Here is a 57,671-nt window from a genome sequence, read left to right on the forward strand (position 1 = left end):
ACGTTTTGAAAAAGATTTTCCTTCTGCCAAAATTATTCGTCTAGAACGCAATTATCGCTCAACATCCCATATTCTTAAAACCGCCTCCCATCTCATTGCTCATAATGAAGAAAGACTGGGCAAAGTCCTTTTTTCTGCACAAATAAAGAATGAGGAAGAAAAAGTAAAAGTTCATTCAGCATGGGATTCGCAAGAAGAGGCCCGAGCCATCGGAGAAGAAATTGAACAAGCACAACAAACAGGTCATGCATTAAATCATATGGCTATATTGGTGCGTGCATCATTCCAAATGCGTGAATTTGAAGATCGCTTTGTAACGCTTGGTCTTAACTACCGCGTCATTGGTGGTCCTCGTTTTTATGAACGAATGGAAATACGTGATGCTATGGCTTATTTACGCGTTGTTGTCCAACCTGCTGATGATTTAGCTTTTGAGCGTGTTATTAATACACCGAAACGCGGCATAGGCGATGCAACCCTGCGCATTCTTTATGAGAGTGCGCGAGCACGTGCTGTTCCTCTCTTTTCCGCGGCCGCTGACATCATTGAAACAGATGAGTTAAAGCCTAAGGCACGCAGTGCGTTACGAAGCCTTATTGAAAACTTCCGCCGCTGGCAAAATATGCTTCAAGACACTCCTCATAAAGAACTTGCCGAGATTATCCTTGATGATTCTGGTTATACAACCATGTGGTTAGAAGATCGCTCACCAGAGGCTCCTACACGTCTAGAAAATCTTAAAGAAATGATCCGTTCCATGGAACAATTTGAAAATCTTCAAAGTTTTTTGGAACATGTTGCACTGGTTATGGATGCTGAAAACAATGAAAATACCGATGCGGTCAACATCATGACACTTCATTCAGCCAAAGGGCTTGAATTTGAAACAGTTTTTCTTCCTGGCTGGGAAGAAGGACTTTTTCCCCATCAGCGCTCATTAGATGAAGGTGGACGTTCAGGATTAGAAGAAGAACGGCGTCTTGCTTATGTTGGACTTACAAGAGCAAAAAAACACCTGCATATATGGTTTGTATCTAATCGTAGAATTCATGGACTTTGGCAACCTGCTCTCCCCTCCCGTTTTCTAGATGAATTACCAGCAAAACATATAGAAGTTGTAGAAATGGAAACATCCTATGGTGGTTATGGAAAATCTTCCTTTCAACATCACGATTTCTGTTATACTGACTATGCAACAGCAAGACAAAAGCGTGCACAAAAAAACAAAACGGTTGAAGGGAAAATTATCACTCAATCAATCTCTCATGAATCATCAGATTTTTCTATCAATGATCGGATTTTTCACATAAAATTTGGTTATGGTCATATTACAGCAATAGACGATCATAAATTGACAATAATGTTTGAAAAAGCCGGAGAAAAGCGTGTACTGGATAATTTTGTAAACAAAGCTTGACTAAAAGCAAACTACATCAGTTTTTTCAAGAGACCATTTTGTTTTATTCTGATTATCATTTCCATTTGCGAACAAAGACTTCAATGGGTAAATTTTGCATATCAGGCAATGCGTCGTAAATTTTATCAAGCGACCAATCCCACCAAGCCATCTCTAAAAGGCACTCAATCACATGATCGGGAAAACGCATCCGCAAGCGTTTAGCAGGAACACCAGCGACAACCGCATAAGGCATAACATCTTTCGTTATAACAGCGTTAGCACCAATAATTGCTCCATGTCCAACTTTCACCCCAGGCATAATAACCGCGCCATGTCCAATCCACACATCATGCCCGATAATAACACGTTTTGCACAACGCCTTTCGCGAAAAGAACGATCAAGTGCCATATAACGAAAATATTCATTAGGACGATAGGTTATTTTATGCGTTGAAACGCGTTCCATAGGATGCTCCAACGCATTCATCCGTACATGAGATGCAATAGAACAAAAACGCCCAATATTGCTATAAATAGCCTCACTATTACGTTCTAAATAAGAAAAATCTCCAACGGTTACATCCCGTAAACTCACCCGTTCATTAATTTCCACATAGCGCCCTAATTTACAACCATGCAGCCGTGCTGTCGTATGGATACGAGGCTCACTTTCATGAAATCGAAGATCGTTCTCAATATTCATGCATCCCTCACCAATGTTTCATCAATAGATATGGAAAGACATACCAATCAAGCCAATAAAATCAACCATGAAACAGAGATTGCAAAACAAACCTGCCGATGTTACAATTTCGTGATCTATCTAAGAGAGTCAAACTATGAAAAATGTAATACGCATCTTGGGGCTGACAATCATATTTCTTGCAGGTATTTTTATTTATGATGCGCTGACAAATAAGCCTTTAGGTGATAATTTTACACTCACTGATTCTAATGGAAGAAATATCACTGAGGCTGATATTCGAAGCAAGCCCTCAATAGTTTTTTTCGGCTTCACTATGTGTCCTGAAATCTGCCCTACGACATTGATGAATCTTGATCGATGGCTTACAGCCCTTGGACCCAATGCCGATAAATTAGGCATATGGTTTGTTACTGTTGACCCTGAACGTGATACACCAGAAGTGCTCCATGAATATCTCAGTAATTTTAACAATAAAATCATTGGGATCAGTGGAGATCCTGATAAAGTTCATAAAATGGTCAATTCCTTTAACATCGTTGCTGAAAAAGTCCCTGGAACAGATGGAAACTATACATATAACCATACAGCAGCAATTTTTTTACTCAAAAAAGGTGGAAAATTAGCTGGCGTTATCCGTTATGACACGAAAGAAAGCGATAGCGAATTAAAAGATGAAATCGCCATTGAACGGTTAAAAAAACTCATCTTAAACTAAAAAAACCGATCAAAAGAAAGAACAGTATGTCGCAACAAATTCGCCTCTATTATACTGCTTCTAAAAATGAAGCAGAACGGTTCTATACCCTTATAGACACAGCCTTTGACGAAGAAAGTTATCCTCTTGCTCTTACAGAGATAGATGAACAAAATGCTGTATATGAACTTTCACTCTATGTAGACCAAGAAAACTACGAGCATATTTCGAAACATTTTGCTCAAATCCTTTCTATAGATCCTGATAAAATTAATATGGAAGTTTTACCCAACATTGATTGGGTACAAAAAAGCCTTGAAGGACTAAAACCTGTGCATGCTGGACCTTTTTTTCTTCATGGAAGCCATAATAGAGGCGACATTCCAGCCAATGTTTTGCCTATTGAAATTGAAGCAAATCAAGCTTTTGGCACCGGACATCATGGAACAACAGCTGGTTGTTTAGAAATGATTGCCAAAGTGATGAAACACGAAAATCCCCAAAATGCACTTGATCTTGGTACTGGGAGCGGTGTACTAGCCATTGGCATAGCAATGCTCAAACCAATTACTGTTCTTGCATCCGATATTGATCCTGTCGCTATTCAAGTTGCACAACACAATATCGAATTCAATGGCGTAAAAAAATATATCACAGCTATTACAGCAACAGGTTTTGCCCATGATGCAATTGCATCACGAGCCCCTTTTGATCTCATCGTTGCCAATATCCTTGCTAATCCGCTTATTGAACTTGCGCAAGAAGTGGTAAAAGCACTTCAAAAAGGGGGATCACTTATACTCTCTGGAATTCTTGAGGAACAACATGCCCATGTTTTGGAGACTTATATAAAACAAGGACTGAAGCACATCGAAACATACCACCGGCAAGGATGGGTTACGATACATCTGAAATAAAAGAAAAGGACGTCGTTATGTATCAATCTTTTGAGGCAACAACAAATCCTGCTTATGCTCTAGAGCGCATTGCCTCTCTTCGTAAAGAACTAGACCGCCTTGGACTCGATGGTTTTCTTGTTCCGCGGTGCGATGAACATCAAGGAGAGTATGTCCCTCCTCATGCTCAACGCCTTAGCTGGCTAACCGGCTTTACTGGATCAGCTGGGATTGCAGTGATTTTAAAAAACAAAGCCATCATATTTACAGACGGGCGATATAAGCTCCAAGTTCGCCAACAAACTGATCCTGATATTTTTGATTATGAAGATCTCATAACTTGCCCTCCCTCACAATGGCTTGAAAAAAATGGTCAAAAACTTTCTATTGGTTTTGATCCATGGCTCCACACGATTGCCGCTACAGCAACGTTGAAAAAATCTTTAGAGATAGAAGCCGGTGGAAAACTTGTAGCAGTTCAACATAATCCCATTGACCTGCTCTGGCATGATCAGCCACCATTTCCACAATCTGCCTTATCAATTCACCCTCTCAAATATGCTGGGTGCGATACGGATGAAAAACTCGCTTTGATTTACAAAGATATACAGAAAACTCATGCAAATGCCTTTATTTTTACAGATCCCTCCTCTATTGCATGGATATTCAATATACGGGGCAGTGATGTTTCCAATACACCTTTTATCTTGTGTTTTGCTCTCATTCCACTTAACGAAACACCAGCCTTATTCATTAGCAGCAAAAAACTTGGTGTAGAACAGAAACAATATCTGGAACGTTATGCAAAATTATATGAACCAGAACAGCTTATTCCAAAGATCAAAGAGTATATTCAAAAAGGGACAGTGTTTGCATTAGATCCACAGCTAACATGCGAAAAATTACGAACTGTTATTGAAGAAAACAATAGCTCTTTCATCACACTTACCGATCCTGCCGCTCTACCACGTGCCATTAAAAATGACACAGAACTCAATGGTGCACGCAAAGCGCATCTACGCGATGGTGTTGCCCTAACCCGTTTTTTTTCCTGGTTAGATAAACAAACACCAGGGGCAATAAGTGAAATTTCTGCTGCGCAAAAATTAGAAGAATTTCGCATAAATACAGCAAAAGAAATGGGAGAAGAACTCAAAGATCTTTCTTTTGATACAATTTCAGCAGCAGGAGAAAATGGCGCCATTATTCATTATCGTGTAACGACACAAACAAATAAACAACTCAATGCGGGTGAACTTTATCTTGTTGATTCAGGCGGACAATATCGTGATGGAACGACAGATATCACACGTACAGTAGCAATTGGGAATATTGGAGAAGAAGAAAAGCGCTGTTTCACGCTTGTCCTCAAAGGTATGATTGCTCTTTCAACGGCTTACTTTCCAAAAGGAACCCGCGGACAAGACATTGATATTCTAGCGCGCATTGCATTGTGGAAGGCTGGTTTTGATTATGCTCATGGCACCGGTCATGGTGTTGGGTCTTATCTTTCTGTTCATGAAGGACCACAAAATATTTCCCGCAAAGGATGCCAAGAACTCATCTCCGGTATGATTCTTTCAAACGAACCAGGATATTATCGCGAAGGTGCTTTTGGTATTCGTCTTGAAAATTTGATAATTGTAAATCCAGCACAAAAAATTGATGGCGGGGATATAGAAATGCTTTCGTTTGAGACGCTTACACTTTGCCCTATTGATCGAAAACTCATTCTCCCAGAGCTTTTGACACAAGAAGAACGGCAATGGCTCAATGATTACCATGCGCGCGTTTATCAGATGAATGCACCTTACTTAAATGAAGAAGATAAAAAATGGGCAAAAGAGGCAACACTACCCCTTTAAATGAGGCAACACAAATATCTTCTAACGCTTCTTATAAAAACACCACACCCTTCTCTTTTAAAGAGAGAAGTGCGTATTTACCATCAGCAATCACAAAAAATGCTTCTATAAAATACTTCAAGTTTTTTTGCCGATAGGATAAAAGCTCTTCCCAAACTGAAACAGAGCGGAATACACTTGTAACAGATAATGCTTATCAACTATCCTCCACCATCTTCACATGAGTTATAGCCTTATTCTGCTATATAGAAATTTTCATTATATTTTGTAATCCTCCGCGTCTCATTTCTAAAATGCCTATTATAACCAGCTTATTACGCCGTTTAAATTCAAAAGTTCTGCATATTTAGTTACAATTTTTACCTTGCTTCACAGTGATAACGTATATCTTTTACTAATAATAACCTTGTATATTCTTAATCATAAGAGTTTAAGTTTAATATTTAATTTCAACGTTAATCATTTTTAATAACTTAATAAATATCAAAGTATATGGCGCTCTATTTTTGCAAAAAAACAACCCCTATTATCCCCTTTTTGATTCCAGCCCCCAAAAATGTAAGAGAGCTAACCATACAAACAGCATACGCATCTTCTAGAAAACGCCCTCTAAACATTATGTTCCTCAATCAGCTGTAGCCAAGTCTCTTCATCGATAACCTCAACACCTAATTCTTCAGCTTTAGCCAATTTGGAGCCCGCTCCAGGTCCTGCAACAAGAAGATCTGTTTTTTTAGAAAGTGAACCAGATGTTTTAGCCCCTAATCGCTCTGCCAATGCTTTTGCTTCATCGCGTGACATATGCGCCAAAGTTCCTGTAAAAACAATTGTCTTCTCTGCTATTGGGGAAGAAGCTGTCGTGATAGGCTCCTCATCAAGAGGGGTTACTTCTTCAAGTAAAACAGACAAAACCTCACGATTATGCACTTCTTGATAAAAATCAACAATTGCGCTCCCTACCTGTGGTCCAATTCCTTCGATATTGGTAAGCTCTATCCAAGCCTCATTTCCTTCTTCATTTTTCTTATCACATGGCATAAGTGCTTCCATAGCCGCGGTCTCAAAAGCTGTATAATTTTTATAAGTACGTGCAAGGCGGCGTGCATTCACTTCGCCAACATGACGAATCCCCAATGCAAACAAAAAACGGCTTAAAGGAATTTCTCGGCGCGCATTAATGGCATCATACAATTTGCGAACTGAAACAGTCCCAAAACCTTCTATATTTTCTAAACGTATCAAAGATTTTTCTTGGCGACGTTCTAAAGTAAAAATATCAGCTGGTGTATGAATACAAAGCGCTTCATCTTGAGCATAGAAAAAAAACTCTACCTGTTTTTTACCCAAGCCCTCAATATCAAAAGCATTGCGCGCAACAAAATGACGAATACGCTCAATCGCCTGTGCAGGACAAATAAGCCCCCCTGTACAGCGACGCACAGCTTCTCCCACTTCACGAACAGCATGACTCCCACAAGCTGGACACAAATGAGGAAAAATAAAGACAGCAGCATCTTTCGGGCGTTTTTCAATGATAACATCAATAACTTGAGGGATCACATCACCAGCACGTTGTACAATCACGCTATCGCCTACACGGATATCACGTCCTTCACGAATAGGCTCTCCTTTATGACCAATTCCCTTAATATAATCCTCATTATGCAAACTAGCATTGGTCACCACCACTCCACCAACAGTAATAGGCGTAAGACGTGCAACAGGTGTCAAAGCTCCCGTGCGACCAACTTGAATGTCAATATCTTTCAAAAGCGCTATCGCCTTTTCTGCTGGAAATTTATGCGCGATTGCCCAACGCGGCGAACGAGAAACAAACCCCAAGCGCTTTTGGAGCATCAAATCATTAACCTTATAAACAATACCATCAATATCATAGCTTAAAGAATGACGGCATTCTTCGATATCGTGATAATAAGAAATAATTTCTTCTAACGTCTTAAAGGCTTTTGTTAATGGATTGATAACAAAGCCATATTCTTTTAGCTTTTTCATCATCTCCATTTGACTTTCTGCCAATATTTCACTCACCTCACCACAAGCATAAGCAAAAAACTGAAGCTTTCTGCTAGCGGTTATCCGTGAATCAAGCTGACGGAGTGAACCAGCTGCCGCATTTCGAGGATTGGCAAAGGTTAACTTGCCCTTCTCTTGTTGGCTGATATTTAATGCTTGGAAATCTTCCCGCCCCATATAAACTTCACCACGCACCTCAATTATATTAGGAAAATCACCTTGCAAAACTTGTGGAATATCAGCAATGGTTCGGGCATTTGCCGTCACATTTTCACCGACAGTTCCATCCCCACGCGTTGCCGCCCCCACAAGCCGCCCCTTTTCATAGCGTAAAGACAAAGATAAACCATCAATTTTTGGCTCCGCTGTTATTTCCAACACCTGTGTTTCTGGAAGCCGTAAAAAACGACGAATACGCTCAACAAATTCAGTAACATCTTCAGAGCTAAACGCATTATCCAGTGAAAGCATTGGCTGTGCATGAACAGATTTTTCAAACTTTTCAGAAATTGGTGCCCCAATTTTATGTGAAGGAGAATCAACACGAATAAGCTCTGGAAAAAGAGCTTCAATTTCTGCATTACGGCGGCGCAAAGCATCATATTCTGCATCAGAAATTTCAGGCTGATCATCACGATTATAAAGCACATCATGACGTGCAATCTCTTTTGCCAACCACTCTAATTCACTTTCTGCTTCAACAGCTGTGAGATTTTTATCTGCATCTTTGTTCATAAAATCTATTCCAAATTACGAGCACTGCCACAAGGATGATCTCCGCGCCTCCTCATAAAGTGAATCTCAGTAAATACAAGCTTTCCAGTATTTTTATCGCTGACTAATTACCTTCATGCTAGAAGCTTTTGAGCCGCTGCACGCGCTTCTTCAGTAATCTGTTCTCCTGCCAACATACGAGCAATTTCTTCTGCACGCTCATGCTCTTCCATTTTATGAATAGCAGTAACAAAGCGTCCTTTATCATGACTCTCAATTTTTGAAATAAGAAAATGACCATGCGCTTTCGATGCAACCTGTGGAGCATGCGTAATAGCGAAAACCTGGACATGTTCTGATAAGCGTTGCAACCGTTGCCCAATAGCAGCTGCAACAGCACCCCCAACGCCTGTATCAATTTCATCAAAGATCAGCGTCGGTGCTGATCCTCGATCAGATAAAACAACTTTTAATGCCAACAAAAAACGAGACAATTCACCGCCAGAAGCCACACTAAGCATTGGTCCAGCACGTGTTCCAGGATTTGTTCGCACCCAATATTCAATACGATCACATCCCTCTGCACTCCGCTTTTCGATATCACTTTGCATTTCAACAATAAATTCAGCCCTCTCTAATTTCAATGCCGGTAACTCAGTCATCACGCTTTCAGACAAGCGCTTTGCAACCTCTTGACGTTTTACTGACAACGCTTGTGCTAACATATCATAATTTTTTTGTGCTTGTTTTGCCTCATTTTCAAAACGTGTCAATATAATCTGAGCCTCTTCAAAATCAGCTAATTCAGCATCCATCTTATCGCGTAACTGAACCAATTCATCCGCAGAAACTTGATATTTACGAGCAAAACCCCGAAGAGAAAAAAGACGCTCTTCTATCCGTTCTAATTCATCAGGTTCAAAATCTAATGCTCGTATTGCCGTCTCAATACCTTCTTGTGCTGTTGCAAGTGCATGCAATGCCTCATCAATAGATTTCACCACTGGTGCAATAAGCTCTTGTGCTTCAGGAATTTTCCGCTCCAAACGCCTCACCAAATTAGAAAGCACTGGGATTGGTGATTTTTGACCCGTTAAAAGATCATCCGCTTCTTTAATATCCGTCGCTATTTTTTCTAATTTAAGCATATCAGCACGACGAAGAGAAAGAGCCTCCTCTTCACCAACTTTAAAATCAAGCTTTTCAAGCTCTTCTATACACGCACGAAGATAATCAACCTCACGTACAGCGCTCTCTACTTTAAGACGCTGCCGTTGCAAACGCTCCTCAAATTCACGCCATGTGTAATAACACTGACGCAAATTTTCCACTTCATCCTCAAGACCACCAAAGGCATCTAATAATTGGCGATGTGTAGCAACATCAACAAGCGCACGATCATCATGTTGTCCATGAATTTCAACCAGCAAACGGCCAACACTCCGCATCAATGCAACACTAGACACCTGATCATTAATAAAAACACGGCTGCGTCCATCACTTGATTGCACACGTCGTAAAATAATATCACCCTCATCATCAAGACCATTCTCACGAATAAGTTGACGTGCAGGATGTGAAACAGACACATCAAAAACAGCTGTGACCTGCCCGCGCTCAGCACCATGACGCACAAGCGAAGCATCACCCCGCCCCCCTAGAGCAAGTGATAAAGCATCAAGGAGAATGGACTTCCCCGCACCTGTTTCTCCAGTTAAAACAGTCAACCCCGCCGTAAAATGAATATCGAGCGTTTCGATCAAAACAATATTATGAATCGAAAGCTGTACCAGCATAGAGAATCAACGTACCCTCTTCTTATCACCACCTAAAGCATTTGAGATCCAAGAAGATTTATGCTCGCGTGGCGATATTTTATTCTTCTGCAAGAGATTATAAGAAAATTTATACCACTCACTTTTGGGATAGTTACGTCCTAAAATAGCTGCTGCCGTCTGTGCTTCCGCCGTTAAGCCGAGAGCAAGATTAACCTCAGTCAAGCGGAAAAGCGCTTCTTCAATTTGATTTGTATCGGAATACTCTTCAACCACGGTACGAAACCGTCTACTTGCCGCAAGGTAGCGCCGCCCCTCTTCATAATAACGACCAATCTGCATTTCTTTGCCAGCCAGCTGCTCGCGCCCAAAACGTATTTTATCCTTAGCATCCTTGACATATTCAGAATTAGGATAACGCTCTATAAGGAGCTGCATAGCAGCAATAGCGCGTTTCGTATCACGTTGATCACGCGTAACATCAGGAATCCGACGGAAAGAAGAAAGACCAATAATATAGTACGCATAAGCCGAGTCAGTCGACCCTGGATAAAGAGTAATATAGCGTTGAGCCATACTAATTGAATCATCATACTTTCCGAGTCGATAATTAGTAAAAGCCCCCATGACCAAAGATTTACGCCCCCAGTCTGTATAAGCATACTGCTTTTCAATCTTCAAAAACTTCTTCGATGCATCCCCAAGCTTCCCACTCTCAAGGCTAGCAAGAGCCTGATTATATAAAACATCTGGTGGCTCTATTTTCAAAACATAAGCAGATGGATCAAGAGTATTTTTCTCTTTAAAGAGGCATCCCGCCAACATACAGGTGCTTCCCAAAAGCACCACCCCCAATATCTTGCGTACAATGTTAGATTTTCTATATGTCATATTTCCAATGCACACATGAGATTTTTTCATAGTTTTCCCGGCCTCCACAGAATATCACCTTGTAGCAAAAACAAGTTATAAAAGGTCTTATACCATATCACTTTAAAATCCACATAACCAATTTAGCAGTTTAGGTCAATCATCCCCTTAAAAATCAAATAAACGATAAAAAAATCTTGTCAATTTTTTTACTCTTTCTCTAAAAAGCTTTTTTCGTAATGGGATTCGTCTGCCAAAACAGCCTTCACCAATTGCGCATTAATTCTATGTCCACTACAATAAGAACGAAATAATCCAATAAAAGGCGCCCCAAGCAAAGCAGTATCACCAATCGCATCAAGCATCTTGTGCCGAACACATTCATTCTCCCAATAAGGACCATCGGGATTTAAAATTTTATCATTAAGGTCAATAACAAGAGAATTTTCCAAAGAAGCGCCTCTCGCCTTTCCAGAAAGCCTTAATTTTTCCACGTCTTTGATAAAACCAAAAGTGCGCGCACGTGACAAATCATCTCTAAACCCTCGTGTGGTAAGGTCAAAACTGAAATGTTGCTTACCAATAGCAGAAGAAGGAAAAGAGATCGTTATATCAAAACGACGTCCATCGAATGGCAAAAGCTCTGCAACACCATGAGCTCCTTCAACCCGCAACGGTTTTTTTATAATGAAATAAGAACGTAACGCATTTTGCTGTACAATGCCGACATCTTCAAAAGCTTGGCAATATAGCCACGCTGAACCATCCAAAATAGGAATCTCATTATGTGACACTTCAATAATAAGATTATCCAAATTATAAGCAGTAATTGCTGCCATCAAATGTTCAATTGTTTCAACCCTTATATCTCCATCTCCAAGTACCGTTGATAATTCAGTTTCTCCTGTTTGCGATGCATGGGCTTGAAATATTTTCTCTGTTCCGTCTAATCCACAACGCTTAAAAATAATACCACACCCAACATCCGCTGGACAAACCTTTACCACTGACAAACAACCACTGTGAACGCCAATCCCCTTAAATGTTACTGCTTTTTTAAGAGTCGACTGATATTTTGGCACCAAATTCATCATATTGTTTTATTAAATTACTTTTACATCTTTTAACAAAATTTATAAAACTATAAAAAATATTCATAGTAAATAATAAAAAAAACCGCTTATTATAAGCGGTTTTTTAAAAACAAAGTATTTTATCCAAAAAACAGCAATATATTTTACTGTATAATTTTTGACTGATCATCAAAGAGGTAATAATTTTTCTTACTTTGCCTCATTTTTCATCAATTAATTTGCCTGACGACGTAAAAATGCTGGTATTTCCAACTGATCTTCTTCACTTATAAAAGTACGCTGATCTTGTGGTACCTGAGGGTGCAGCTCACCAGAACGACGTGGAACATAAACAGAAGCATCTTGAGAAAGCGCCTGAGAATTTTTATTGTAAACACGAGACTCTTCCTGCTGAGACGATCTGACAGCAGGCTCCAGCCTCGCTTCTGGCTCGGCTTCTTCACGATTCGTCAAACTCTGTTTCAAACGCTGCCAAAGATTACGAGGACCTTGATCAGTCACAGATGTTCTTTGACTTTGTCCATGAGCAACAGGAGGAAAATCCTTTAACTCAGGCATACGCATTGGAGCGCGTGCTTGCATTTGTTGCATTTGTTTTGGTTGCACTAGCTTTTCTTTTTGCTTCACAACCCCTGTCATCTCATCAAGAACATGCGCTGTTGCCTCCATACTCACGGGAGCTGTCATAGCCGGTTGAGAACCACGACCTACTTGCATACGGGGCACATTTGATCTCTGTTCCTGAACAGCATTTGAACCATACGCAACAGCATTCGTCGCACTTCGTGTCGTCATTGCTTCTGCAGGATGTGCAAAAATTTGACTTTTTGGACGGAACTGTTCTCCGGTTGGTTTACCCTTCTCTATTTCAAGTGATTCGATCACTTCTACCATTGACTCAGAACGCAGAGGCGATGACTGAACATGAAAAGAACTGTGTGACGTTCCAGGATCGCTCTTGCGCATTGAAGAAGCAGGCCTTTGAAGCTGAGGATGAGACGACTGAACCACATCACTAACTTCACGATCAATACCGGTGGCAACCACAGAAACACGAATAACACCTTCCAATGACTCATCATCAATAGCACCAAAAATCACATTCGCATCAGCATCCACTTCTTCACGAATACGATTAGCAGCTTCATCAACCTCAAAAAGAGTCATATCACGACCACCCGTAATAGAAATCAGTAAACCACGCGCCCCACGCATAGAGGTATCATCCAACAATGGGTTTGCAATAGCAGCTTCAGCTGCAGCCAAAGCACGTCCTTCACCAGATGCCTCACCCGTTCCCATCATAGCTCGACCCATTTCGTGCATAACAGAGCGAACATCAGCGAAATCAAGGTTAATCAAACCCTCTTTAATCATCAAATCCGTAATGGAAGCAACACCAGAATAAAGCACTTGGTCAGCCATAGCAAAAGCATCAGCAAACGTTGTCTTATCATTTGCAATACGGAAAAGATTTTGATTGGGAATAACAATCAATGTATCGACAGACTTTTGTAATTCTTCAATACCAGCCTCTGCCGTTTTCATACGACGTGCGCCTTCAAACTGAAACGGCTTTGTCACAACACCAACAGTCAAAATACCTTTTTCACGTGCTGCGCGAGCAACAACAGGAGCAGCCCCTGTTCCAGTTCCTCCCCCCATACCAGCAGTAATGAAAACCATATGAGAGTCTGCAAGATGATCAATAATTTCATCAATACATTCCTCTGCCGCCGCTTGTCCAACTTCCGGTAAAGCACCAGCACCCAAACCCTCTGTCACAGCTGCTCCAAGTTGGATAACACGTTCAGCCTTTGACATAGCCAAAGCCTGTGCATCCGTATTTGCAACAACAAAATCAACTCCCTGAAGACCAGCATTTATCATATTATTCACGGCATTCCCGCCACCACCTCCAACACCAAAAACGGTAATGCGTGGCTTCAATTCCGCGATATCTGGCCGATGCAGATTAATCGTCATTTTCTTTTCCTTCTCATAAGACACCGCAAGCCAAAGCGATGAAATTTATCCAACTAGACTTAACTAAAAACTCTCACGCAACCACTGACCAACACGCTGAAAATACCCACGCGTGCCCATCGATAAATGATTTCCTGCCGCCTGCATTGTTTTTTCTTCAAAACCCACCAATTGCGGATAAATTAACAACCCAACAGCAGATGTAAACGCCGCCCCTTTTGCAAGAGAAGGAAGCCTCGAAATACCTAAAGGCCGCCCGATACGAACATTTCTTCCTAATATAGTACGTGCCATTTCTGGCAATCCTGTTAACTGGCTTGCTCCCCCAGTCAAAATAACACGTTTACCAATGATGTGACCAAAACCAGAACGATTTAAACAATCACGGACCATTTCTAAAATTTCTTCAACACGCGCACGAATAATACGCCCAAGAACCGCGCGAGGATATTGAGTTTCACGCTGTTCATTCCCAATTTCTGCTACATTAATCATTTGCCGCTCATCAGCGCTTGTTAGAAGTGCTGAACCATAAACAACTTTTAAACGTTCCGCCTCTGTTAAAGACATAGAAAATCCGCGCGCAACATCAAGAGTGACATGATGCCCCCCAACAGCAAGAGCATCCGCATGAATAAATTTTCCCTCAAAAAACACTGAAAATGTTGTTGTTCCACCACCAAAATCAATACATGCAGCCCCTAAATGCGCCTCATCATTCATCAAGACAGCAAGACCACTTGCAAAGGGAGTAGCAACCATTGCTTCAACACTCAAATGTGCACGATTAATACAAGTTTCTAAATTACGCAAAGAAGCTGTTTCTGCTGTTACCACATGCACGTCAACACCAAATGTTTCCCCTGCCATTCCAACAGGGTCAGAAATTCCTTTATCTCCATCCAATACATAAGAAACTGGAACTGAGTGCATAACATGACGTTCAGCATCAAAAGCTTTACGCGAAACATCTGAAAAGGCCATACGCATATCACGCTTGGTGACTTCACGACCATTCAAATGGACCTTTCCATTAATCAAAGCACTTTGTAATCGACTTGAGGAAAAATTCACAATCACTGAATCCACCACCAAACCTGCCATTTTTTCTGCCGCATCAACAGCCAATCTTATTGATTGTTCTGCTGCAAACATATCCATGACAACACCAGATTTAATACCACGTGAACGCTGCACTCCAAAGCCTAGAATTTCCGTAGAATGTGTACGACCATGTAAATAGTGCGCATGCTTCAAAGGACGCAAACAAGCAATAAGACAAACAATCTTACTTGAACCGACATCAAGCACCGTTAAAAAACGTGTTTTACGCCCTCCCAGATGATGTGATCTAAGCAACATCATGGGTTTCCTGCCTTTCGTGCCTTTAAAATACGTTCTTCTTCTGCTACAGTAGCGTTATAACGCTCCAACGTTTCATCTGACAAAGAAACAGTAATTCGATCAGCAAGACGTAAATCAACACTGAGAATATCGCGCGATAAAAGATCCTGCATTGTACCGGACGAAATAAGAGAGGAAAGCCTTTCAAGTGCACCATTTTCAGGCAACATAACGCGCATTCCATTATCCAAAACAAGATCCCAACGTCGATTACCTACCCGCACAAAAGCACGAATACGATCATATACTTCTGGATAAACTGACAGCGCTTGAATAAATCCTTTAGCAGCATTTTGCGCACCCTGCCCCACCACAAGAGGCAAATCCCGAGAAATTTCTCCTTTAAAGGGTACAATGACGCGCCCTGTATTATCAACAATATCCACTATGCTATCATGTTGCCAAATGGCATAGGGTTCACGCTCCACGATGGAAATGCGCATTCTATTGGGATAAATTTTCTGAACATTAGCCGATTGCACCCAAGCCTGTTTTTCCAAAAGAGAACGTGCTCTTTCAACATCAAAAGTGAATATAGAAGGCGCAACATCAAGTTTTAAAATTTTAAAAATATCCTGCTTTGTTAAGCGCTTATTACCGCTTATATCGACATGAGTGACCACAAAACTACTATCCAATATGATCGTGTTTACGATCACAGCCATCTGACCACTCGATGAAAGTCCATAAAAAGCCGTAACAAAGAAAAACCATACAACAGCAAAAGAGCCGAAATGGCGTGGAATATGAATATTGACAAAAACAAACTCAAACATAAACCGAAGAAAACGACGATAAAGACGTGGCAAAGCCGGCACTGAAAGCACCTCCATCGGAACATTTGTTTTATTAACATTCAACGCATACATGATGCGTCCTCCACCATCCATTGAACAATATCGCCGTAAGTACGGCCGCTCGCTTTTGCAATATCAGGAAGAAGAGACGTCGATGTCATACCGGGTTGCGTATTAATTTCAAGCCAAACCAATTCTCCCGTTTTCTCATCAAAACGAAAATCAGAACGGCTAACACCTCGACACCCTATCGCCTGATGGGCTGCTAAAGACATTCTTTGCACACTTTGGTAAATATTTAGTGAAAGTTGTGCAGGACAAATATGAAGAGAACCACCCATTTTATATTTCGAGTCATAATCGTAGAATGGAAAGTGTTTATCGGGAAGAATTTCACACACATCCAGCACTTCATTCCCCAAAACAGCACAAGTCAATTCACGACCAGGAATATATTTTTCAATCATCACCTCATCGGCATACCCCCACTCAGCTCCCCCAATATTATGCGGCGGTACAGCTTCATTTTCCTGGACAATAACAACACCAAAACTTGATCCTTCACACACAGGTTTAATTACATAAGGAGGCTCCATGGGGTGTGTTTGTCCCAAAGCAAAGCGGCTCATGATACGAGAAGGAGCAACACAAACCCCAACATTTTCAACGATAATTTTTGCACGTCCCTTATCCATTGCCAAAGCGGATGCCATCACACCAGAATGGGTATAAGGAATTTTTAAATATTCAAGAATCCCCTGAATCCGACCATCTTCACCAAATGGACCATGCAATGCATTGAAGACAATATCGGGCTGCAACTTTTCAAGAACAGAAGCAATATGAGCGTCAACATCCACGCGGCTCACGCGATACCCCTGCAGCTCTAGAACATCAGCACAAGCCGCCCCTGAAGATAAACTTACAGACCGTTCAGAAGAAAAACCTCCCATTAACACAGCTATATGTTTATCTCTCATAATAAATCACCCTCTTTCGCATACTATATGTAGTCTATATAAAATACATCAGCACCACATACAGAAAAAACAAGGTTTATCCTTGCGAATCAATAACCTAGCATTTTGCATAATGAATCAGACTCAAAAGCCTGATGCAAGAGATTCTTTGTTAATTTATTGATTCTTAATAGAAATTTTTTATTATCTCTTTGAAATGACTCAATTTTTTATTTGCACTTTTTTAGTGAACAATAAATCAATGAAATGGATCAAAAGGAGAAACACTTCGACCACGCTCAAATTGACCGATACGCTCTATTTCCCACTGTAAAAGGTGGGCTGAATTTGCAAAAACACGCGCACGCACTGTTTCTCCCAATGCTTCAAGATCATATCCTGTTGCTTGCCCTGTATTAATCATAAAATTACAGTGCATTTCACTCATTTGAGCGCCACCAATCCGTAAACCTCGACACCCTGCTTCATCAATCACGCGCCACGCAGATCCATTCTCAGGATTTTTGAAAGTTGATCCTCCTGTCTTTTCACGAATAGGTTGTACAGTTTCTCTGTGGAGGGAAACTTCATCCATAGCAGCACGAATATCATCTTTATTACCAAGTTTTCCTTCCAATAAAGCAGCTGTAAAAATAAAATCTTTAGGAATATCACAATGGCGATAGGAATAATGCATATCTTTCAAACTCAAGATATGACGTTGTCCTTTACGATCCAGCGCATAGACCTCGACAACACGCGCTGCGGTTTCAACACCATTCGCACCCGCGTTCATTTTGAGAGCTCCTCCAAGAGCACCAGGAATACCATGATAAAAATGAAAACCTGCAACTTCTGCCTTTAAAGCAGCAGCAGCTAAATGTTTATCCGCCGTACCAGCACCAACTAAAAAGCCTTTTGGAGAAACTTGCTGCACTTGCCCAAAATTTTTTGGCGAAAGACGAATCACAACACCAGGAACGCCCCCATCACGCACCAGAAGATTAGAACCAATTCCCACAATTGTTACAGGGATAGATTCAGGAAGATTTTGCAGAAAAACTGCTAAATCTGCCTCATCAACAGGCTGATAAAAAAGCTCTGCCAACCCGCCCGTGCGAAACCACGTTACCTTACGCATTTCAACATTAGGTGTAAGTTTTCCTCTCACGCCACCCAACAGCGGTTGCAATTGCGCCAATAGCGCCTCACCATCAATGTGCTGAAAATTTACCATGACCATCCAATACCGCTAATTGATGAGGCAACGCACAAGCCCATTGTGTGATATTGCCAGCACCAAGAAAAACAACATAATCCTCTGCCTGAGCAAATTTTGAGACAAGAGACACGACATCTTCCAGACTATGTATCAAGCGCACATCACGATGACCCGCCATTTTAATATGCTCTACCAATTCTTGAGAACCAAATCCTACAATAGGCTCTTCACCAGCCGCATAAACAGGCGTAATCAACACTGTATCTGCATCATTAAAACAAGTAGAAAAATCATCAAATAAATGATACAAACGTGAATATCGATGGGGTTGTGCAATGGCAATAACACGTCCTTTTGCACTCTCACGTGCTGCACGCAAAACAGCCTTTATTTCAACAGGATGATGTCCATAATCATCAAATATTTCAATACCCCGCCAACTTCCTGTTCGCGTAAAACGCCGTTTTACTCCGCCAAATTCTGCTAAGCCCCTTTTTATAGCTTCATTTGAAATGCCAAGTTCATGCGCAATAGCAATCGCCGCCGTTGCATTAGCAACATTATGCTGTCCTGCCATGGGCAAAAGCAAATTTTTCAACTCAATCTTTCTTCCTGTTTTGCGTGAGCGAACAAGAACATCAAAATGCGTTTTTTGACCATCCATCGAAAGATTAAGAAAACGAACATCCGCTTGTGGATTTGCACCATAAGTGATCACCCAACGATCATCAATACGGCCCGCCAATGACTGAACCTCTGGATGATCAAGGCACAAAACAGCAAAACCATAAAAAGGAACATTTTCTACGAATTGCCGAAAAGCGTCACGCACAGCATCAAAACTTCCATAATGATCCAAATGCTCAGCGTCAATATTAGTAATAACAGCAATATCAGCAGGCAGCTTTAAAAATGTACCATCACTCTCATCAGCTTCAACAATCATCCAATCGCCATCTCCTGTACGAGAATTCGTACCATAAGCATTAATAATACCACCATTAATTACCACTGGATCAAAATGACCGGCATCAAGAAGGGCTGCGACCATTGATGTGGTTGTTGTTTTACCATGTGTACCACCCACCGCAATTGCACGCCGAAACCGCATCAGCTCCGCCAGCATTTCTGCACGTCTAACAAGCGGCAAATGTCTTTCCTTTGCAGCAATATACTCAGGATTTGTTTTTTTAACGGCAGTAGAAAAAACAACAACCTCTGCATTCCCTAAGTTTTCAGCACAATGACCTATATGAACGTTAATTCCTTTTTTCCGCAAACGTTCAACATTTGTACTTTCAACTTGATCTGACCCTTGAACTTTATAGCCAAGATTATAAAAAACCTCCGCAATTCCACTCATACCGATCCCCCCGATTCCGATAAAATGGATAACGCCTATATCAAGTGGCATTTTCATTTAAAAGCTCCTCTTTTATATCTGACAACAATCGCCCTGCAATTAAGGATTCAGCCATATCAGCAAGGCAACGGGTTGCATGAGGTTGCCCAACTTTTTTTGCAGCAAGCGCTTGTTTTTCCAATAAATGGGGCGCACAACAAGCGTGCATTAAAAGAGAAAAAAGCTTTTGTGCATTTAAATCTTTTTCTGATACAATTTGCGCACCACCTACACGAGCAAGCAGAGCTGCATTGGCAGCCTGATCATGATCTAAAGCATGGGGATAGGGAACAAGCAAAGCAGGTCTACCAATCACCGCTATCTCACAAACAGATGAAGCCCCAGCACGCGACAAAATAAAATGGGCATGTGCCATACGTTCAGCCATATCATCAAAAAAAGGAGCTACCTCTGCTTGTACGCCCATATCACGATAGATTTTGATTAACCCTTCTGCTTCCCCTCGAACTTGCTGCACAATTCGTAAACGTTTACGGTTCTTATCATCGAATAAAGCAATAGCTTCTGGAACAATATGTGAAAAAGCAGAAGCCCCTTGGCTACCTCCAAAAATCAAAAAATGAAATGGCTCTTCACCAGTTGAGGGATGATAAGGAATTTTGGCCGCCTTCAGCACAGCCTCACGGACAGGATTCCCCGTCAAAAGTATTTTACGAGCATAAGCGCCATTTGGCGACAACAAACCACCAGCGATTGCACGCACAAAAATTGCCAACACCCGATTGGCACGCCCCATAATAGCATTTTGTTCATGAATAAATGTTACACGCCTCGTTAGGGCCGCAATAAAAAGAGGAGGAAAGCTAGGATACCCCCCAAATCCTCCAACAAGAGCAGGACGTAATTTATAAAACAACGCCAACGATTGCCCCATACCCCTTAGCAAAGACCAAAATGTCTTTATCAGAGCAAAAGGATGGCGTCGTATAAATGTTGCCGATGAAACGATATGAATATGCTCTTCATCAAAACACTGAACAAAAGGTCGTGCTCTTTCATCTGTTATTAAATGAACATCATATCCACGCTGCCTTAATTCAACAGAAAGGGCTTCAGCAGGAAAAAGATGTCCACCTGTACCACCAGCCACCAAAACAATAACTTTTTTATCATTCATAAGGGGTATCCAAGACAGAAGAGGAAGAAAAAGCTGAAAGGCGTGCTTCTGGCCAACGACGTGTTAAACTAAGCAAAATGCCCATTGAAAACGCAATCGCCACCATCGAAGAACCACCATAAGAAATAAAAGGCAATGTCATGCCTTTTGGAGGAATTAAGTGAAGATTAACGGCCATATTAATCGCTGATTGAAAGCCAATCATCATTGCTATGCCAGTAATACCAAGACGTATAAAGGAATCACGTGTATTCATGGCTATATACAATGAACGCATAACGATAAAGCCAAAAAGCATCATAATTAATAAACAAAGGATAATACCATATTCTTCAGCAGCGACGGAAAACACAAAATCTGTATGGCTATCAGGAATGATACGTTTTACTGTTCCCTCCCCAGGACCTTGCCCAAACCAACCACCATTCAAAATAGCCTCACGTCCTACATCCACTTGAAAAGTATCCCCTTCACCTGTCAAAAAACCATTGATACGCTCGCGCACATGATGCAGAAAAAGATAAGCTAAAATAATTCCTACAACGCCTAAAATGAGAAAGAGAAAAATAATGGTAAGAGGTACACCAGCAATAAAAAACAGCCCCCCCCATGTTGCACTTATTAAAACTGTTTGTCCAATATCAGGCTGCAAAACCAGAAGCACACAACAAATGGCATAAAGTAGAATCGCTAACGTATAACCCAGAATTCCCCTCCTGCGTATCTGTTCTGAAAAAAGCCAAGCAGACATAACCACAAAAGCTGGCTTCATAAACTCTGAAGCCTGTACAGAAAAACCAAATAGCTGAATCCACCTCCGTGCTCCCTTTAATTCTGGACCAAAAAATAAGGTTGCAACCATAAGAGCAAGCGTTACAATGAGCAAAAGAGCACATAAACGACGAATATTAGAAAGCGAAAAAAAAGAAATGGTAACCATCGTAAAAAATGCTGAAATGCTAAAAATGATATGCCACCGAACAAAATAAAAACTATCAGCAATTCCGATTTTTTTTGCAATAATAGGGCTGGCAGCAAAAGATAGCATAATGCCAATACCCATTAAAATTAAACAAGCTGCAAAGATAGAGCGATCAATCGTCCACCACCAATTAGCAATTGGATCTCTATCTGCGCGCGTAACCATGGTATCCACCTTATCCATTTTATAAATTATCTTAAAGTGATATGGTTCCCCAGCCTATTTAACAAACACTTTAAAAACTAAATTACACAAAAAAAGATTCTGGAGTCTTAACGCAAAAATATTTTTTTATAACTGATGCTTTTTTATTGTAACTGCATCACAAAAGAGACAAATGCTTCACCTCGCATTTCATAATTTTTAAATTGGTCATAACTTGCACAAGCAGGTGACAAAAGAACCGTCACCTCTTTTTCCTTACAACCCATTGCGTCAACAGCTGCTTCATGCACCGCATTTTTCAAAGTTAAGCTCATAGAAAAGGGAAAAGCAGATCCAATGGTGCGGGCAAATTCTTCCGCCGCGCTCCCAATCAAATAGGCTTTACGAATTTTAGGAAAAAATTCTCTAAGAGACTCTATTCCTCCCTGTTTTGCCTCTCCCCCAACAATCCAAAAAATATCATTAAAGGTGGAAAGCGCAGGAGCTGTTGCATCTGCATTAGTCGCCTTGCTGTCATTGATAAACAAAACCGCCCCCATTTTACGCACCTGCTGCATACGATGATCCAGCCCTTTATAGCTTGCTAAACAGTTCTCTATATGTGGATCGGTTATTTTTAAAGCCTGCAACGTTGCTAATGCCATAAGGGCATTTTGCGCATTATGACATCCGCGCAAAGCAGTCATAGACGCCAGATCTGCAAGCATATGACGCTGTCCTTGACAAACAGAAAAGAGCTTAGTCCCATCTGCATAAAAACCATTTTCAACAAAATGATCCTTGGAAATTGCCCAAATTTTCTTCCCCTCATGAAGCAACTGTTGATATAAAACCCGACAAGCTGCATCATCAACTGAAATAAAAGCCTGAGAAGCCTGAGCAATCAGATGCCTTTTGGTTTGCACATAACAGGCAAAACTCCCATGTCGATCAATATGATCAGGTGTTAAATTCAATAAAAGTCCAATGGTCGGCTGAAGAGAGGGTGTAAGATCAATTTGAAATGATGAACATTCAATCACATAGATCCGTTTTTTAACAAATGGCTTAAGCGTCAATATTGCCTTTCCGATATTCCCCCCCACCTGCACATCATAACCCATTTTTTCCAACAAATGCGCAAGTAAAGCCGTTGTAGTTGACTTCCCATTCGTCCCCGTAATCGCAATGAAAGGAACATCTTGGTCACAAAAACCATAATGCTGTAAAAAATGCTGGCGCGCACGAACAAATAATTCAATATCACCGATAATTTCTATATTTTTTTTTCGTGCTTTTTCAACAACCCAATGGGGTTGAGGACAATTTAAAGGAACTCCAGGAGCTACAATCAATGCAACAAATTCTGACCAATCTTCATAACGGAGATCTCGCGTTGGAATATTGTGCCGAAAAGCCATTTGCACGCTTGAAGGACTATCATCCCACGCCACCACTTCTGCACCGCCACGCATCAATGCTTGTGCCGTTGCTAGTCCAGACTTCCCCAATCCAAATAAAGCAACTTTTTGTCCTTTATAACACGCAACAGAAATCAAAATCTCACCGCAATTTAAGTGTTGAAAGACCAATAAGAGCAAGAACAATTGAAATAATCCAAAAGCGTATCACGACTTGGCTTTCAGTCCAGCCTTTTTTCTCAAAATGATGATGTATCGGTGCCATAAGAAACACGCGTTTTCTTGTTAATTTGAAATAACCAACCTGAATAACGACCGAAAAAGCTTCCACAACAAAAAGCCCACCAATAAGAGCCAAAACAATTTCGTGCTTCGTAGCGACTGCAACAGTCCCTAATAATCCTCCAAGAGCCAACGAACCAGTATCTCCCATAAAAATAGCTGCAGGTGGTGCATTAAACCATAAAAAACCAAGCCCTGCCCCAACAACAGCTCCCAATAAAACAGCCAATTCACCTGCTCCCGATACATAATGGATTTGGAGATAATCAGCAAAATTCATATTACCAGAAAGATAAGCAATCAGAGCAAAAGATAAGGCTGCAACCATCACAGGAACAATAGCAAGGCCATCAAGTCCATCCGTCAAATTAACCGCATTACCGGTCGCGACAATAACAAAAGCAGAAAAAGGAATAAAAAACCAGCCCAAATTGATAAGATAATCTTTCAAAAAAGGCAAAGCGAATCCAGATGAGCCAATTTGTAGGATGACAAAAGCAGCAATTGCGGCAACACAAAACTCCAAACTTAACCGTGCTTTCCCAGAAAATCCTTTGTCTGTTTGTTTTGTGACCTTAAGATAATCGTCATAAAATCCAATTGCCCCAAAAGAAAGCATAACCAATAGCGATACCCAAAAATAAATATTCGATAAATTACACCACAAAAATGCCGATACCACAATACCGGTTAAAATCATCAATCCACCCATTGTAGGTGTTCCAGCCTTTTTAAAATGTGTTTGAGGACCATCCGCACGAATCGGTTGCCCCTTACCCTGCCGCAATTTAAGAGAAGCAATGATGCTAGGTCCAAACAAAAAGACGATGAGCCCCGAAGTAAGCATAGCCGCTATCGTGCGAAAAGTAATGTAACGAAATACATTCACACCTGGAAGCCAATCACTAAACGAAGAAAAAAACAGCATCATGGTACAAAAAACCTCTTAAAACTATGAAGAAACCGCTTTATAGCGGTCAAGCAATGCAGTCACAATATCTGATGAACAAAGGCTATTGGATGATTTAACCATAAGCAGATCCCCAGAAGAAATTTCTGCTAAAAGGAGAGATAAAATTTTCTCAATATTTTCAGCATAATGAACCTTAACACCAGCAGACAAATCACTGACTAAAGATTTCATCGCCTCACCAAATAGAAAAACCGGATTAGCACCGGAAAGACGTATTGGCTTTATTAAATCACGATGAAGCTTTTCACTATACTCCCCTAACTCTAGCATATCTCCTAAAATAGCAATTCGCCGCCCCTCTTCTCCGACTGGTCCTGTAGCAAGAAGCTCAAGCGCAGCACGCATAGAAGCAGGATTTGCATTATAGCTTTCATCAATGAGATAAAATTCACCCCCATTTGATAAAGACAGTCGATAACGAACACCTCGCCCCTTTTGAGAAGAAAAATGGCGAAAAGAAAGAAGAACAGGCTCTAACTCAACTCCCATAGCATCACAAGCAGCAATAACCCCTAAACTATTTTGCACAATATGGCGTCCGGGAGCACCAATTTGAACCTCCCTATCCCGCTCCCTAATACGTACAATCATAGAAGAATGATCAGTTAGAAGACGTATATCTCGCGCTTGATAATCAGCATTTTTGCTCTCACCAAAGCTTAAGATATTCTTTACACCGCATTTCTTTGCTTCTTGAACGAGATAAGAAAAAAAATCACTATCCGCATTTAAAATGGCAATGCCTTTCTCATCTAATCCTTCAAAAATTTCAGCTTTTGCCTTTGCTATTTCTTCAAGATTTTTGAAAAAACCCATATGTCCTGCACAAATATGCGTAATGAGAGCAACATGCGGACAAACCAGTTTGACTAGAGGGCGAATTTCATCTCTATGATTCATGCCAATTTCAAAGATACCATAATCACTCTCTATAGGCATCCGCGCTAAAGTGAGTGGAACCCCCCAGCAATTGTTTAAAGAAGCAAGATTCGCATGAACGTTCCCAGTCGTTGCAAGTGCTTGTTTCAAAGCTTCTTTTGTCGTTGTTTTTCCCACCGATCCTGTTATCGCGATAATCTTAGCTCTTGAACGTTTGCGTGCAGCTTGTGCAAGTTTTTCTAAGGCTTGCAAAACATCAGGAACAACAATAAGTGGGGCCGATATTTTTTTCATATCCCTCAAACGGTGTTCCGCAACGATAAGAACGCCTGCACCTCGTTCATAAGCTTGCGCAGCAAAATCATGACCATCAAGATGATGCCCTTTAATGCAGAAAAAAATATCACCTTCCGCAAGAGTACGACTATCAATGGAAACCCCAGAAAAAGTTTCTGGCATGCTTCCCATTACAACACCATTAATTGCAGCAACAAGTGCTTGCTTATCCCATAAAGCTGTCATTTCTTTCGGTCCTCTAGAGCTTCTATCGCTTTCAAACGATCTGAAAAAGGATACGTTGTCTGCCCTATAATTTGGCCATCCTCATGACCTTTTCCCGCAATGATGAGTGTATCACCAGCTTTCAAAAGCTCCACCGCGTAAGAAATAGCCTCACCACGATCTGCTATCTCTATTGCTGTTGGCACTGCCTGTAAAATATCCTTGCGTATTTTTTCTGGCATTTCTGTGCGAGGATTATCATCGGTTACAATAACAATATCCGCTTTATCCGCCGCAATTTTTCCCATCAAAGGTCTTTTTCCTTGATCACGATCTCCTCCACAACCAAAAACAACAATTAAACGCCCTTGCGTAAAGGGACGAACAGAAAGCAAAACCTGCTCCAAAGCTTCTGGTTTATGAGCATAATCAATATAAACAGGCGCATTATTTTCTGTCTTTCCGACAAATTCTAACCGCCCAGGCGCCCCCTGCAAAGTTTCAAGCGCAGAAAAAACCTTACGAGGTGAAACACCCGTTGCAATTGCTAACCCCGCTGCCATAAGCGCATTGGCTACCTGAAAATCTCCAGCCAAAGGCAAATCAAATGTATAAATATTATTTTCCACACGACACTCAATACACTGTTTTGAGCGTTGATGTTCAACACGATTAATCGTGATAAATTGCCCCTTACGACCAATTGTCAAGACACGGCGGCGCGCTTGTGTAACAACATCAATAACCTTTTGTGAATAGACATCATCAGCAAAAATCAAAGCGGGAGCAGATACAGGCAAAAGTGTATCAAACAACTTCATTTTAGCCCGCAAATAATCCTCTACCCCCGTGTGATAATCCATGTGATCTCGCCCTAAATTGGTAAAGGCACCAGCCGTTAAACGAACTCCATCAAGTCGTCCTTGATCAAGCCCATGCGAAGATGCTTCAAGGGCTGCATGCGTCACACCTTCATGAGAAATTTCACAAAGAAGACGGTGCAAGGCAACCGGATCAGGTGTTGTGAGAGAACCATAAACATTCCGTTTAGGAGAAACAACACCAACCGTTCCTATACTCGCAGCACAAAATCCAACATGAGTCCAAATTTGCCGAATAAAAGAAACAACAGATGTTTTACCACTTGTACCAGTCACAGCAACGACCGTTTCAGGCTGAGAACCGTAAAAACGTGCAGCTGCCAACGCTAAACTATGACGAACATTAGAAACACGTAAAATGGGAACAGATAAATCCTCAAGAACAGCATGACAATCTGTAACAATTGCTCGTGCGCCACGCTTTATCGCATCATCTATATAGTGCCTTCCATCACTTTTTTTTCCTTGAACAGCGACAAAAACATAGCCTGGCAAGACTTGTCGAGAATCTGCACTGATTCCTGTTATTTCCATTGAAGAAAGATTCTGATCTTCAAGACATTCTGTAAAAACTGTTCCAAACAACATAACGCTGCACCTTTGTATTCATTTTACCGTTGTTTAACGAAACTTGAATTACTCTTTTTACTTAAAAGAGGCTCATATTCTTTTTTAAAATCGGATTTTACACCAAGAAAACTAGCTGTGCGACGAACAATATTAGCAAGCATTGGTCCAGCATTCATCCCCGCTGTTGCTGAACGCTGTCCCTCTGCAGGCTTTGGTTCATCAATAATTGTTAAAACAACGTAAACAGGATCATCAATAGGAAAAGCAGCAAGAAAACTATTGAAATTTTTTGTTTTAGAATATTTTCCATTTTCAACTTTTTCAGCTGTTCCTGTCTTACCACCTACACGATAACCTTCGACTTTTGCATTACGTCCAGAACCAATATCACTATTTAATTTATAAAGGTAACGCATATTTTGACTTGTTTTAGCCTGCAAAACCCGTTTTGCATGGTGCAACGTTTGTCCTTTTGTACGTTTTAAAAATGTCGGAGCGATTAACCAACCACCATTCATTAAAGCAGCAGCCCCAACAGCTGTTTGCAAAGGTGTTGTTGCCATACCATGCCCAAAAGAAATCGTCATAGAATGGATATCCTTCCAATGATGAGGCACAATAGGATGGGCAACTTCAGGCAATTCTGTTGTCAATCGATCCAGTAAACCAAGTCGTTTCAAAAAATTACGATGTCCATCAATCCCCACCGCCAATGCCTCTTTAGCAGAACCAATATTGGAGGAATAAATAAAAACCTCCCATAACGTTAAGGGACGATTTTTCCCATGAAAATCATGAATAGTATACCCACTACTTGCTTTTATTGGCTTTGAAGCATCAATAATACTGTTTAAATGAAAAATATCGGAATCAAGAGCCATAGCAGTTGTAAAACTTTTAATGATTGATCCCATTTCAAAAGCTCCTGCCGTCATCCGATTGAGACGATCACTTTTTAAAGCTTCAATAGGATTTCCAGGATCAAAATCTGGTAGTGATGCCAAAGCCAAAACTTCCCCCGTATGTATATTTAAAATAATAGCTCCTGCAGCAATTGCCCTATAACGCTTCATAGCCTGAATAAGTTCATCATGAACAATTGCCTGAACACGCACATCAATCGAAAGCTGAACTTGTTTTAATGATTCTTCCATAGCAAGACCAGCGGCACGCAAAGCACTCAACCCCGCATCATCAATATATTTTTCCATACCTGCAATGCCCTGATTATCAACATTCACCATACCGAGAATATGGGAAGTTACAGGTCCATCAGGATAAAAACGACGAATTTCAGTCCGAAAACCAATTCCTGGTATACCAAGAGCCATAATTTTCGTCTTCTGCATTGGTGTTAACCCACGCTGTATCCAAGAAAAACCAGATTTTCTTTTTAAGCGCTTATAGGTTTCCTGCCAATTAAGATCAGGCAAAACTGTTGAGAGCAATTCAATTGTTTCATCCACATCAATAATACGTCGTGGCTCAGCAAAAAGTGAATAAGTTTTAATATCTGTTGCCAATAAACGACCATTACGATCAACAATATCAGGCCGTGCCATCAATTGAAGAACTCCTGGCCCCTTTGCTTCTTCAATCTGTCCACCTTCCAACCCATAAGAAATAAGGCAAGCCCCCATGATGCCATATAAAATTAAAAAGCAGAACAACGAAAAAAGCAAACGTGGACGACTAGAATAGGGACGACGAACAGAAACATTATGATTATTCAACGAATTCTTTAAGCGCTTTTTCTTCTGTGAGAATAAAAAAGTCGATTTCATTACTGCGCGCCTTTTTGGACAACATCATTTATCTGAGAAGCCCGATTATTTGTCAAAATATCCTGATTATCTTCCAAGATATTTTGTTTAATCACTTCTTCAATTTGATCATGTACCCGTACCGGAATATCTTTAAACGCCACGATTTGACGCGGCTGTATAACCTCTAACTCAAGTTCTTTTTGATAACGTTTTGCAAGTTTTTGCATGCGCGAAGGCCTTATCATCACAGCCCACTCAGCACGAAGCAAACTTACCGTATTTTTTGCTGCAGCAATTTCATGCTCAAGATGACGAACTTCGTTCATTCGTTTTTGAACATCATATTTTACTTTATAAGTAAGACCTGCCATACAAATCATAATCATCACTAAGATCATATCAAATGTACGAAAAACTGTCATTTCTTGCCGCCTTCAAAACTGGCAATCTCTGCTAAACCAAATAATTTCATATCTGCTGCAAGAGCCTCTGCTTTAGTTCGTACACCAACACGCAACCGCGCAGAACGTGAACGAGGATTTTGCTGTAACTCCTCTTCACTTGCAGTTATCCCCCCTTTAAACAAAGGAAAAAATGTTGCTGGAGGCGTTTTTATTTCAGGAAGATAGCGTGATCTCATACACTCTCCTGAACGAAAAGAAAAAAATCTTTTGACCATACGATCTTCAAGAGAATGAAAACTGACAACCCCCAAACGACCACCCGGTTTCAAAATGCGTTCAGCAGCAAATAAGCCACGTGCAAGTTCACCAATTTCATCATTAACATAAATGCGAAGAGCCTGAAATACACGTGTTGCAGGATGAATGCGATCTCCTGGCTTACGTCCTATCAACGCTTCGATAGCATACGCCAAATCACCTGTACGCAAAAAAGGCTGAACAACACGACGCTTTTCAATCATCCGTGCAATTCGCCCCGCATAGCGCTCTTCTCCTAATATCTTAAAGATACGTGCCAAATCCCTTGCTTTTAAGTGATTTACAACATCGCCAGCAGTAAAACCAGTCTGAGCCATTCGCATATCTAATGGACCATCTTTTTGAAAAGAAAATCCCCTTTCAGCTTCATCAAGCTGCATTGAAGAGACACCAATATCCAAAATAACGGCGTCTACCTTCTCTTCAACAACGCGATCCAACTGTGAAAATTCCATTTGCACCAAACGAAGTCGTGGAAAAAATTCTTCAACAAGCGATTGTCCCGCACTAATAGCATGAGGATCACGATCAAGAGCGATCACCTCCGCCCCTGCCTTTAACAAAGCGCGCGTGTAACCACCAGCACCAAAGGTGCCATCAATCACTTTTGCTCCAACCAATGGCATAAGCCCAGCCAAAACTGGCTGCAACAACACTGGGATATGGCGTTCAGCTCTTTGATCCTGCTTTATCAAAATAATCCGTCTTGAAGTTATGCTGTCTCAAATCAACAGCTCTCTCATAGCAACTGATTTTAGAGTAACCTAGCCTTCAACTTTCATATTAATCACAATGAACGAAAAAACTAAAGTTATCCCAAGACAGATCCTAACGCATTATACTTAAAGAAATGTTATAATTTTTTAAAATACTCTTTGCTCAAGTGTCCATTTCAAACACATAGAATCCATAAAAGACCATATATAATTGATCTTATAAAATATCGCGTATCATCATGAAATATCAGTCGGCCTATAAGCCGGGTTCTGTAGAGTAAAGCTTACACTTTACATGGCAACCATTCATCTGGGACGGATGTTACCATCCGCCTCGTGCAACCTACCCGAATGACTCGCCCGGAAATCGGCTGCAAATTAAATTTTGCACGTCATTTCTATTTGGTCTTGCTCCCGGTGGGGTTTACCTTGCCACATTCATTACTGAATGCGCGGTGGGCTCTTACTCCACCCTTTCACCCTTACCTATAAAAATAGGCGGTTTACTTTCTGTGGCACTTTCCCTAGGGTCACCCCCGCCGGGTGTTACCCGGCACCGTCTTTCCATGGAGCCCGGACTTTCCTCACTTGCCGCATTTCAGCATTAGACAAGCGCGGCTGCCCAGCCGACTGACGCATTAATTTATAAAACATTTTCTGCTCCGTGAAAATAGCATCTTAAAATATTTTATAGCAAACCTGTCTAAAAAGATGTTTTTATTTTAATGAAGCCAGATAAGTTTTCACTTTTGCGCAATATTTCGCCGAAATGGAATTCATTTTTTTTGCAGCATGACCTGCGTTATATTTAAGGATTGTACCACACGTACTTCCACCACTGAGTTTATACGCCCGTGCCAAATAACGCATACCATATTCAAGATTGGTCGCAGGATCGTACAAATCCTGTACAGAACCACTAAAGCCCAACCCTCGTGCCGTAGAGGGTTTAATTTGCATCAAACCTATTTCGCCAGCAGCCCCCTTTATACCTGCCTTATAATTACTTTCGACTTTTACAACAGCATGTGCTAAATTAACGGGAACATTATATTTATTCGCAAGTTTCTGAATAAGAAACTCATAAGGACGATCAGGAATCTTAGAAGCAACAATCGCTGAGGCTTCTCCTGATTCCGCAACATTTAAGACACTATGAGTCCAACTTACATCAAATACAAAAAATACAGCACACGCTGTATTTAACAAGATTTTCAAAAATTGCATTTTCTTTCTCTTCACTCAAACATTCTCAAATTCTAGCTGCAAATAATTTGCAAACGTATTGTACAAAAAAAGAAAGCAAAAGAACGGCTTGAAAAAGGAAAGAGTAAGACAATTTCAAGATAAAATTCTGCAACAAAAGAAAATATCTTTATGCACAAATTATAGATTTATCTATATCATAAAATAAAAAAAATAAAGAGACTATGATTAATCTTATAGCGTATTAAATAAAATGATATAATATACAAATTTCTACTATCACTATTGTATCACTTAATTTTTATATTAAAAAAATAGCATCTTAAAGAGAGACAAGAACATCTTTTTACCGAAGATTCTCAATATCAAAAAAGTTTCACAAAAAATATAAACTGTTATCAACACTTCTCTCTGGTTAATAAACACCCACAGCACTCTTTATGTCCGATAAAACCCCAACAAATCATAAAACAAGTCCCCGCTCCCATCATTGCGCATAAAAAATTCATAAATATACTAAAACTATCATACTCTTTACCAATTCAAAATATTGCAACAGACTTTTAGCTCTTAAGATGCCACAAAGAAGCTTTTTACTTCTTCTTTTGAAAGAGCTTTTATCCACACAAGCCTCTCACTTGTAGTGCACAAGAAACTAATTTTGATTTTTTCACCATGAATAAATTTAAAACGAGAGAATTTTACAATTCTTAAGATTCTCACTCAATATGAAAATGACAAATTATCATTATAAAACAATATGCTAAAAAAGCTATATCCGTCTTTGTCTCTACAACAAAGCTTAACAATTACTTTTGTCTGTTTTTTGAAAAATGTTAGGAAACTCAATACCCCCAAAGCCTTTTAAATAAAAATAAACCCTCATCTTCATTCAAATATTTTTTTCTTTGTCACAGACAATCACCTTATCAGCCTTGCACCTCATTTTCAGAAATCATACAAGTGAATAAATATTCTAAAATCCGTAGAACAAAGGAATCTTAAATCCTTTTAAAATTTTCTATTTTCTCATATCAAATAAAAAAATAACCGGCATATAAAACGCGATTAACGTGTTTTATTATAGCCAATACTGCTTTTGCTTTTGTTATTGTCGCGATTGATAATACAATTAACTCGACCAATACCCTTGACAGACTTTCTTTCACTCCTGTAATGATTGCATCATTATCGTTATACTTTGATTGCTTACCTTTTGAGTAAGATAAATTTTGCTAATTATCCTACAAATTGATTATCTCCTCGCACTTTTCAAAAATTCATGAAAAGCTCTTGCTGCTTAAAATAAAACCCAAAAGCGCGATTAAAAAAACAGCTAAAAATAAGCATTAGCAATGGAAGGACGAGAAATCGCTTTTGAGAGAGCCATAGCAACAGTTTCACCAGATTTTTGAGCCTGCTCACGACTCTGACCACTTTTAGCAGCAAGCGCAATTACATCACGACGCAGCTGCGCAATAAACAACTCTTGCTGTTGAGGGTCCATCTTAGAAAGATGCTTGATAATATCTGGAAAAGATACGGACAATCTCTCTAACAACTCCTCCTCTGTTACATCAAGATTCTGAGAAGAAAAAGAAGGGCGACCGGAAAAAAACTGATAAACAGTACCGCTTTGAGAAGCAAAAAAGACAGCGCCAAAAATAAAAAATACGAATAAAATAAAAATAATACGACGCGAAAAAGATTCCATTATCTCTTACCTAAAGATCACAGAACACAAACATAGATTCCTTTTATGATTCTCTTTATAGCATTCAACAATGCCTAAATAAAGAAAAATCAAATTATTGAAAATGAATACGCCAACACTATCCGCCCAACAAGACCTGCCCCTCTGTGTATTCAGGCACCATAGGCGAAACTAATAACAGACCTTACAATTCCCCCTAATAACACCTTACAACACCCCCTAAGCAATTATAAAAAGCCTGACTGAGGAAATCCTCAGTCAGGCCAGACAATCTAGGGGATCCACGCGGGGGGGGGGGAGGAGGTTCCCCGATCGTCCTCTCACATCAACCACTAAGATAGCCGATGCAATATTCTTGCTATGGAATAAAATTCTTTAAACGACAAGGAATTCTTATCATCTTCTACGCAAAAGAACATAAAAGAGTTATAAATTGTTTAAAAATGTTTAAATTTAGGCAAAAAAAGTTCACAATGACCCAATTTGAAGCAATTTTATTTCAAGAATCATCAATTAGAATCTACGATCATTATAACTTTTAAATAGTTTCTTTCATAACTCCGATGACCATAATTAAAAAACCGTAATTTCTACGTATCCACCTTATAAAAATCAAACTATGTAAAAGTAGAATCACTTTTCCAACAGCAATCACCACAAAAAGAAAAACGTAGATTTTTAAAATCTTACACAAATAACCGTAAAAAATGAAAAACATCTTCTTGCAAGAAAACAATAAATTTAGAGAAATAAAATCTTATCTATCTTCATAAAAAACTCTGTAAATGATTATTAAAATATTGTCGCATCTCTCATGTAACAATCAATGAAGAATTTAAACAGCTTAATTTTATGAAAAAATGAGAACTCTGAAGGTATTTGTTTCGAATCACGTGCTATAATCATTCCAAATAACGATAAACTATTTTACAATAACCAACAGGCTCTAACGCATTTTAACATAACAAACCGAGATCAATGCAGACAGTTTCTCTTAATCTCTATCATTTAAATGATTCCGTAAAATAATACACACAGTAGTTTCTACACTCAAAAATTGTTATAGTCTGTTCTTCTAACGTAAATAATGCATTGATTTACAATCATAACGCATCATTTTACAACTTACATGAGAGATCTCAAGAACGTAAGATCCCTTATTTTAAATCTTCGTCCATTGAATCAATGAATAGCCATACTATGGCACATCACAAACAAGAAAAAGCATATGGATAAAAAACATAAAAGCCCAAAAATAAAAACCTATTGCCGTCTTTACCATCCCTTTCATTTGCCTTTACGAATTTCAAACATGCTCATAACGCTGTGTTTTAAATAATGAAAATCATGCATTGTCTTACCCTTTTACCCCTTCGTCTTTTTAGAGCATCTTTTTGCACCACTCACTAAAAATTCCAAGGTACTTCTTATCTAAGCACCTGTTTTAAAGAGACATCGTAAGATCTATTGGGTACCACCATTTTTGACATTTATGAAGGTATGAGCCATCACTATATTATATTGTGCGCTATTACATCATATCGCCGCCGCTCTCATATTTAGAAATATGTATTTCCTTTTACAAACGCTATTATTTAGATAAATATCTTCTCTTGTAACAAACAAACAGACTCTTTTGGATTCTGAAACAGGAAATTTGAAATGAAAAAATATTCCTATATTCGAGCCTCTCATTGAAATCTAAAAAATCAATATATTGGCTAATAAAACAAATATGATATCAAGACACCTTAAATAACGATCCTCATAGGCTTATCTCTATAGAAGGTGCTTTCATTACACAGTACACAGCCACCAAGCCCCTGTAAAACACCAATACTCTCATATAAAAACATAATACAAATGTAAAAAACAATAGATTATCAATGATTGAATAAAGTTTTATCTCTACGCTATTCCTTAAGAAAAATCAGAGAATAAAGCAGGTCAACAAACGCGATTTATGCAAAATCGACTTGTTTATCTTTGATATCGTCAACTAATAAACGCGGATCACGAGCAAGCCAAAGCGTAACCATACCCTTCTCACTGTTTTCATTTTGTATAGGAGTAAGACAAACCGTTTGTTCTAGAACAAGTCCCGTATTTTTAAGCCATTGTTCTATTTGTAAAGCCGAAAATCCAAAACGCGTATGTGCTTGATCAGAATATGAAGACTCAATTTTATGATAACCAAAATCCACAATCAATAAACGTCCATGAGGACGCAAAACACTTGATATCTCATGAAGAAACATTTCAGGATTTTCAAGAAAATGTAAAACCCAATGAAGAATAACTAAATCAAAAGTTGTATCTCCAACAGACAAGTGAAAAACATTGCTATCAAGCACAACTTCAACCGCATGCGTATAAAGATTAGAAAACAATTTTAAGACAGAGTCTCCACCTATTCCAATATTCAGCATCGTTTGAAACGGTTTATCGCCAATGATTTCAAGTAAAGCGTTTTCCACACCATGATCTGCCATATAGGATGACCGTAATACATCCCATTGCAACGTATTTTGTAAAAAATGCTTCTTCCTCGTTTTTTGACGCTGCTTTTTAACATCCTTCAAACGTTCTAAATCATGCGCTAACAACATATCATGCTTTGGTAAAGCCGAAAGAACACCCATCACAATGTCTTTACCCAAAAAATCATGACAAAGCTTAAAATAAAGGCTATCTCCCTTCTGATAACGCTCAATCAATCGTGCTTCGTACAACAAACGTAAATATCGTGATATACACGCTTGCGACTGATCAAGAATAAAAATAAAATCAGGAATTGTTAAATCTTCATGACGCAAGAGCGTAAGAACACGTAAATGGTTTATTTCTGCGACCGCTTTTAGCAGCACAATCATTGCATCTAAACTTGCACTTTTTTTCATAATTATCCCTTAAACATTCTTATAAACATTTGTTTACAGAAAAAAAAGTCAAGCATAAAACGCATATTCTCATCTATTTTGTTCTCTCTATTTTATTATACTATAAAAAAATAGGCTACTGTAAAAAACGAACAGATCTCATCTCTCTGCTTCTCGTTATAATGATAATGCATTGATTTATAATAACAATTAATCATTTTCAACTTGAATAAAACATCGGAATACCGTAAATTTTCCTCATTTCAAATCGATTCATGATAAATCAATCCAAATTATTCTCTTACAGCTCATAAACAGAGGAGACATATGGATAAAAATACTTTTTATAGTCATCTCAAAACAAGAACTGCGTACCATTGAGAAAAAATAAATAACATGATGGTGCCAGCTTGCATTTTTATTAAGTAAAGATGACAATGCTCAATGACCAGAGCATTTGTAGAAATAGTACTATACTCTTCATCCACTCCTTTTCATTGCAATTTTACAAGCAATAACCGGTTATATATCATGAGTAGAATAACCCTATTTAGGTCATAATTTCATAAAGTGTCTCTTACTCTTTTCAATGAATAAAAACTTACACAGAGTACACACGCACTTTATTTATGAAATAAAAAACGCAATAAAACACACTATTATTCCAACAAAGTTGAGATAAGATAAAAAATTCTAGCGTGTAAGAGGTTTATAATTTGCATGCTTAGGATTAAGAGATTCCGCCCCAAGACGACGAACTTTATCAGCCTCATATTCAGCAAAATTACCTTCAAACCATTCTACATGACCATCACCTTCAAAGGCTAAAATATGTGTTGCCAATCGATCAAGAAACATACGATCATGCGATATGATAACTGCACAACCAGCAAAATTTTCCAATGCATCTTCCAATGCACCCAATGTTTCAGTATCAAGATCATTTGTCGGTTCATCAAGAAGAAGCACATTCCCCCCCTCTTTTAGAAGTTTCGCCAAATGTACGCGATTGCGCTGGCCTCCTGATAAATTTGCCACCTTCTGCTGTTGATCTGCCCCCTTGAAATTAAAAGCCCCGCAATAAGCGCGACTATTCATCTCATATTTGCCTAATTTAATAATGTCATTTCCACCAGAAATTTCCTCCCAAACAGTTTTATTCCCCACCAAGGAATCGCGACTCTGATCCACATAACTCATGTGAACTGTTTCACCGATACGTATTTGACCTGAATCGGGCTGTTCCTGTCCCGTCAACATTTTAAACAAGGTCGACTTTCCCATACCATTGGCCCCAATAACGCCGACAATACCACCAGCAGGAAGTTTAAAAGAAAGAGAATCAATCAATACACGCTCACCATAAGCTTTAGAGAGATTATCAACTTCAATAACAACCTGTCCTAATCTTTCTCCAATAGGGATAATGATTTGCGCCTCTCCAGGACGGCGCTCACGTGCTGCTTGAACCAACTCATCATAAGCCTTAATCCGAGCTTTTGACTTTGCTTGTCGCCCTTTTGGACTAGAAGCGATCCATTCTTGCTCACGTGATAAAGCACGTTGACGCGCTGCCTCTTCACGGCCTTCTTGAGCCAAACGCTTAGCTTTAGCCCCCAAATAAGCAGAATAGTTCCCCTCATAAGGAATACCTCTCCCACGATCTAACTCTAAAATCCAACCCGTTACATTGTCGAGAAAATAACGATCATGGGTTATCAAAAGCACAGCCCCAGGATATTCACGTAGATGCCTTTCAAGCCAAGCCGTCGTTTCAGCATCTAAATGGTTTGTCGGTTCATCCAAAAGTAACAAATCAGGTTTTGACAAAAGCAATTTACAAAGTGCAACACGCCGCTTCTCACCACCCGAAAGTTTTGTTACATCCCCATCGGCTGGCGGACAACCAAGAGCAGCCATAGCCATTTCCACTTGACTTTCTAAATCCCAAAGATTCTGACTGTCAATAATGTCCTGAAGCCGTGCACTTTCATCAGCCGTTTCCTCGCTATAATTCATCATCAATTCGTTATAACGCTCAAGAATTTCTTGTTTATCTGCAACACCTTCCATCACATTGCCACGCACATCTTTGCTCGCATCAAGCAAAGGTTCTTGTGGTAGATAGCCACAGCGTGCTCCTTCAGAAATCCATGCTTCTCCCGTATATTCCTTATCTAGCCCAGCCATAATACGTAAAATAGTTGACTTCCCTGCACCATTCGGCCCTAAAATACCGATCTTCGCATCTGGATAAAAAGACAAATGAATATTTTCTAGAACTTTTTTATTGCCGTAAGACTTGTTAAGCCCAGCCATATGATAGATAAATTGACGTGCCATAAATTTCTCTTTATATTGTGCGATATTAAAGATTAGGATTTTGAAAAAACTGCTTTTGCTTTTTGAAACTGTACAGTAAATAGCACTTACATCGTATCAAAAGCTTTCCGCTTTATATTGGTACATTTTTTCTAATCTCACAAGCCCCAGTATGGTCCTGAATGCAAAAAAACATCCCCCAAAAAAGCAAAAAGCAAATCTTTTTAGCTGTACCTGAAACCTGTTATCAAACATTGCCTCTCTTTTCCATACCAGATATAACATTGTATTTTTATCGTATTAAACCAACTTATCAATGTAATATGGTACCAAAAAGAAAAGCAATTCTCTATGCACCTTCTTTTTTCGCTTTATGGGCTTTATATTACGCAGTAAAAAATCCTTCTCTTTTTTCATCGATTTTTTGCTACGGGAAACAATGGTCTTCACCCCTTGCCTTGATATGGCTTAAATTACGTTTACAAAACGATCGCCGCCTTATGGGATCTGACGTCCCAAGCCCAATGATCATGAAAGCTTTGCATCAACACGTAGCAAAAAATGAATACAGTGCACTTCCCATTGGTACGTGGTTACAATTCGTAAAAAACTATAAAACCAATTGTAAAAACTTATCCATCCCCCTCTTTTGGCTTGATAATTATAAAAATAATATCAATATCCAACACATCATTTCAAAACTTCAAGACGACATATAGCTTTTTTAAAATACGATAAAAGCTCATCTCATATAGGAATATATTAATGGAAAAAAAAGCCTTAATCGTCATTGATGTTCAAAATGACTTCTTACTAGGTGGAGCACTTGCCGTACCACAAGGTGATGCTATTTTACCCGCCATCAATAATCTCATAAATCATTTTGACCACGTTATCTTAACCCAAGACTGGCACCCAAAAAACCATTGCAGCTTTGCTTCCTGCTATCCTGAAAAAAAGCCCTATGATACCATCATTCTTGACTACGGTCCTCAAATACTTTGGCCTGATCATTGCATACAAGGAACACAAGGAGCAGAATTTCATCCATCTCTTAGAGTGGAAAAGGCACAACTTATCCTTAGAAAAGGCTATAATCAAAAAATGGATAGCTATTCTGCTTTTCTTGAAAATGATCAAAAAACACCAACAGGTTTACAAGTTTATCTCAAAGAACATGGTTTTACCAAGCTCATTATGTGTGGCTTAGCAACTGATTTTTGTGTCGGATTTTCTGCTCTTCACGCTATACAATGCGGTTTTAAAGTCAGTGTTTCATTAAATGCCTGTGCTGGTATTGATGTAAACGGATCACTAAACACTATGCTTAAAACTATGAACGAAGCTGGTATAGAACTTTTAATGGTCTCTTAAAATATTCTTCTCTAATCTACTATTATAATATACTGATTTATAAAGGATAAATTATTTTTCACATATTTAAGTGAAAGTCTAGAATATCGTAAATTCTCTGATTTCAAACCTGTTTCAAAACCATTCTCTTACACGTTACAAAGAGAATCAATGTATGAATAAAAATCATTCAAAAAAACAGTAAAAATGCTTCTTATGAACCATTAAATGCAAGAACTTATCATAATATTGAAAGCTGGTAAAAAGTATAGCATCAGCTTTCTGTCTTATATTTAGGTCAAAAAGTACCCTAAAGATTTTACACTATTCCCTTCATGAGTAGTATCATGCAATGGACTCAACTTTAAAATAAAAACACAAATAAGCAATAAAATAGTATTTTATTTTGCATAAAAGACCTCTTTCTATTCAAAGATATGTGATAAACAAAAGCCTGAGAAAAGAAGAAATCTCCATTACTTAGACACAACATGTTTATCCAATTGACGATGCTTAAAACGAATCGAAGAATATAATGCCATTCCAATAATACAGACTCCCACAAGTCCTGTTAAAACTTCAGGAACCGATATAATCGTTTGCAGATACATAATCACTGCAAGAACTAAAATTGCATAAAAAGCACCATGCTCTAAATAACGATAATGCAATAATGTTCCTGATTCAACCAGCATAATTGTCATAGAACGAACATAAAATGCACCGATACCAAGACCTATCGCAATAATAAAAAGGTTATGTGAAAAGGCAAAAGCACCAACCACGCCATCGAAAGAAAAACTAGCATCAAGAACTTCTAAATAAAGAAACGCCCCTATTCCCCCGTGAGTTACTGTTGTTAAAGTCTTTTGAGGGGTATCCAAGAGATGACCGACAACTTCAACACCGATAAAGGTCAAAAGTCCATAAAGGGCTGCCAATAAAAAAGTCATTTTATCTTCTGTGTCAATCTGCCCTGAAACAAACAAGATCAAAATCAAAACAATTGCAATATCAATCCCAACAAGCGCCCCAAACTTTTGAGCAGGTCTCTCTATAACATTAAGCCAATGTACCTCTTTTTCAGAATCAAAAAAATATTTTAAGCCAACCATCATAAGGAAAGTGCCTCCAAAAGCAGCAATCCCCATATGCGCATCGATTAAAACTTCAGCATATCGATGTGGTTCCCATATCGCTAATTTTACTGCCGCAATTGGATTAATCCCAACAGCAACGACAACCACCAATAATGGAAAAACAATTCGCATCCCAAATACAGCTATCAAAATGCCCCATATAAGAAAACGACGACGCCACAACGGATCCATTCTACTAAGAACACGCGCATTGATAATAGAATTATCAAACGATAAAGAAATTTCCAAAACTCCTAAAACAAAGCAAATAAAAAAATATTTAAGAAAACCAGTAATACTTTCCGTTTCAAACCAACCAATAACCCCTCCTAAAAAGACACCAATAATCGTGAAAAAAAAAGCAAACCCAAAATAGCGTAATAGGGCCATGATCATTCCTCAAAGTTTATTTTCTAATTCATCTAAAGCACACCCAGTACAAATCCAAAGTTTGAATCTCTTTAAAGTTGCATCTATTAATGCAGAGGTGTATAGAATATATATGGTAAAGTTACATGAAAATTCTCTCAAAAAAAGCAAGAGACAAATGTAGAAAACAGAGAATTTTGTTTTGAAATGAATATCAATTGTCAATACAGTAAGCGAAATATTTCTTTCTATCCACGAAAAATAAAAAAATAAAAAGAAATTAAAGCTATAAATATTGACATTATATCATAGAATATTAATACATAGTGTGCTTTTATTATTTAATGATTTATACCATGATGATTTACTGAGGGAGATAATTCGTGGCACGTCCTGAAACTGAATCAAAAACCATATTTGGAAAACGTTTGCGTTATGTACGTCTTGCTTTAGGCGATCCATCACGTGAAACCTTAGCTAAAAATTTTAGCATGACAAAAAATTCTATTGCTTTTTATGAGCGTGGGGAGAGAGAACCCAATCTTAGTGTTTTACAAACATACCGCACGTTATATGGTGTCAATATTAATTGGCTCTTAACTGGACAAGGAAAAATGTTTGACACCGAATATACAAAAGGTGATTTTGACTGGAATTATTTTATTAAAAAAATCGAAGGACTGGAAGAAACACTTGCCAATGGTGAGCGTAACGAAAAACTAAATAAAGAGAAAATCGACAGCTCTTATGAAAAATTGCAGCAATATTTGTCAAGACAAGGTTTATCTAATGGCCTTAACCCTAAAACTACAACCTCTCTGATCGACATGAAAGCTAAAATGGCCAATTCTTATACTCTTAGCTTATTCATTGATTTACTCATTCGAAGCGTATCCCAAAAAGAGGTTATCGCTAATCAATAAACATCTATTTTAAAAGAAAAAACAAGAAATGATTAAGCTCTACCAGTATGGAGAAAAATATTTTTCACTTTATCCATGCTGGTAAGATTTTGTATAATTTATAAAATTTGTTTCTATAACGACAATAAAAATATTTCCATTGTAAATAAAAGTATAATGTCTTTAAATTAAAAAAATAATTTTTAGTATAAAATTTTCATTCATATCTTATTGACAAGAAATTTTTTCTTGTTAAAAGAATAATAGCTCTCATAGAAATTATTTTTTAAGGTCAGAAAATTTAAGGGAAATATATTGACGACTTCCTATAGAGACATACATTAATGTTCAAAAAGGGATTAGTTAAATATTTATCCTGAAAATTATCAGCTATTTTATGAGGTGGAAGCATGTATTTTGAGGTGTTTCAAGGAGTTCACAATCAATGGTACTGGCGTTTAATCTCAGGAGATGCACAAAAAATTGCTTTTTCTAGTAAAGGTTATCCAACAAAACAAGATATCCTAATCAATATTGAACAAATCAAAGAAATTACACATAAGGCTCTTATTAGAGAACTACAGTTCTAACGTTCTTTACCATTAGAACAAGCGTTTATTTTATATAATGGTATGTGAGTTACTTTTGTGACAAATAAAAAGTGATTGTTTTTCCCTCAGTGGGATGAATCTTTTGTGTTATTTCTAACACTCATAAATAACAGTCAAATTCTTGCATATTACTATATGTTTGTTTTCAATCATACTTAACTCTCTGTAGCACTTATAAAAAAGAAACTCTTTTAAGTCTTTTATTTTTTATAAAAATAAACGCACATGAAAAGAAAATGAATCATCAACGATGAAATACAATTACTCTACCAAATATTAATATCTTTTACCTTTATATTCCTCTTCTGTATCTGATAATCATAACTGACTTACCCATTTCATCTTCATAAAAAGCAAATATCTCTTTCTTTCTATTATCATGCAATTTTTTAGACATATTAGCTGAAACTATCGTCGCATTTATATCTTATATCTAAAAGGAACGTGCAAAATTGTTTCAAGCATAATGGATTGTATAGACGCGCTTTTTAATAACCAGCATACCTATAAACTGGTTTATCATCATAAACTCTTATTTTATAATCAAAGACGCTCTGTCTTATAAACTTAAATGTTTTCATAAAATCAGAGTAAACTTGAATATTCTCTTTCAATACAATCCCTCCATCAGCATCATAATTGGCTTCATTAAAGTTTATCTCTCTCGTCATTCCAATCTTCCTAACACATTTCCAAGCCCTTTAATGCAAAATATAAATACAATCACTCTTTATCATCTTCAGATTTAAGCATTTTTTGATATTTCTTTTCATTTTTTTCATATTGTTTAATTTGTTTTTTCAGTTTTTCAATTGCTTGGTCACGTCTTTTAATCACCATACTTTGCTCTCTAATAGCTCTATCTCGTTCTTCAGTCATCTTCATAGAATCTCTTAAAAACTCATGCTTTATTCTTCTAGATTCCTCTTTTAAAATTTTCACTTGACTGCGATAATATAAAGAAAACCGAAATATAACCCCACTGCACAACAAAACAACAACCATTGCTCCCAATAAAATTTCGTTTACGCTCATTTGGATCTCCCTTAATTGTCGCTCAAGTGATCATCTTGACCAATTTGTTTCATCCTCAATCAAAAAAAGAATGCAATAAACTGCATGTTCCAAGTGTGAACAATCACTCTCGGCATTCTTATTTTCTCCATTAAAGCCATTGATAAATGACGCAAAAAAATCCCTGAAAGCGGCTAAATCTACACGCTTACACCAATTATTTGCGACACATTTATTGACACAAAAAACAAAAAATAAGGAACGTCAAATAAAACTAACGACGCAACGCAATCGTACAAGCCTTGCCCAAATCGTTCCTATCTTCCTTTTTACGCCATGGGGAATGCGGCTATATATGAAAGTTCTTCATTATTACAAAAATCATCAGTGTCACAAAACACAGCATTTCTGTAAAATTTTGCCTTCCCAAAAATCTTTACATCACCATAAATTAAAGCATCACTATAAACTCGAGCCTTTCTATAATCACGAGTATCACCATAAAATTCAATACATTGAGCATTCAAAACTTGATCAAAAAAGACCGCATTAACGTAAACATATGCATCTCCACTCATATTCGAATAACTATAAAGTTCTTATCTTTCATAAACATGCAAACTCTTACGAACGACTACACAACCATATGTTAATGCATTGTTATCAATAACAATATCATTGTAAACACAGACTTCATTATAAACCGCAGCATCATAAAAACACACTCACCCCCATAAGGGCATTAATCGAATGTACCCCCCCTCCCAAACAACCACTTTTGTGACTCAGATTACCTTCCTGTTTAATAAAATATCCAAGATCACTTTTTTGATATTTCCCAATTTTTTTAACGCATATATACGATATACCATCTGATAGTGATCTAATTTATTACAATAGAGGAGAAATCAGTATTCTTTGCCTATGAATTTACATTTTTTCTACAGCCATTATCCTATCTCTTAAGGCTCTAAAGCTTCGTTATACTCACACACCACCTCAACGCAGAATTTTTTTTTACAAATTCTGATGTTGGGGTATATCTTGATTTATAATGCTGCTACGTATACTATCACAGTGAAATCTCATAAACATACGAGTGTGTATCGCCGTTTCCGGTATACACATTTACTTCTTCACAACCGTGGAACTAAGCAACCATTTTTTATTGATTCGAATCTGAAAGTGTATGGGGACATTTTGTTATTAGTTAAAAACAACTCTATATGCTTCATTAGCGAAGAGCTACACATGGATATTTTCACGCTCCTTGTATCATATATTCTGGATTCGCAGCGCAATATTAACGCTATAGCGTAAATATGTAAAGGTCTAAAAATGACAAAGACTGAAAAAGATTGGTTCCAACGCTTAGTTGAATTGATTAAAAGTGACGGACGAACAATGATTGAAATAAGCAGAGCTGCAGGCTGTGGACAAAATTACGTCCAACAAATGATAAATGGAGGAAAGAGGCCTTCAGTAGATAAACTCATGGCTATTTTGAACACACTGGGAAATGCTAGTGCCATATATGTAATAACTGGTTTCAACATCTCCGATGAAGACTTAAAACTCATAACTTTGATTTCGTCTGGAGATAAAAAGAAGATTGAAGCCTTAAATGTTCTGTTGAATGAGCAGAATCTGTAGAATTTTCTACTCTATCCAATATCGCTTGCTTTTGAGACGTCGACAAAGACTCCCATTTCACAATAATATCAGATAAAGTTGTTTCAAATTTTTTATCATTCTTCATAGTCATACTCCATGTAGTCAAACTATATAACGCTAAAGCGTTTAAATATATCTCATACCTTAGAAAAAAATATTTGCAATAGGCAGTATGGAAGCAATTGTGTACAAACTTATTTTACAAAATCAGATGAAGTTCTATTAGTCATGTACCATGGTGAAACAGAAAGCATCACACGATCCAGATCTTCTTATGAAAATTGGTATGATCTATCAAAAATGCGAATAATGTTACGCATATCTTGTGATTCGGACCAATAACAAACTAATGTGAAAATATCCCTGAAGACACTCCTGAACTCTATATAAGAGAACACGAAAAAACTTTTTGAAAAAAAATATATCACAATTTTATTCTACATAGCACCATCTATGTTTTTTAAACAATATTGCAAAGCAAGAATATAACAATGTTATAGGAATAAATTCTTATAAACAGAGCCACACTACCTAAAACTCTGTAACACGTTTATAGGTAACCTCCCCTCTAAACGCACCTTGTAAATACTAATATAAGTCTCTACCATAAGCAAAAATGATACTATTAAAAAATAAAACGAATCACCACGCATACTCTTTGCACGTAAATTGTATTGCAGATTTACAACAAGAGAGAAATTCCCTTATGTAAATGAAGAATTATATTTTCAAAGTATGATTTTGAAGAAAAGTATACTTTTCCAAAAAAAATTACCCTCTCTGCCAATAATTTTTCATAAGAGAGAAAACTCTCTACACAATCAATACGAGAAAAATATTAGCAATACCAAAAAGTGCTAGCTTTACCGAAATATTGCCAATCCCTTATGAGAGTAAAATCAAAAAAGACTTCTGCTCTTCAATAATAATTTGGATTACATGAAAACTCTATAATTTGAGCATTAAGCGAAAAATACACAAAAACAGAAAACGGCATTTTAACGAATTTTCCAATATCATAGAAAACATTTCTTACAGAATAATAAAATTCCTATTACAATAAAATCTAGATAATGCAAAGCGATAGAAACAATCGCTCAATTGACTTTTCAAAGAACGATTGATGAAATTCTTTTCAGAGAACACGCCACCGTCATTATGAACAATATTTCTCAAAAATCAAATAGAACGCCTCTCTTGGGAAAAAGAAAATATCAACAAATGCTATCATCGTTGCCCCCATGATATATGTGAACACCTATGGATCACATTCTCTTATATACAACCTTTCATCACGATAATGCTATTCGAACGTCTAAAAGACATTAACATCACCCAGAAAAAAGCAAATTTACCCTAAATGTTTTTTGAGCCATTTGTTCTAAAAAAGTACAATCTTTAAAATTGGTCTTATTGGGATCTGTTTATTTGCAGAACAAGCATAAATAAACTTATTCAATGAAGCTTTTAGCCTTCTATTTTATGAAAAACATCATACAGAAAAAGTACAAAACAGTATATGAATTAAGAAAGTAAATAGCGCCACATATTAGTTAATCCAAATGCTACAATGTTTAAAATGAGAGCACTTCTTTAATGAGACTAAAAAACATACCATCACTTTATATTAAAGCGACTGATAGAAAAAAACAGCAACAAACAATGACAAAGGATTTTAGAACAAACAGGAAAATAAATAAAAAACGAAAAAGGTAGAATCCCAAAATTTTTATATAAGCGACCCATTTTTCTATTGGCCATTTCCCTATTGGTGGGCCCGGAGGGACTCGAACCCCCAACCAAGCGGTTATGAGCCGCTGGCTCTAACCAATTGAGCTACAGGCCCCATATATAGGTTGTTTCTCTCTAAACTAAAATGCCCTATGATACAAGAGCTGACAAAGATTATAACCCATCTTTTTCTCTTTTCTATTGGTTTTTTTTTCAGTGCCCTAATTTCTTTACAAGAACTCTTAAAAATGAGAGAATAGTTAACTGACAAATATAAAGGTATAGATATGATAGAAAAGAAAATTCAACCACTGAAGGGTTCTCTGGTTAAAGCAGTTATATTAGCATTTACACTCTTAGCCACATCGTTGACTGTACGTGCTTATGCTGAAGAAAATAAAATGAAAAATGCAACGATTACAGTGACTGCAATCGGAGAAAGTCAAGCTGCACCGGATATGGCAATTATTAATCTAGCCGTTGTTACCTATGACAAAACTGCCCAAAAGGCATTAGCTTCCAATAATCAATCCATCAATGATATTATACAAGCTTTTAAAAACAATGGCATCCAAGCAAATGATTTGCAAACATCAGGTTTATCCATTTATCAGTCGACTTCTGATAAACACCACGAAAAAAAGAATAATGAAAAACTCTATCATGTTTCAAATTCTTTAACCGTGCGCATTCGTGATCTTACCAATGCTGGTAAAATCTTTGATCAAGCGATGACTCTAGGTGTTAATTCAGTTAACGGCATTACTTTTACCAACGCAGATACAAAGCCATTTTATCAAGAAGCACGTAAAAAAGCCATTACTGAAGCCATTGAAAAAGCGCAAACGATAGCGCAAGCAGCAAATTTAAAATTAGGAAAAATTATTGAAATCAATGAAAAGGATGATTACTACCACCCAACACCACGTCTCATGAGTAGAGCAGCAGATGCAAGCTACGCAAATACAAATTTTGCAGCTGGTGAATTAAATTATAATGTGAGCGTCACTGTCGTCTTTGCGATCGATTAAATCACCAACTGTTGTATAAAAAATCATATTACTGGCCTTTACATAGAAGACCAGTAATGTGATGAAGATAATCTTCCTCAGATAATAATTCGTCTTCGTAAACCTCTATCTGTCCGCGTGCAGAAATATGCGCTGTATGTACCGTCTGGCAATCTCCTGATACCAATGGATGCCACCAATGAAGATCTTTTCCCTCATAAATTAATCTATAAGCACAACTTTCTGGAAGCCAGCGCGCTGTTTTAACTGTTGTAATGTCTAGCGATATACAATCTGGTACAATTGATTTACGATGAGCATAATCTCGACACCTACAAGTTTCCCCATCTAAAAGACGACAAGCAATACTGGTTGCATAAAGGTCACCCGTATCATCGTCCTCAACTTTATGGAGACAACAACGGCCACAGCCATCACAAAGGCTCTCCCACTCAGAAATGGAAATCTCTTCTAATTTTTTTACTTTCCAAAAGGGAAGCTCTCCACTCATAAACTCAGACACACCTTTTTTAATTAAGACGATCTATAAAAATGAAACGTTTAATTTCTATAATTTCATCTATTTCTGTCTCTTAAAAAGATTCAACTCAATGTATGCTTTAAACCGTTTTCTTAAAATCTATCTGAATAAAAAGAAAATATTCAAAAAATAGAGCATATAAATGAACATAATCTATTGAAACATTCCTTTATAAACTGACGAAGAATAAAATGCGTCACCTAAAATGATAAAAAAATTCCGCAACGAATACACATTTCTCATCAAAAAGTCCGTATGTTGCAATATAAGTTTATTCTTAATAGATCCTATTTCTTAAGAAACAAGCCGCTACACGCAAGATAATGTTTTTCGTTCATTTTTTCAAATGACTACCACACCGGTCTTTGCCCTACATCTGTTATTTTCAGAAAAAGAAATACAAAATTCAAAAGCTAAGAAAAACATTAAACATCGTAAACTTTCTGGATTATTCAAATTCTTCCCATATTTTCTCAAAAAAGCATCCAAGTACAATGTGACACACCTCCCCTTCATTAAGAAGAAAGAGAGATTTATTAAAATGCACACGAATTTCTTTATTTAAGAATCGAGAAAACTGCGCAATTTTCGTGAACGGCTAGGATGTTTTAATTTACGAAGTGCCTTTGCTTCAATCTGACGAATACGCTCTCTTGTAACTGAAAATTGTTGTCCTACTTCTTCCAACGTGTGATCTGTATTCATCCCTATTCCAAAACGCATCCGCAAAACACGTTCTTCCCGCGGTGTTAATGAAGCAAGAACGCGTGTTGTCGTATCTCGCAGATTAGCTTGGATAGCTGCATCAATTGGTAATAACGCATTCCTATCCTCAATAAAATCACCCAAATGGGAATCATCTTCATCACCAACGGGCGTTTCGAGTGAAATGGGTTCTTTTGCAATTTTAAGAACTTTTCGTACTTTTTCTAACGGCATAGAAAGCTTGCTAGATAATTCTTCTGGTGTTGGTTCTCGTCCAATTTCATGGAGAATCTGACGCGATGTACGAACGATTTTATTAATTGTTTCAATCATATGAACAGGGATGCGAATCGTACGCGCCTGATCAGCAATTGAACGCGTAATCGCCTGACGAATCCACCATGTTGCATAAGTCGAAAACTTGTAGCCGCGCCGATATTCAAACTTATCCACAGCCTTCATCAAACCGATATTGCCTTCTTGAATAAGATCAAGAAACTGCAAACCACGATTAGTGTATTTTTTTGCAATTGAAATGACAAGACGCAAATTAGATTCTACCATCTCCTTTTTCGCAATTGTTGATTCGCGTTCACCTTTCTGCACCTGCATAACAATCCGACGAAATTCACCAATCGAAATAGCCGTTTCTTGCGCAAGATTTTGTATCTCACTTCGCAATTTTTGGATTTCTTTTGCTTCACGCATCGAAAATTCTTTCCAACCAGGTGTAGGCAAAGCAGCAATATAATTCATCCAATCTGCGTCCAATTCACGCCCTTGGTATTCTTTTAAAAAATCCTCGTGGCCAATACCATAGCTGTTGGCAATCCGTTTTAGCTTACCTTCATTATGAATCAATCTCTTATTGATGTCATAAAGCTGTTCAACCAAAGCCTCGATACGATTTTGGTTTAAAGAAAGAGATTTTACTGCTTGAATCAACTCACCCTTTAATTGAATATATTTCTTCTTCTGAGAAGATGTAAGGGCCCCCTCTTTACGCTCTGCCAAACTGCTTTCAACATGCTGATCTTGTAATTTTCGTAATTTCACATAGGTTTGAGCAATAAAATCCAATGTTTCCATAACTTGAGGACAAAGTTCATTTTCCATTGCAGCAAGCGATAAGTTAACATCGTCATCGTCTTCTTCATCATCGTCTTCAATGTTTCTCTCTCCTGCGCTCTCCCCCATATTACGTATACCAGAAGACATTTTTTCTTCTTCTGTCTTATTCACTTCACTTCGCTCAATAACAGGAGCCTGCTTTGCTTCTGGACCAGCATAAGTTGTTTCAAGATCAATAATTTCACGAAGAAGAATACGCTGTTCTTTTAACTCGTCACGCCATATAATAAGAGCCTGAAAAGTTAAAGGACTCTCACAAAGTCCCGCAATCATTGTCTCACGCCCTGCTTCAATACGCTTAGCAATAGCAATTTCACCTTCCCGTGAAAGAAGCTCAACAGCTCCCATTTCACGCAAATACATACGCACCGGATCATCCGTACGATCTGTTACTTCGCGTTTATTCGTTGTCGTTGCAATTGCGTGGCTAGAGGCTTCTACTAAATCACCACCCTCTACTGTAACTTCTTCTTCATAATTTTCAGACTCAACTTCATCCTCATCATCCACAACATTAACCCCCATCTCAGAGAACATCGCCAAGATATCTTCAATTTGTTCGGATGTAACCTCGTCAGAAGGAAGAACAGCATTGAGTTCATCCATTGTTACGTAACCATTTTTTTTGGCAAGTTTAATCATTTTCTTGATGGCATCATCAGAAAAATCAAGAAGAGGACCATCCAAACTTGCTTGGCTTGTTACTTCTGCATTATCTTTCTGTTTAACCTTTGTTGCCATACCATAACTCCACTCGACCACTTCACAGTTTCCATGTAACCATAGTTTCCATGTGACCAGTTTTTTTGCTCTCACTAAAATCTACCAATAGTTTCTCATATATACTTCCTTTTAAGAGATTACTATTGGAAAGAATACATTTTGTATACGCCTTAACATCCAGACAAACTTGACATCCAGACAAAAACGCGGGAAAACTCCAGAAGTTTCCCCGACACCTCTCAGCCCTTCTGAGATAATCTCTGTACCCTATCGTAAGAACCAATTTCCCGCTTTTCCTAAAATTTACCCGCTTTTCCTAAAATTTAATTGCCATCTTTATGAAAATGTCACTCCCATAAACTTCCTCATCTAAAATTTAAGTGACTGATTCGCATTAAAAAAGCGAATCATTTTATCGTATCTTGTGTATTCCCGTCTATTTTTTCATCCAACCAACTTCCAAACCCTTCAATTAACGCTTCTGTTGCCTGCATCTGCTCCAGCTCATTTTTTACCTCACGAAGCAGATCAAAAACCTCACTCTTAGGATTTTCTACAAGTTGCTCTTTAACATCCTGTAATCTCTTATGTAGGTGGTGTTCTTGAAGATGCAAGTAGACAGCTTGTTTTAATATCGCACGTGCATCCTCTATAGAAGCTCTACCAAAAATAATATGCATACCAATATTTTGCACAAGATGTTTCATACGCTCTAACAGAGCCTTTTGCCCTCTTTTTTCTAAGAGCGCAACCATCGTCTCCTTATCATGAAGCTGTTGATTCCCAAGAATTTCCAACATAGCTTGATGAAAGCACATCAATTGAGTATTTTTTAATTCTAACTCAGAAAGATTTTCAAAATTTTCATACCACAACTCAGGATAGTAAGCTAAAGTGAGTAAAATCACTGCTTCTCGCAAAGGAATAGATTGCGAAGAATTTCGTACTATTTCAGAATTTGCTAACAGAGAAAAGGATTGATCTTTAAAGATCCTATTTGGTGAAGATTGATCATATCGCCCTTCCCCCCTTTTTTTCGAAAAAGAGGGACGAAAAAAATCAAAAAGGCGTTTTTTTACATCTTGCAAATAATAACGACGGACATCTTCATCCTTAATCGTAAAAATTTGTTGTTTTAGTTGTTTTTCTAGCGCTGCTCGTGTCTCTGGAGTTTCAAAATGCTTTCCATAGGTAGCACGCCACCATAAAAGCTCACTCAAAGGAATTTCTTTTTGCAAAAAAGAAGAAAAAAGTTGTGCTCCACCAGCACAAACAATTTCATCAGGATCTTTTCCTTGTGGCAACAAAACAAAGCGTACACAAACCCCAGCCTTTAAAAGAGGCAACACACGATCAGCAACACGAAAAGCAGCGTTTAAACCAGCAGCATCACCATCAAAACACAAAATGGGCTCCTTCCCCATCTGCCATAAAAGCTCAATTTGCGCTTCCGTTAATGCTGTCCCTAAGGGTGCTACGACTCCTTCAAAACCAGCTTTAGTCAATGCAATGACATCCATATACCCCTCAACAACAAGGAGTGAATGATTTTTTTCATCGCCAACAAAGCGACTGTTTTTGCGAGCCGCTACCGCGTTATAAAGTATATTTCCTTTATGAAACAGCACTGTTTCAGGGCTATTGAGATATTTTGCTCGTGTCTCTGTCTCTAATGCACGCCCTCCGAAAGCCACCACACGTCCGCGCAAATCTTCGATAGGAAACATAATACGATTTCTAAATCGGTCATAAGAATCCGCACTCCCCTCATGCACTGTGAGAAGTCCACATTCTTCCATTTGCTTTATTGAAATGCCCCGTGCACTCAAAGCTTCTTTCAAAGCTGTACGCCTTACCGGTGCAAAACCAATGCGGAAACGCTCTACGAGCTCTGGTGTCACACCACGTGCATCCAGATAACGACGCGCTTGCGCACCTCCTTTATAGCGTAAATTATATTGAAAAAAATCTGTAGCAATTTTCATCACATCATAAAGCTCAGCTTTTTCCAGTTGACGTTTATGACTTTGTGAATCCCAAATAGGGAGTTTCATTCCCGCAAAATCAGCCAAACGCTCTACACTTTCTGAAAAGTGCAATCCATCAAGCTCACACAAAAAGGTAAAAATATCCCCACTTACACCACAACCAAAACAATAATAGCGCCCTTTATGATCATCACAATGAAAACTTGGCGTTTTTTCACCATGAAATGGACAACAACACCAAAAGTCTCCCCGTGAAGGCTTACTTTTTCGAGGATCAAAATCCACCCGTTGACCAATCACTGTTGAAATTGGGAGTCTCGTACGCAGTTCATTAAGGAAATCGGGCGGGAAACGCATTATCTCTCACAAAGTTTGAAAATTCTTTTTTGCATATTTAACGACTTTAGAGCATAATTCCAATACTTCCTCTTAAGCAGTTGTAAAATTTTAAACTCTTAACTGCATATAATTTCAGAAATGGAGAGTAGAAAAGTGATCGAATTTATTGTTCAATATCCGTGGTTAGAGGCTATTTCTTGGCTTGTTATTCTTACTATATTTGCCCTTTTAGTCAACTTTCTAGGACGAAAATTACTTATTCACGGAGCAAAAAAACTCTCTTCTTTTCTCCCCAAAAATACAACAGTGGATATTAATAATGCTATTCAATACATAGCGGATATCATTTCAGCCTTTATTATTTCAGTTGGTGTTAATTTTATACCAACATTGCCCAATGCATTCAGTACTGTCATCGGTAATGTTGCTAACGCCTTCATTATCTTTTTTGTTGTTCTGACAATTTCTGCCTGTCTGAATGTCATTAATATCCTCTACGAACAACGACCAACAGCACGGTTAAAACCAATAAAAGGTTATATTCAAATTGCTAAAATTGCACTTTTTGCTGTTGCGACAGTTTTAATGGTCGCTACATTGATTGACCGCTCCCCTCTTATTCTCTTCTCCGGTCTTGGTGCAATGGCCGCGGTTCTCATGTTAATTTTTCAAGATACGCTTCTTTCTCTCGTTGCCGGTATTCAAATTTCATCCACTGATATGGTTCGCGTTGGTGATTGGATTGAAATCCCCAATCTCGGCGCCGATGGTGATGTTATTGAAATTGCCCTGCATACTGTTAAAGTTCAAAATTTCGACAACACCATCACCTCAGTTCCTATCCGTAAACTTGTAACCGACCCTTTTAAAAATTGGCGTGGAATGCAAGAATCGGGTGGAAGACGCATCAAACGCTCCCTTTTTATTGATCAATCAAGTATCCATTTTCTCACAGAAGAAGAACAAAAATATCTTTCCCGATTTAATTTATTAGAAAATTATTTCACACAAAAAGTAGCAGAAATTGACCAATGGAACGCTCAATTAGATAAAAATCATGATGTCTTAGCCAATACGCGCCGTTTAACCAACATTGGAACTTTTCGCGCTTATGTTTTTGCTTATCTACAACAGCATATAAACATCAACCCTAATATGACCTTTATGGCACGGCAATTACCTCCTACAGAAAATGGTTTACCCTTGGAAATTTATTGCTTTACGAACACCACCGTTTGGATAGACTACGAACAAATTCAAGGTGATATTTTTGATCACCTTTATTCCATTCTTCCTTGTTTTGGTCTAAAGGTTTTTCAAAATCCAAGCGGTTATGATTTTAATCAAGTATTAAAAGCAAAAGCGAAATAAAAACGATAAACTTTAATTTATCAATTTTGAGGCAAACATATTCATAACAACAGAGAAAGAATAAAGTATCATGAATGGTTCATTGGTACTCCTTCATCTTGCCGGCGCTGTTTCTTTACTTCTCTGGGCCACACGCATGGTGCGCACAGGAATTGAACGCGCCTATGGTGACAGACTTAAATATAAAATGTGCCACGTTATTTCAAAACCATTGTTTGCTGTAAGTTTTGGGCTTTTTACAGCAATGATTTTACAAAGCTCTACAGCAATAACGCTCCTTGTTGGTTCTTTCGTTGAATCTGGTTTTGTCTCTGGAGTAGCGGGACTTATGGCTGTACGCGGAGGAGAATTAGGATCAGCAATCGTTGTTAAAATTCTCACCTATGATCTCACACTTGTTGTGCCCCTTTGTCTTTTAATTGGCACTTGTATCTTCATGACAACAGAAAAACGTGAGTGGCGTCAAATAGGACGTATTGTCATCGGTATTGGTCTGTTAATTTTATCTTTAGAGATGATAAGTACAGCGACAGAACCTTTACGTGAAAGCGAAATTTTGCCTAGCATCATTCGTTATCTTTCAACCGATCCTGTTTCCACTTTTTTGTTGGCTGCTGGCTTAACCTACCTCTTACATTCATCTATTGCAGGAATCATTTTGCTGGTCAATTTTGCCAACTACGATCTTATCCATACGCAACTCTGTGTTGTCATGGTTCTTGGTGTCAACTTTGGCTCTTCTCTTATAGCACCACTTTTAACGCGCAACGCCTCTCCTAATACCCGCCTCGTTCCCTTAGGAAATTTACTCATGCGTGGGGCCGGTTCAATCCTTGTACTTATCTTATTTCTCTCCTTTCGCCCTCCCATCACATGGCTTGGCAATAACGCCCCTACTCAAGTGATCAACGCCCACATTATTTTTAATGTTTTCATTCTCCTTGCTGGAATACCGCTTTCAAAATGGGTTTTAAAATTAACCACTCAAATTGTTCATATAAGTGCAAAAAAAACGCAAGCCGACAAAACGCTCAATTTATCGGATCAAACAGCTCTTGATGACAGTGTTCTTGAACGACCCTCTCTCGCTCTCTCGAATGTCATGCGTGAAGTCATTCATATTTGTGATCTTGTGGACATCATGCTAGAAAAAATCATGGGACTTTATGAAAATCCTGATCCCAATATTATTCGTGAACTCAACCAACTCAACACCATATTGGACAAAAAACATATCGCCATCAAACTTTATCTTGCACGATTAGCGGGACAAAAATTATCTGACGAAGAAGCTCTTCAAACGCAAGAACTTCTAGGCGCCTGTATAAAATTAGACCAAGCAGGCGATATCATTATTCATAATATGCTGATGCTGGTTAAAAAGAAACAACAAAAAGGTTTACACTTCAGCAGCGAGGGCTGGAATGATCTCCTTCGTTTCCACGCCATTGTACTAGCCAACGCGCATATAGCATTTAACGTTCTCGTCTCACGCGATACACACACTGCACACCTATTGGTACAAAAAAAAGATCAACTACGAAACTTAGAAAAAGAGATGAGTTTAAAACATTTTAAACGTTTGCGTGAAGGGGATCTCAAAAATGTAGAATCATCCAGTCTTCATCTCGACACTGTCCGCGACCTCAAACAAATCAACTCTCTTTTGACCTCAATGATCTACCCCATTTTAGAAGAACAGGGACTTCTTCAAAGTTCTCGCCTACGCAACCCTGCTGAAGAACAAACAGAAAAACCTTAAACTTTTAAATAACTTGAATAAGAAATACATCACATCGATTACTCGATTTGGAATATGGTCAAGATATTGATTTAATCGAAATATTTTATTATTTGACAATTTAAATGAGCTTTCTGCATCGTAAATTTCTTTCATTTAAAATCTATTCATGATGAATTACTCAAAGTCATTTGCTTGCACATTATAAACAAAGCAGCATGTAGAATAGAATTCTTGAAGAAAGACGTAAAAATGCCTAATCATCTCAAAGCCAAGACTGTTAAACACATAAAGAGAAAGTCAAGAGTATGATGGTTCCAACCTAAACTCGCCTTGTAAAAAGGAACTGCCCCGCAGTAGCAGCAAAAACAGAAATACTCTATAAGGAATGCAAAACCCCACAAAAATGCAACGTT

At 38.3% G+C, this 57,671-nt stretch carries 44 protein-coding genes, 1 tRNA gene and 1 other RNA gene (1 of these 46 only partly in view); 12 read left to right on the top strand and 34 right to left on the bottom strand.

The genetic code is table 11. The features are described from left to right. Positions 1-1,417 carry the 3' portion of an ATP-dependent helicase gene (locus ACFIKH_RS04340; RefSeq protein WP_375651862.1) on the top strand. The gene continues 923 nt to the left of window position 1, outside the view, so only the last 1,417 of its 2,340 coding nucleotides appear in the window; the start codon falls outside the window, past its left edge; it ends in the stop codon at positions 1,415-1,417. Between the two features lie 55 nt (positions 1,418-1,472). On the opposite strand, the gene ACFIKH_RS04345 is transcribed toward ACFIKH_RS04340, so the two are convergent. Continuing rightward, a complete protein-coding gene (locus ACFIKH_RS04345) occupies positions 1,473-2,102 on the bottom strand; it encodes a DapH/DapD/GlmU-related protein (protein ID WP_375626101.1) in 630 nt (209 codons plus the stop codon). A gap of 136 nt (positions 2,103-2,238) precedes the next feature. On the opposite strand from ACFIKH_RS04345, the gene ACFIKH_RS04350 reads away from it, so the two are divergent. From ACFIKH_RS04350 to ACFIKH_RS04360, 3 genes are read left to right on the top strand one after another with little or no spacing between them, the layout of a single operon-like run. Then, on the top strand, positions 2,239-2,820 hold the full coding sequence (locus tag ACFIKH_RS04350; RefSeq protein WP_375626103.1) for an SCO family protein: 582 nt from the start codon (positions 2,239-2,241) through the stop codon (positions 2,818-2,820). A 26-nt stretch (positions 2,821-2,846) separates the two neighbouring features. Continuing rightward, positions 2,847-3,716, top strand: a complete 870-nt coding sequence (locus ACFIKH_RS04355; RefSeq protein WP_375651863.1) for a 50S ribosomal protein L11 methyltransferase — start codon at positions 2,847-2,849, stop codon at positions 3,714-3,716. Positions 3,717-3,733: 17 nt separating this feature from the next. Further along, a complete protein-coding gene (locus ACFIKH_RS04360; RefSeq protein ID WP_375671068.1) occupies positions 3,734-5,560 on the top strand; it encodes an aminopeptidase P family protein in 1,827 nt (608 codons plus the stop codon). 609 nt (positions 5,561-6,169) lie between these two features. On the opposite strand, the gene ligA is transcribed toward ACFIKH_RS04360, so the two are convergent. The 24 genes from ligA to ettA form a co-directional block, all read right to left on the bottom strand. After that, positions 6,170-8,329, bottom strand: a complete 2,160-nt coding sequence (gene ligA, locus ACFIKH_RS04365; RefSeq protein WP_375671070.1) for an NAD-dependent DNA ligase LigA — start codon at positions 8,327-8,329, stop codon at positions 6,170-6,172. Positions 8,330-8,442: 113 nt separating this feature from the next. After that, positions 8,443-10,104, bottom strand: a complete 1,662-nt coding sequence (gene recN / locus ACFIKH_RS04370) for a DNA repair protein RecN (protein ID WP_375627085.1) — start codon at positions 10,102-10,104, stop codon at positions 8,443-8,445. Positions 10,105-10,110: 6 nt separating this feature from the next. Then, entirely contained in the window at positions 10,111-11,004 is an 894-nt protein-coding gene (locus tag ACFIKH_RS04375) for an outer membrane protein assembly factor BamD (RefSeq protein ID WP_375619631.1), read from the bottom strand. 158 nt (positions 11,005-11,162) lie between these two features. Continuing rightward, the gene (gene lpxC / locus ACFIKH_RS04380; protein WP_375648155.1) at positions 11,163-12,047 is read right to left on the bottom strand and encodes a UDP-3-O-acyl-N-acetylglucosamine deacetylase; all 885 of its coding nucleotides are present in this window, start codon (positions 12,045-12,047) and stop codon (positions 11,163-11,165) included. 213 nt (positions 12,048-12,260) lie between these two features. After that, complete coding sequence (gene ftsZ, locus ACFIKH_RS04385; RefSeq protein WP_375627080.1) at positions 12,261-14,033, bottom strand: cell division protein FtsZ; 1,773 nt, start codon at positions 14,031-14,033, stop codon at positions 12,261-12,263. A 63-nt stretch (positions 14,034-14,096) separates the two neighbouring features. Continuing rightward, on the bottom strand, positions 14,097-15,398 hold the full coding sequence (gene ftsA / locus ACFIKH_RS04390) for a cell division protein FtsA (protein WP_375627078.1): 1,302 nt from the start codon (positions 15,396-15,398) through the stop codon (positions 14,097-14,099). Further along, a complete protein-coding gene (locus ACFIKH_RS04395; RefSeq protein ID WP_375651868.1) occupies positions 15,395-16,306 on the bottom strand; it encodes a cell division protein FtsQ/DivIB in 912 nt (303 codons plus the stop codon). Before ACFIKH_RS04395 ends, ftsA begins: the two co-directional genes overlap by 4 nt. Then, positions 16,294-17,214 (bottom strand): D-alanine--D-alanine ligase, encoded by a 921-nt coding sequence (locus tag ACFIKH_RS04400; RefSeq protein WP_375627075.1) that lies wholly within the window; start codon positions 17,212-17,214, stop codon positions 16,294-16,296. Before ACFIKH_RS04400 ends, ACFIKH_RS04395 begins: the two co-directional genes overlap by 13 nt. A 238-nt stretch (positions 17,215-17,452) precedes the next feature. Next, positions 17,453-18,430, bottom strand: coding sequence for a UDP-N-acetylmuramate dehydrogenase (gene murB, locus ACFIKH_RS04405; protein WP_375626123.1), 978 nt, complete (start codon positions 18,428-18,430; stop codon positions 17,453-17,455). Further along, on the bottom strand, positions 18,408-19,835 hold the full coding sequence (gene murC, locus ACFIKH_RS04410) for a UDP-N-acetylmuramate--L-alanine ligase (protein ID WP_375626124.1): 1,428 nt from the start codon (positions 19,833-19,835) through the stop codon (positions 18,408-18,410). The genes murB and murC overlap by 23 nt, the downstream gene beginning before the upstream one ends. Next, positions 19,819-20,955 carry an undecaprenyldiphospho-muramoylpentapeptide beta-N-acetylglucosaminyltransferase gene (gene murG, locus ACFIKH_RS04415; RefSeq protein WP_375626126.1) on the bottom strand — a complete coding sequence of 379 codons (1,137 nt, stop codon included), beginning with the start codon at positions 20,953-20,955 and terminating at the stop codon, positions 19,819-19,821. Before murG ends, murC begins: the two co-directional genes overlap by 17 nt. Beyond that, on the bottom strand, positions 20,948-22,102 hold the full coding sequence (locus ACFIKH_RS04420; protein ID WP_375626128.1) for an FtsW/RodA/SpoVE family cell cycle protein: 1,155 nt from the start codon (positions 22,100-22,102) through the stop codon (positions 20,948-20,950). The genes murG and ACFIKH_RS04420 overlap by 8 nt, the downstream gene beginning before the upstream one ends. A 143-nt stretch (positions 22,103-22,245) precedes the next feature. After that, positions 22,246-23,640 carry a UDP-N-acetylmuramoyl-L-alanine--D-glutamate ligase gene (gene murD, locus ACFIKH_RS04425; protein WP_375627068.1) on the bottom strand — a complete coding sequence of 465 codons (1,395 nt, stop codon included), beginning with the start codon at positions 23,638-23,640 and terminating at the stop codon, positions 22,246-22,248. Positions 23,641-23,644: 4 nt separating this feature from the next. After that, positions 23,645-24,715 carry a phospho-N-acetylmuramoyl-pentapeptide-transferase gene (gene mraY, locus ACFIKH_RS04430; RefSeq protein ID WP_015856644.1) on the bottom strand — a complete coding sequence of 357 codons (1,071 nt, stop codon included), beginning with the start codon at positions 24,713-24,715 and terminating at the stop codon, positions 23,645-23,647. 21 nt (positions 24,716-24,736) lie between these two features. Then, positions 24,737-26,158, bottom strand: a complete 1,422-nt coding sequence (gene murF / locus ACFIKH_RS04435; protein WP_375651869.1) for a UDP-N-acetylmuramoyl-tripeptide--D-alanyl-D-alanine ligase — start codon at positions 26,156-26,158, stop codon at positions 24,737-24,739. Further along, entirely contained in the window at positions 26,155-27,606 is a 1,452-nt protein-coding gene (locus ACFIKH_RS04440) for a UDP-N-acetylmuramoyl-L-alanyl-D-glutamate--2,6-diaminopimelate ligase (protein ID WP_375651870.1), read from the bottom strand. The genes murF and ACFIKH_RS04440 overlap by 4 nt, the downstream gene beginning before the upstream one ends. A 23-nt stretch (positions 27,607-27,629) precedes the next feature. Next, the gene (locus ACFIKH_RS04445; protein WP_375651871.1) at positions 27,630-29,372 is read right to left on the bottom strand and encodes a peptidoglycan D,D-transpeptidase FtsI family protein; all 1,743 of its coding nucleotides are present in this window, start codon (positions 29,370-29,372) and stop codon (positions 27,630-27,632) included. Beyond that, positions 29,372-29,776 (bottom strand): hypothetical protein, encoded by a 405-nt coding sequence (locus ACFIKH_RS04450; RefSeq protein WP_375626139.1) that lies wholly within the window; start codon positions 29,774-29,776, stop codon positions 29,372-29,374. Before ACFIKH_RS04450 ends, ACFIKH_RS04445 begins: the two co-directional genes overlap by 1 nt. Further along, complete coding sequence (rsmH, locus tag ACFIKH_RS04455; protein ID WP_375651872.1) at positions 29,773-30,771, bottom strand: 16S rRNA (cytosine(1402)-N(4))-methyltransferase RsmH; 999 nt, start codon at positions 30,769-30,771, stop codon at positions 29,773-29,775. Before rsmH ends, ACFIKH_RS04450 begins: the two co-directional genes overlap by 4 nt. A gap of 264 nt (positions 30,772-31,035) precedes the next feature. Further along, positions 31,036-31,426: RNase P RNA component class A (gene rnpB / locus ACFIKH_RS04460), an RNA gene on the bottom strand. An 83-nt stretch (positions 31,427-31,509) separates the two neighbouring features. Beyond that, positions 31,510-32,019, bottom strand: a complete 510-nt coding sequence (locus tag ACFIKH_RS04465) for a lytic transglycosylase domain-containing protein (protein ID WP_375626143.1) — start codon at positions 32,017-32,019, stop codon at positions 31,510-31,512. Positions 32,020-33,334: 1,315 nt separating this feature from the next. Then, positions 33,335-33,712 carry a hypothetical protein gene (locus ACFIKH_RS04470; protein WP_375651874.1) on the bottom strand — a complete coding sequence of 126 codons (378 nt, stop codon included), beginning with the start codon at positions 33,710-33,712 and terminating at the stop codon, positions 33,335-33,337. A 1,961-nt stretch (positions 33,713-35,673) separates the two neighbouring features. Beyond that, a complete protein-coding gene (locus tag ACFIKH_RS04475; RefSeq protein WP_375627052.1) occupies positions 35,674-36,612 on the bottom strand; it encodes an ArsR/SmtB family transcription factor in 939 nt (312 codons plus the stop codon). 672 nt (positions 36,613-37,284) lie between these two features. Then, on the bottom strand, positions 37,285-38,934 hold the full coding sequence (ettA, locus tag ACFIKH_RS04480) for an energy-dependent translational throttle protein EttA (RefSeq protein ID WP_375636151.1): 1,650 nt from the start codon (positions 38,932-38,934) through the stop codon (positions 37,285-37,287). A 161-nt stretch (positions 38,935-39,095) separates the two neighbouring features. Between ettA and ACFIKH_RS04485 the strand changes: the two genes are divergently transcribed. Both ACFIKH_RS04485 and pncA read left to right on the top strand, forming a co-directional pair. Then, positions 39,096-39,632, top strand: coding sequence for a hypothetical protein (locus tag ACFIKH_RS04485; protein WP_375653815.1), 537 nt, complete (start codon positions 39,096-39,098; stop codon positions 39,630-39,632). Between the two features lie 46 nt (positions 39,633-39,678). Then, complete coding sequence (gene pncA / locus ACFIKH_RS04490) at positions 39,679-40,287, top strand: bifunctional nicotinamidase/pyrazinamidase (RefSeq protein WP_375627046.1); 609 nt, start codon at positions 39,679-39,681, stop codon at positions 40,285-40,287. Positions 40,288-40,742: 455 nt separating this feature from the next. Here the strand turns inward: pncA and ACFIKH_RS04495 are convergent, their stop codons facing one another. Next, positions 40,743-41,795, bottom strand: coding sequence for a DUF475 domain-containing protein (locus ACFIKH_RS04495; protein WP_375671074.1), 1,053 nt, complete (start codon positions 41,793-41,795; stop codon positions 40,743-40,745). A gap of 362 nt (positions 41,796-42,157) precedes the next feature. On the opposite strand from ACFIKH_RS04495, the gene ACFIKH_RS04500 reads away from it, so the two are divergent. Next, positions 42,158-42,697 (top strand): helix-turn-helix domain-containing protein, encoded by a 540-nt coding sequence (locus ACFIKH_RS04500; protein WP_375626155.1) that lies wholly within the window; start codon positions 42,158-42,160, stop codon positions 42,695-42,697. A gap of 389 nt (positions 42,698-43,086) precedes the next feature. Further along, the gene (locus tag ACFIKH_RS04505; protein WP_375626157.1) at positions 43,087-43,266 is read left to right on the top strand and encodes a YegP family protein; all 180 of its coding nucleotides are present in this window, start codon (positions 43,087-43,089) and stop codon (positions 43,264-43,266) included. Between the two features lie 509 nt (positions 43,267-43,775). Here the strand turns inward: ACFIKH_RS04505 and ACFIKH_RS04510 are convergent. From ACFIKH_RS04510 to ACFIKH_RS04520, 3 genes are all read right to left on the bottom strand, one after another. After that, positions 43,776-43,958 (bottom strand): hypothetical protein, encoded by a 183-nt coding sequence (locus tag ACFIKH_RS04510; protein WP_375626159.1) that lies wholly within the window; start codon positions 43,956-43,958, stop codon positions 43,776-43,778. 52 nt (positions 43,959-44,010) lie between these two features. Then, positions 44,011-44,322, bottom strand: coding sequence for a hypothetical protein (locus ACFIKH_RS04515; RefSeq protein ID WP_375626160.1), 312 nt, complete (start codon positions 44,320-44,322; stop codon positions 44,011-44,013). A gap of 308 nt (positions 44,323-44,630) precedes the next feature. Then, positions 44,631-44,879, bottom strand: a complete 249-nt coding sequence (locus ACFIKH_RS04520) for a hypothetical protein (RefSeq protein ID WP_375671076.1) — start codon at positions 44,877-44,879, stop codon at positions 44,631-44,633. Between the two features lie 760 nt (positions 44,880-45,639). Here ACFIKH_RS04520 and ACFIKH_RS04525 point away from each other — a divergent pair. Then, complete coding sequence (locus tag ACFIKH_RS04525) at positions 45,640-45,954, top strand: helix-turn-helix domain-containing protein (RefSeq protein ID WP_007347852.1); 315 nt, start codon at positions 45,640-45,642, stop codon at positions 45,952-45,954. Here the strand turns inward: ACFIKH_RS04525 and ACFIKH_RS04530 are convergent. Continuing rightward, complete coding sequence (locus ACFIKH_RS04530; RefSeq protein WP_015856659.1) at positions 45,878-46,060, bottom strand: hypothetical protein; 183 nt, start codon at positions 46,058-46,060, stop codon at positions 45,878-45,880. The two genes, ACFIKH_RS04525 and ACFIKH_RS04530, sit on opposite strands and share 77 nt — an antisense overlap. Before the next feature lie 1,684 nt (positions 46,061-47,744). Further along, positions 47,745-47,821, bottom strand: a tRNA-Ile gene (locus tag ACFIKH_RS04535). Positions 47,822-47,993: 172 nt separating this feature from the next. Here ACFIKH_RS04535 and ACFIKH_RS04540 point away from each other — a divergent pair. Beyond that, a complete protein-coding gene (locus ACFIKH_RS04540) occupies positions 47,994-48,737 on the top strand; it encodes an SIMPL domain-containing protein (RefSeq protein WP_375651875.1) in 744 nt (247 codons plus the stop codon). Positions 48,738-48,765: 28 nt separating this feature from the next. On the opposite strand, the gene ACFIKH_RS04545 is transcribed toward ACFIKH_RS04540, so the two are convergent. The 3 genes from ACFIKH_RS04545 to dnaG form a co-directional block, all read right to left on the bottom strand. Continuing rightward, positions 48,766-49,227 (bottom strand): YcgN family cysteine cluster protein, encoded by a 462-nt coding sequence (locus tag ACFIKH_RS04545; RefSeq protein WP_015856661.1) that lies wholly within the window; start codon positions 49,225-49,227, stop codon positions 48,766-48,768. Positions 49,228-49,818: 591 nt separating this feature from the next. Then, on the bottom strand, positions 49,819-51,834 hold the full coding sequence (gene rpoD, locus ACFIKH_RS04550; RefSeq protein WP_273788086.1) for an RNA polymerase sigma factor RpoD: 2,016 nt from the start codon (positions 51,832-51,834) through the stop codon (positions 49,819-49,821). Positions 51,835-52,223: 389 nt separating this feature from the next. Next, a complete protein-coding gene (gene dnaG, locus ACFIKH_RS04555; protein WP_375671078.1) occupies positions 52,224-54,161 on the bottom strand; it encodes a DNA primase in 1,938 nt (645 codons plus the stop codon). Positions 54,162-54,296: 135 nt separating this feature from the next. Between dnaG and ACFIKH_RS04560 the strand changes: the two genes are divergently transcribed. Further along, on the top strand, positions 54,297-55,514 hold the full coding sequence (locus ACFIKH_RS04560; protein ID WP_375626171.1) for a mechanosensitive ion channel family protein: 1,218 nt from the start codon (positions 54,297-54,299) through the stop codon (positions 55,512-55,514). A 70-nt stretch (positions 55,515-55,584) separates the two neighbouring features. Next, entirely contained in the window at positions 55,585-57,276 is a 1,692-nt protein-coding gene (locus ACFIKH_RS04565) for a Na/Pi cotransporter family protein (RefSeq protein ID WP_375671080.1), read from the top strand. Positions 57,277-57,671 lie beyond the last annotated feature (395 nt).

Origin of the sequence: Bartonella sp. SD1336NMGDW, assembly GCF_042193565.1 — a bacterium.
GTDB lineage: Bacteria > Pseudomonadota > Alphaproteobacteria > Rhizobiales > Rhizobiaceae > Bartonella > Bartonella grahamii.

What these genes read in the sequence shown, in the direction of transcription:
- ACFIKH_RS04360 (WP_375671068.1), top strand. Translation starts at nt 3,734, where the DNA reads ATGTATCAATCTTTTGAGGCAACAACAAATCCTGCTTATGCTCTAGAG.
- ACFIKH_RS04540 (WP_375651875.1), top strand. Translation starts at nt 47,994, where the DNA reads ATGATAGAAAAGAAAATTCAACCACTGAAGGGTTCTCTGGTTAAAGCA.
- ACFIKH_RS04440 (WP_375651870.1), bottom strand. Translation starts at nt 27,606, where the DNA reads ATGTTGTTTGGAACAGTTTTTACAGAATGTCTTGAAGATCAGAATCTT.
- ACFIKH_RS04445 (WP_375651871.1), bottom strand. Translation starts at nt 29,372, where the DNA reads ATGAAATCGACTTTTTTATTCTCACAGAAGAAAAAGCGCTTAAAGAAT.
- ACFIKH_RS04505 (WP_375626157.1), top strand. Translation starts at nt 43,087, where the DNA reads ATGTATTTTGAGGTGTTTCAAGGAGTTCACAATCAATGGTACTGGCGT.
- ACFIKH_RS04525 (WP_007347852.1), top strand. Translation starts at nt 45,640, where the DNA reads ATGACAAAGACTGAAAAAGATTGGTTCCAACGCTTAGTTGAATTGATT.
- ACFIKH_RS04375 (WP_375619631.1), bottom strand. Translation starts at nt 11,004, where the DNA reads ATGAAAAAATCTCATGTGTGCATTGGAAATATGACATATAGAAAATCT.
- rpoD (WP_273788086.1), bottom strand. Translation starts at nt 51,834, where the DNA reads ATGGCAACAAAGGTTAAACAGAAAGATAATGCAGAAGTAACAAGCCAA.
- ACFIKH_RS04350 (WP_375626103.1), top strand. Translation starts at nt 2,239, where the DNA reads ATGAAAAATGTAATACGCATCTTGGGGCTGACAATCATATTTCTTGCA.
- murG (WP_375626126.1), bottom strand. Translation starts at nt 20,955, where the DNA reads ATGAATGATAAAAAAGTTATTGTTTTGGTGGCTGGTGGTACAGGTGGA.
- ACFIKH_RS04355 (WP_375651863.1), top strand. Translation starts at nt 2,847, where the DNA reads ATGTCGCAACAAATTCGCCTCTATTATACTGCTTCTAAAAATGAAGCA.
- ACFIKH_RS04450 (WP_375626139.1), bottom strand. Translation starts at nt 29,776, where the DNA reads ATGACAGTTTTTCGTACATTTGATATGATCTTAGTGATGATTATGATT.
- recN (WP_375627085.1), bottom strand. Translation starts at nt 10,104, where the DNA reads ATGCTGGTACAGCTTTCGATTCATAATATTGTTTTGATCGAAACGCTC.
- murF (WP_375651869.1), bottom strand. Translation starts at nt 26,158, where the DNA reads ATGACAGCTTTATGGGATAAGCAAGCACTTGTTGCTGCAATTAATGGT.
- ACFIKH_RS04545 (WP_015856661.1), bottom strand. Translation starts at nt 49,227, where the DNA reads ATGAGTGGAGAGCTTCCCTTTTGGAAAGTAAAAAAATTAGAAGAGATT.
- dnaG (WP_375671078.1), bottom strand. Translation starts at nt 54,161, where the DNA reads ATGCGTTTCCCGCCCGATTTCCTTAATGAACTGCGTACGAGACTCCCA.
- ACFIKH_RS04420 (WP_375626128.1), bottom strand. Translation starts at nt 22,102, where the DNA reads ATGGTTACGCGCGCAGATAGAGATCCAATTGCTAATTGGTGGTGGACG.
- ACFIKH_RS04495 (WP_375671074.1), bottom strand. Translation starts at nt 41,795, where the DNA reads ATGGCCCTATTACGCTATTTTGGGTTTGCTTTTTTTTTCACGATTATT.
- ACFIKH_RS04465 (WP_375626143.1), bottom strand. Translation starts at nt 32,019, where the DNA reads ATGCAATTTTTGAAAATCTTGTTAAATACAGCGTGTGCTGTATTTTTT.
- ACFIKH_RS04530 (WP_015856659.1), bottom strand. Translation starts at nt 46,060, where the DNA reads ATGAAGAATGATAAAAAATTTGAAACAACTTTATCTGATATTATTGTG.
- murB (WP_375626123.1), bottom strand. Translation starts at nt 18,430, where the DNA reads ATGGTAAATTTTCAGCACATTGATGGTGAGGCGCTATTGGCGCAATTG.
- ACFIKH_RS04400 (WP_375627075.1), bottom strand. Translation starts at nt 17,214, where the DNA reads ATGAGAGATAAACATATAGCTGTGTTAATGGGAGGTTTTTCTTCTGAA.
- pncA (WP_375627046.1), top strand. Translation starts at nt 39,679, where the DNA reads ATGGAAAAAAAAGCCTTAATCGTCATTGATGTTCAAAATGACTTCTTA.
- ACFIKH_RS04485 (WP_375653815.1), top strand. Translation starts at nt 39,096, where the DNA reads ATGCAAAAAAACATCCCCCAAAAAAGCAAAAAGCAAATCTTTTTAGCT.
- lpxC (WP_375648155.1), bottom strand. Translation starts at nt 12,047, where the DNA reads ATGATGAATTTGGTGCCAAAATATCAGTCGACTCTTAAAAAAGCAGTA.
- ACFIKH_RS04475 (WP_375627052.1), bottom strand. Translation starts at nt 36,612, where the DNA reads ATGAAAAAAAGTGCAAGTTTAGATGCAATGATTGTGCTGCTAAAAGCG.
- ACFIKH_RS04520 (WP_375671076.1), bottom strand. Translation starts at nt 44,879, where the DNA reads ATGAGTGGAGATGCATATGTTTACGTTAATGCGGTCTTTTTTGATCAA.
- ACFIKH_RS04345 (WP_375626101.1), bottom strand. Translation starts at nt 2,102, where the DNA reads ATGAATATTGAGAACGATCTTCGATTTCATGAAAGTGAGCCTCGTATC.
- murC (WP_375626124.1), bottom strand. Translation starts at nt 19,835, where the DNA reads ATGAAAATGCCACTTGATATAGGCGTTATCCATTTTATCGGAATCGGG.
- ACFIKH_RS04565 (WP_375671080.1), top strand. Translation starts at nt 55,585, where the DNA reads ATGAATGGTTCATTGGTACTCCTTCATCTTGCCGGCGCTGTTTCTTTA.
- ettA (WP_375636151.1), bottom strand. Translation starts at nt 38,934, where the DNA reads ATGGCACGTCAATTTATCTATCATATGGCTGGGCTTAACAAGTCTTAC.
- ftsZ (WP_375627080.1), bottom strand. Translation starts at nt 14,033, where the DNA reads ATGACGATTAATCTGCATCGGCCAGATATCGCGGAATTGAAGCCACGC.
- ftsA (WP_375627078.1), bottom strand. Translation starts at nt 15,398, where the DNA reads ATGATGTTGCTTAGATCACATCATCTGGGAGGGCGTAAAACACGTTTT.
- ligA (WP_375671070.1), bottom strand. Translation starts at nt 8,329, where the DNA reads ATGAACAAAGATGCAGATAAAAATCTCACAGCTGTTGAAGCAGAAAGT.
- ACFIKH_RS04515 (WP_375626160.1), bottom strand. Translation starts at nt 44,322, where the DNA reads ATGAGCGTAAACGAAATTTTATTGGGAGCAATGGTTGTTGTTTTGTTG.
- mraY (WP_015856644.1), bottom strand. Translation starts at nt 24,715, where the DNA reads ATGATGCTGTTTTTTTCTTCGTTTAGTGATTGGCTTCCAGGTGTGAAT.
- ACFIKH_RS04470 (WP_375651874.1), bottom strand. Translation starts at nt 33,712, where the DNA reads ATGGAATCTTTTTCGCGTCGTATTATTTTTATTTTATTCGTATTTTTT.
- ACFIKH_RS04510 (WP_375626159.1), bottom strand. Translation starts at nt 43,958, where the DNA reads ATGACGAGAGAGATAAACTTTAATGAAGCCAATTATGATGCTGATGGA.
- ACFIKH_RS04395 (WP_375651868.1), bottom strand. Translation starts at nt 16,306, where the DNA reads ATGTATGCGTTGAATGTTAATAAAACAAATGTTCCGATGGAGGTGCTT.